This window comes from Pseudoalteromonas sp. OF7H-1 (assembly GCF_022347825.1).
GTDB classification, from domain to species: domain Bacteria; phylum Pseudomonadota; class Gammaproteobacteria; order Enterobacterales; family Alteromonadaceae; genus Pseudoalteromonas; species Pseudoalteromonas maricaloris.
In genome coordinates this window covers 1-57,671 of sequence record NZ_JAKRFX010000024.1, presented here as the reverse complement: position 1 = coordinate 57,671, position 57,671 = coordinate 1, and the positions used below count along the sequence as shown (strand labels likewise).

Here is a 57,671-nt window from a genome sequence, read left to right as displayed (position 1 = left end):
TAGGTGTTAAACAAAATGATAATAATTTATTGCTTTTATGTGTATTGATTAAACCGAACTTCCTACTCTTTGTAGGCTAACTAAGGAGATTATTGGGAGAATTGAGTTTTAGAGGATTATTTGATTTGCCACGCAACACCCATTTGCGTGGCAACAGGGATATCGAACGCAAATTACGCTGTTTGATGTAACTCTTGCTCCATTTGATCTCTCATTTTAAACTTTTGGAGCTTTCCCGTTACCGTCATCGGATAGGCATCAACCAATTTGATGTATTTTGGGACTTTGAAATAGGCGAGTTTATCTTTTAAAAATACACGAATATCTTCTTCCGAAATATAGTGTCCCGGCTTAAGTTGCACCCAAACACATACTTCCTCACCATATTTTTCGTCTTTGATCCCAAATACAGCGGCGTCTTGAATATCGTGATGATGATAAAGCACTTCCTCAATTTCTCTGGGATAAATGTTCTCGCCACCGCGAATGATCATGTCTTTTATGCGGCCGACGATGCTAACGAACCCTTCGTCGTCCATTACCCCTAAATCGCCAGAATGGAGCCAGCCGTCGTTATCAATGGTTGCTGCTGTTTTTTCTGGGTCTTGCCAATAGCCTTTCATGACGCAATATCCACGGGCACATACTTCACCAGGCGTACCGATTGGGGCAATATGTCCTAGCTCGTCAATAATTTTGACCTCGGTATGTGGCATAGCACGACCAACAGTCTGCACTCGTTTTTCTACAGGCGAATTGATCTCGGTAATATTGTTGATTGGGCTGCACTCGGTTTGCCCGTAACCAATGAGTACATCGGTCATATGCATTTGGGTTTGTACTTGGCGCATGACCTTTTCTGGGCAGGTGGAACCCGCCATCACCCCAGTGCGCAGCGAAGATAAATCAAACTGCGTAAAGTCTGAGTGTTCTAATTGTGCGATAAACATTGTTGGTACACCGTGAAGCCCGGTGCATTTTTCTCGTTCAACAACTTCTAAGGTAACAAGCGGATCAAAGCTATCGTTAGGGAATACGGCGCACGCACCTTTACTAATACAAACGAGATTACCGAGTACCATACCAAAACAATGATAAAGCGGCACGGGAATACAAAGCTTGTCTTGCTCTGTGAGCTTCATAGCATTGGCGACGAGTAATCCGTTATTGAGGATATTACTGTGGGTGAGGGTGGCGCCTTTTGGATTGCCAGTCGTACCTGAAGTAAATTGAATATTGATAGCGTCACAGGCATTTAGGTTGGCTGCAATCGCATTTGCCTCAAGATAGTGGGCATCATTAGCTTTAGATAACAAGGTGCTGAAATTCATTAGACCCGGTTCAATATCCTCGTCAATCAGCACTATCTGTTTGAGTGAGGGAAGGCGCTGTGAAGATAATTCGCCAAACATGCAGTCGTAGGATTCTGGTGCCAGCTCTCTAATCATGTCAACGTAATGGCTATGTTTAAAAGACTTCGCCATAACTAACATCTTACACTCAACGTTGTTTAGCACGTATTCAAGTTCGTTTGGGCGATAGGCGGGGTTAATGCACACCATAATTGCGCCAATTTTAGCAGTTGCGAATTGCACTAGACTCCATTCAAGGTTGTTCGGAGACCAAATCCCAACTCTATCCCCTGGTTGTATGCCTACAGCTAAAAGGCTTGCGGCAAGTTGATTTATTTTTGCGAGGTACTCACGATAATTTAAGCGAACTGATTGATGAGAGACAACAATGGCTTCTCTTTCTGGATAATTGTCGACAATATTTTCTAGATATTGCCCTATGGTGAGTTGAGTGAGCGGTGCTACTTGGGGGCCTTTGAAGTAACTCTTTGTAAGTGCAACTGCTTTTATTAATTGGCTCTCTGTCGTCATATCTTTTCCTTGCTGTTGATCTCTAGTTTTTATCATTATGCTTTATCAGTGATAACCTAATTGTCGACAAAATCAAGTGCAATTGGACGAAAAGCATGAAATTACGACTAATGGCTAGTGATAAAGTGTGTAATGGCAAGGTGGTGGAAAAGCGGTAGTAGCTTTATCAGACATATAAAAAACGCCTGAAAATTCAGGCGTTTTATGGTTTAACTTAAGGGATGTTATTAAGCTAATCCTTCATCTGTATCGACATGCTCATCTTTATGATGCTTCGCGATTTCATCTGAAAGTTCTTGCTTAGAACGCTTCTCTGACATCCGTCTTGCCATTAGCCAGTAAAAGAACAGGGGCAAGAAGAATACTGCAAGGAAGGTAGCCGAGAGCATACCACCCATTACGCCAGTACCCACACTGTGTCTTGCTCCTGCGCCAGCTCCAGAACTCATCACCAGTGGAACTACGCCAAGTATGAAAGCAAGTGAAGTCATAATAATAGGCCTAAAACGCAGTCTTGCCGCTTCAAGGGCTGCGGTTGCTGGACTCCATCCTTCTTGATATTTCATTAGCGCGTACTCGACAATAAGAATGGCATTTTTACTGGCGAGGCCAAGTAGGGTAACCAAACCGATTTGGAAGTAAACGTCGTTGGTTAGCCCAGCAATCCAGATTGAGACCAACGCACCGAAAGTACCAAACGGTAGCGCTAACATAACCGAGAATGGCAATGACCAGCGCTCATAAAGTGCTGCGAGGATCAAAAATACCATGATCACGGCCATACCGAGTGCAATACCTGTTGTGCCAGAGTTTTGCTTTTCTTGGAACGCGGAACCCGTCCACTCGTAAGTCATATCTGGTGGTAGTACTTTGTTGGCGATACGCTCAAACTCCGCGATAGCTTGACCTGAGCTGTAGCCAGGTGCTGCTTCGCCCATTAACTTAACTGCAGATAAGTTATTGTAACGATTCATGGTTTCCGGACCGCGACTATACTCAACATCCGTAAATGCAGAAATTGGTACCATTTCGCCACGATTGTTTTTCACATAAATGCGGCCTACATCTTCCGGTGTCATTCTAAACTCAGCTTCAGCGGACATAATCACCTGCCATGCACGGCCAAACTTATTGAAGTCGTTGACGTAGTAATTACCTAAATTGGCTGCAAGTGCGTTAAACGCAGAATTGATATTAACCCCCATGGCACGCGCTTGTTCACGATCCATATGCACCTTTAGCTGCGGTGCATCAGGACGCCATAGCGTTTGAATGCCTGTAAGGATAGGGCTCTTCTGCGCCTCGGCCATGATCATCTGCATGCCTTGCTTCAATTTAGCGGGATCAGAGCCGCCTTTATTTTGCAAGAAGACTTCAAATCCGCCTGTTGTACCCAAGCCGAAAATTGGCGGTGGGTTAAACGCCAGCACTAATGCTTCGTTAATATGCGCGGTTTTCATAAATAGCTCACCAACAAGTTCCTTCGCCGACACATCGCGTTCATCCCAATGTGTTTGCGTCACGAACATAGTCGCCGCGCTATTTTTGAAGCCACCACCGATGAAGTCCATCCCCGTAAACGCCACAACGTTTTCGTTAGCTGGGTTAGACTTTGCAGCAGCTATCACTTCATCGGCCACTTTAGCGGTGCGCTCTAATGAAGAGCCGTCAGGCAAGAACACCGCTATCATGTAGTAACCTTGGTCTTCGTCTGGTACCAAAGAGCTTGGTGTTTTTTGCCACAGGAATACCGTTGCACCAATCATCGCTACCATCAGTGTTAGGCCTACAAAACCACGGCGAACCATAAAGCTAACCGCGCCAACATAGCGTCCGGTTACACGATGGAACCAGTCATTGAACCACAAGAAAAACTTGGCATCCTGTTTGTGTTCGTGCTTAAGCAGCAATACACAAAGTGCAGGCGTCATCGTCAGTGCAACCACACCGGATAAACTTACAGAGATGGAGATTGTGATCGCAAATTGGCGGAATAGTTCGCCTGTTAACCCGCCTAGGAAAGCGATAGGTACAAACACCGAACACAATACCAATACAATCGCGACTACGGGACCGCTTACTTCCTGCATCGCTTTAACCGCGGCTTCTCTAGCCTGCAAGCCTTGCTCATGCATAATCCGCTCGACATTCTCAAGTACTACGATGGCGTCATCTACCACGATACCAATCGATAACACCATGCCGAACAGCGTAAGCGTGTTAATCGAGTAACCGAGCATATAGAGACCTGCAAATGTACCAAGTAACGAGACCGGAACTGCAAGCGTTGGAATTAGCGTTGCACGCCAGTTTTGCAAGAACAGGTAAACCACTAAGAATACCAAGATCATTGCTTCACCAAGCGTTTTTAACACTTCTCGAATTGAGACTTCTACAAAGCGTGTGGTGTCGTAAGAGTTAACGTGAGCGAGACCTGTAGGGAACTGAGGTTTGATCTGTTCAATTTCAGCCTCTACTGCTTTAGCCACGTCAAGCGCATTCGCGCCCGGTTGCAAGAATACACCGAGTAATACCGCTTCCTTACCGTTAATAGTACCTTGGAAGTTATAGTCTTTAGAACCAAGCTCTACGCGAGCAACATCCTTAAGGCGCAGCGTTGAGCCATCTGGGTTTGCACGAACGATGATATTTTCGAACTCTTCAGCCGTCGATAAACGTCCTTTCGCGGTGACACTATAAACGAGTGATTGCGCGTCTTGAGATGTCGGTGTTGCACCAATACTACCCGCTGCATACTGAGAGTTTTGCTCTCTAATTGCACCCGCAATATCGTCTGCTGTGACTTGCAGTTGACTCATAATATCCGGGCGTAACCAAATACGCATGGCATAGTCTTTAGCACCGAAAATCTGCACGTTAGTCGTACCAGGAATGCGTTTGACGCGGTCAAGGATATTCATGGTAACGTAGTTAGATGTCCAGAGACTTTCTCGAGTACCATCTGGCGAATAGAAAGCGTGTACTTGTAAGAAGTTAGAAGATGTCTTTTGAACCACCACGCCTTGGCGTCTAGTTTCTTCAGGGAGACGAGCTTCTACTTGCTTCACCCGGTTATTTACATCTACGGCAGCCTGATCAACATCCGTTCCAATCTCAAAAGTAACAGCGATCGTCGTTACGCCAGAGTTCGTACTGGTTGATGTCATGTACATCATGCCTTCAACACCGGTAATCGCGTTTTCGATAGGGGTTGCAACGGTTTGTTCTAATACATCCGCTGATGCACCAGGGTATACCGCACGTACCTCAACTTGAGGTGGTGCAATTTCGGGGTACTGTGCAACAGGCAAACTGCGCATTGCAGCAAGCCCGGCAAGCACTATCACGATAGAGATAACAAAGGCAAAAATAGGCCTGTTTATGAAATATTTGGAGAACATCAGATTATTCCCCTTGCTCGCTCACAGACACTGGCATACCAGGGAAAAAGATCCTCGCCATACCTTCAACGATGACAGGTTGACCTTCTTTTAAGCCTTCGCGAATAACCCACATATTCTCATTGTTAAGCTTGACCCATTCACCAACTTTGACCGGCGCAGGTAGGGCTACGGTTGCACCTTGTTCATTTTTGGTAGCAATGTACACAAATTTCCCCGTACCATTGTCTAGTACGGCTCTTTGTGGAAGTACAACGGCATTATTGCGTACCGCACCAGAGAGCTTAACTCGCACAAACTGACCCGGTCTTAACTCGCCATTTTCATTAGGAATACGAGCTTGTAACTCACTGGTACCCGTAAAGCGGTTTACCCGAACGTCGCTAAAGTTTACTTTACCGGCTTGTCCGTATAGTGAACCATCTTGCAGAATAATCGTGGTATCAAATTCATTATTTTCCGGTAATGACAAAGAGCCATTTTCTACATCTTGGCGCATTGTTAGCTGCTCACGCTCTGAAAAGCCGAAGCGAGCACGAATGGTGCTAATGTCGGTAAGTTCAGTTAATAGCACACTCGGACCAGAAACATAACTGCCTTCTGACATCAGTTCACGACCAACAATACCAGAAACAGGTGCTTCAACTTTGGCATATTCAAGGTCCAGCTTAGCTTCACTCAACGCGACTTTTGCAGATTCTAAATTCGCAACTGCAATATCGTAAGCAGATACTGAGTTATCAAAGTCGCGCTTTGATACTGAACGCTCGTTCTTCAAACGCTCAAGCCTTTCGCTCTCGCGCTTAGTTTGATCAACGTTTGCTTTTGCTGCCTGAAGTGCTGCCTGCGCTTTTTCTACCGCTAATTCAAAAGGTTTAAGCTCGATGGTGAATAATGAATGACCAGCTTTTACAAACTGACCTTCCTCAAAGTTGCGAGATTCGATGATCCCAGACACTCGAGAACGAATTTCGACTTCTTTATCACCCGCGAGAGTGGCCGGAAGTTCGATATCGAAAGGCACTGATTGAGTAGTAACTTGTTGTACACTCACTTGCGCAGGTGGCATTGCATGGCCCCCTTGCTGTGGTGCTTCTGAACACGCTGACAAAGTGCCTAACGTGAGCATTAAAAAAGATAGGTGTTTAACACGACTGCGTATTGATGCTGGATACATGAACACTCCAATTCCTATATTATCATTTTATGCTGCCCCGGCTTCGACGGGGAACTACCTTGCAATTTGCCTTTAATAACGCACACTCAACTGGATGCAATCAGTCAAGTGACTTCATTTCATACCTTAACCACACCAAAGTAAAGGCTATTTGTTCGACAATTAAACAAGTAAACGGTAGTGTATACTTAAAGAAATAAAAGGTAAACGGTTGCGTGTACTTTTCTTCAATTTAGGTATACGATCATGTGTACTTTTTATTAACGACTTTATTGATTAAAATAAAGGGAATGTTGATTTATTACGAAGAAGGCTTATCTCTGTATAGAGAGGTGATTCTTGGTATACAACTGACCATGTGAGTAGCAGCTATCAATGGCTCGCTTTTCCCACTATTAATTAAAGACAGAATAAGTAAATGACGCAACTTTCACCAAAACAGCAGTCAATTTTATGTGCAGCGATAGAAGAATTCGCTCAAAAAGGCTTGCAGGCGACGACGATGGAGTCGATCAGTCAATCAGCGGAAGTATCAAAGCGCACGTTATACAAGCATTACTCGACCAAAGACGAGCTCTTTGATGCCGTTGTTGAGCTTCTAATTGAGCGAATTAAGCCGATAACTGCGATACAATTTATCCCAAACTATGACTTTTCAGTGCAACTGCAACATCTTGCGAAAAGCGCAATGACTTTGTTGAATGACGAGGATTATATGCGTTTGTCGCGTATTGTGATGATTGAATCGATGCGTAGCTTTGAGCAAGCACAGAATTTAAATGAAAAGTTTAGTCATTGTGAAGCCGCGATGATCCAATGGTTCGAAGATGCTGCGAATTCAGGGTGTCTTGGTAGTTTTGATGCGGACTTTGCTGCAGCGTACTTTTGGGGCGCACTGAAAAAGCTAGGCTATTGGGAACGCGCGATAAAATGGCAAGCTCCGCTTCCAGAAGCAGAGCTTGATATATTAGTTGAAAAGGCGGTCTCGCTATTTTGTAATGGCGTTACTCAACGCCAATAAATCCACCGGTTTGATGTGACCACAGTTTGGCGTAAATACCACCTAAAGCTAGCAAGGATTGATGGCTTCCTTCTTCTACTATCCGACCTTCATCCATAACGATTAGTCTGTCCATTTGTGCAATCGTAGATAATCTATGGGCAATTGCAATAACAGTTTTACCTTCCATCAGTGCATCTAGGCTCTCTTGGATAGCTTGCTCAACCTCAGAATCCAAGGCTGAAGTAGCTTCGTCTAAAATTAAAATTGGCGCATTTTTCAGTAATACACGGGCAATGGCGATACGTTGGCGTTGGCCACCTGATAGTTTCACACCGCGTTCACCTACTTGTGCGTCAAAGCCAGTATTACCGTGACTGTCTTCTAAGTCTTGGATAAAATCGTAAGCCTGCGCTTCTTTTGTTGCGGCTATTAATTCTTCTTCTGATGCATCAGGGCGACCATAAAGAATATTGTCACGCACGCTGCGATGGAGCAAAGAAGTATCTTGCGTCACCATGGCGATATGACGTCTTAAGCTTTCCTGTTTTACTTTCGCAATATTTTGGCCATCTATTTCGATGCTGCCGCCGTCGGTATCGTAGAATCTCAGTAATAAGTTCACTAAGGTCGACTTCCCCGCACCTGAGCGGCCAACTACACCAATTTTCTCGCCGGGTTTGATATGTAGGTTCAGGTTGTCGATGACGTTATGTTGTCTCGCTGCATCTTTACGCTTATAAGCGAAGGTAGTGTTACAAAAGTCGATTTTTCCGGCTTTAAAATTTAACTGCGGCGCTGTTTGTTGGTCAACAATATCAAGCGGTCTGGAAAGTGTGTTCATGCCGTCTGCAACGGTACCAATATTTTCGAATAGACCGCTAATTTCCCACATTATCCACTGCGCCATGCCATTTAGACGTAAGGCTAAACCTACTGTAATCGCAATTGCACCAGCGGTTATTGCATTAAATGACCATAAGTAGATTGAAAGCGCGGCAACGGAAAATACCAGCAGATAATTTAAGGCCTGAATACTAACATTTAAACTAGTTGCTAAGCGCATTTGCTTATATACAGGTTGAATAAACACATCCATGCTGTCTTTGGCATATTCTTCTTCTCGTTTGGTATAAGAGAAAAGCTTTACGGTTGAAATATTGGTGTAGCTATCAACTATCCTTCCCGTCATTTCTGAGCGCGCGTCAGCCTGCTCACTAGAAACGCGTTTTAGTTTAGGAACAAAATAGAATTGGAAACAGATATAGCAGCCAAGCCAAATAACCAAGGGGATCATCAAACGTATATCACTGCTTGCAACAAGCGCGAGCATTGCGGTGAAGTACACTAAAATATATACCAGTACATCGAGTAGTTTCATGACTGATTCGCGCACAGCTAGGGCAGTTTGCATCACTTTAGTTGCAATACGTCCTGCAAACTCGTCTTGATAGAATGTCATAGACTGCTTTAGCAAGTAGCGGTGTGCCTGCCAGCGAATAGCCATTGGGTAATTACCCAATAAACTCTGATGCAAAATGGCGCTGTGAAAAAAGACTAACAGTGGCAGCGCCACTAACGTGATCACAGACATTCGGATTAACTCGGTTTGTTTGGCTTCAAATAGAGTTTGTGGTGTATAAGTGGAGAGCCAGTCAACCAAATCACCCATAAAGCCAAATAATGTTACTTCCAAAATTGCGAGGATCGCAGCACTTAGCGACATAAATAATAAGGGTAATTCCATTCCCTTAGTATAGAAGCGACAGAAAGCCAACAAACCTTGTGGTGGCTGACCAACTTCTTGCTCGGGAAAGGGTTTGGTAAAGCGTTCAAATACTCGATACATGGATGATCTCTAAATTTGTTCAGAAGCTAGTCTACCTTGATAGTATGAAATGCGCGAGTCACAGATTGGTGCTCAATTTGCACTAATGATTATAGTTGTTTTTGGTTGAGTAGTTTTTGTGTAATGAGCTCACCAGTGACAGCATCATAGCTACTCAAAGTCAGTGGCGTAGAATAGTGCTTTAAATAGACCTGATCATGTGGTTTTTCTACTGTAATTTTGTCGATTGGGACGAGCTTATTACCGTCATCGACAAAAAATGACAGCTCTAAATAGCATGGAAAAACCTTTTTACATACACCGAGAGACTGTTTTTGTAGATCAAACGTTGAGGAAAGCCAGCTTGGCCTATTATTGATTTTCGTGGTTTTGGGCCAAGTTACAGAAAGATCAAATCGTTGCGGATCTGAAGAGTAGTGCTGAGATTGGCTTGCTACTCGTGCGAGCAGCAAAGGAGTATTGCCACTCACTGATTGAACCTCAGATAAGCGAACCTGATCAACGGTGAGCGGATTAATTGTCAATGTTTGTTTGAGTTCACTCGCCAGTTGGTTTTGCTCATCTAGTTGAGAAAATCCGAGGTGAACGAGTAATTTTGCATCACGATTGTTATCAAATACTTTTTCTTTTAAGTGTTCAGCCGCGGCTTTGGCTCTACCTTGTTGTGAGTCGTGATCGTAACTAATAATCTCGTAGCCAAGTGATTTGGCTTCAAATATCAAGCTAGCGTAAGTCGCTTCCATGGTGTAGATCCCATGTTCGTATGTTGTAAAGCCATGTTTATTTATTTGCTGCTCAACGCTTACCTGCGGGGTGAGTGCTTCTAATGCAAGATAGCGATAGCCTTGTTCATATAAAGGCTTCAATAGGGCAATCGTTAGGGCTCGGTGTTTAGCATTATGATACGCTTCGTTTACCATAGTAATATGCGTTTCAGTTGCCTTTTGCTCTATGATTTCTAGCGCAGGAACTAGCCGATAATCGTTTAGCAACATATCTGGATTGATCACCCCAGAGGTGAGTTTTTCTGCTTCAAAATAATTGCCGACGATAGAATGATAGGTTGCTGCATATTGAATGTTTGCTGAGCTGCTATCTAAATGCCCTTTGACTGGAATTTGGCTTTCGAGTGACCGTGTGTTTTCAAACACACGTTTATCTGAGTTAACACCAAAGATTAAAGAAGCAGGGTTAGCGCTTGAATTTGCTAATGCTGTTACGGATATCAGCGAACATGCGCTAAAAATAACGGCTTTTCCATATTGTTGAGGTAACACCTAAATCCACTCCTTGCGGTTTATTACGGTTATATTAATAGCATAAAAGCGCAGAGGGCTGAATCAAATAAAAGCAAATTTTTTGCAAGTATTTAATATTTGAATTATTTACAGGGGAGAGAAGTGTGGAAGCAAATAAAAAGGCCAGTAGCTAAGTAACTGCTGGCCCTTGATATGATTATTCTTCTTTGCCGTATGTTTTACGAAGAATATAAACATAGGCATTGATGAAAGCTTGCTCTTGAAACTTTTTCAACCCAGTGTCTTCATAGTCAACAGGAATTGGGTTTCTTTTTAATTGCTCTTTAACTTCAGTGCCAGAAAGTAACTGCACGTCCACGCCTGAAATTAACTGGATTGCAGCTTCCATTTTAAAACCAGCCGCACTACCTGCGAATTTACCTTTGTGTGGGCGCTGACGAATGGCGATAGAATCTACGCCGTAATCTTCTACTAGTTTTGCAAAGTCGAATTGGAACTTGCGCATTTCATCAAGTTCTGTCCCTTGGTTACTTAACGTAAAGCGGCGCTGACGAATGTCTCTAATATCAAAAACATCATCTTCTTTCGTTAGCATACAAAGCAGAGCTTCGCTGCCTGAAATTTCAACCCCAAGTGTTCTCATTTTCGTGTCCAGATTATGCAAAAATTGAATTATCTCACAGTGTTATTTCTATTGCTATCGCTGCATGGTCAGAATAGCAAATATCTTCGTCCATACGCTTCGGATCAAGGTGAGCATCGTAACTGTAGTAATGTAACGACTTCACCCTGGGCGTTTCTCGGTTGGGATTGAACTCTTTTGAACAAAGAATGTAATCAAGTACGTTACCTTCACCTTGATAGTAATGACTGGCTGGTTTTTCTTTGTGGTTGTTGTCGGCGTAAAGAAAACTGTCAAACAACCCGACACTATCAAAGCCATTACTAGCAAGGACGGGTGGAAAGGCTTGCGTCATAAAAGATAATGCGGGGCTGTCTAATGCATCATTGAAGTCGCCCATCACCAACGTTGCAGCCTGTTTCTCCCTTTGTGTTTTTAATGCATCGTAATAAATGATGGAAGCTTCGAGCGAACGTGATATCTGCGACTGCATCGTACCGACGGTTTCGTGAAGCAATGTAAGTAGCGGGTCATCTTGATTGGAATCTCCCAGCATGTGGGCCATTGAATGTACGCGTTGAGACTTAAAGTGCACGGCATAACACGCGAGTAACCCAAAGCCTGGAATGTCGAACTTACATTTTATCGGGGTGCGATTGAATTTAAACTGATGTTGATTATTAAGGTATTCGAGTAATTCGGGGCAGGGCTCTAACGGCGCAAAAGATTTAAATGGTAGTTTTGATGCGATAGCGACTACCGGTTTAAACAGTACCGATGGGTATACGTGATCAGGACTTGGCGCATCGACTGTGGCAAAGTGAACAAGACCTAAGTCTTCGCACAGCATCTGTAAGCTATCAGGTGAAAAGACTTCTTGAAACACAATGACATCGGGGTTTATATGCTGAATGAGTCCCGTAATAAACTGAGTTTTGGTTTGCCACTGTGTTTCATTATAGTGCTCATGAAGTTGATAAAAAGAATAAGGCGGCGCTGCAAAATTTAGTAGATTAAAGGTTGCAAACCGATATCGCTTTTTGGCCACGAATAATCCCAAAATAGTTTTTGTAAATTAATAGATTAATTTTAGCTCTAGGCTTGCACTTAGCCAAGTAACACGCGAGAATAGTGATTCTTATTCGAAAGTCCTCGGATGAGCCGCGATAATTCGCGCAAGACAATGCTTATTCGTAAAAGCGTTGATAGGCACACTTTAAAATTAATTAAATACATGTGATGCATTGTAGGTGTCACCACTGTAAATAGGATTTATCATGCCAGTTATTACTCTCCCTGACGGCAGTCAGCGTATTTTTGAAAACCCTGTCACTACTCTAGAAGTCGCTCAAGACATCGGTCCCGGCCTTGCGAAAGCAACGATTGCTGGCCGTGTAAATGGCGTTCGTGTTGATGCTTGTGACCTCATCGAAAATGACTCAGCGCTTGAAATCATCACCGCAAAAGACGACGACGGTCTTGAGATTATTCGTCACTCGTGTGCGCACTTGATTGGTCACGCTGTAAAACAATTGTTCCCAGAAGCTAAGATGGCGATTGGTCCTACCATCGACAACGGTTTCTATTACGATGTTGACCTAGAGCATTCGCTTACTCAAGAAGACCTTGGAGCGATTGAAAAACGCATGTTGGAGTTGGCAAAAACCGACTACGACGTAGTAAAGAAAAAGGTGAGCTGGCAAGAAGCGCGCGATGCATTTGCAGCACGCGGTGAAACCTATAAGATGGAAATCCTAGACGAGAATATCTCGAAAGATGACCGCCCAGGTTTATATCACCACGAAGAATATGTTGATATGTGTCGTGGTCCGCACGTACCAAATATGAAGTTTTGTCACCACTTCAAGATTATGAAAGTGGCGGGCGCATACTGGCGCGGCAACTCAGAAAACAAGATGTTACAGCGTATCTACGGTACAGCTTGGGCTGACAAAAAGCAGCTAAAGGCGTATCTTAAGCGTTTAGAAGAAGCTGAAAAGCGTGATCACCGTAAAATTGGTAAAGCACTCGACTTGTGGCATTGGCAGGAAGAAGCGCCAGGCATGGTATTCTGGCATAATGATGGCTGGAGCATTTATCGTGAGCTTGAAGATTTTGTTCGTGAAAAACTACGCGAATATCAGTACGAAGAAGTAAAAGGTCCGTTGATGATGGACCGTGGCTTGTGGGAAAAATCAGGTCACTGGGACAAATACTCAGATGCTATGTTCACGACTGAGTCAGAGAAACGTGAGTATGCTATTAAGCCGATGAACTGCCCAGGTCACGTGCAGATCTTTAACCAAGGTTTAAAGTCATACCGTGATTTACCATTACGTATGGCTGAGTTTGGTTGTTGTCACCGTAATGAACCATCAGGCGCACTACATGGCTTGATGCGCGTTCGTGGCTTTACTCAAGATGATGCGCATATCTTCTGTACAGAAGAGCAAATCATGGATGAAGTATCTGCCTGTATCAAAATGGTATATGACACTTACTCGACATTTGGCTTTGAAAAGATTGTTGTAAAACTTTCGACTCGTCCAGAAAAGCGCATTGGTGAAGACGAAATGTGGGACAAAGCGGAAGCTGCACTGGCTGAAGCGTTAAAAGTTAACAACATCGAGTTTGAATATCTGCCGGGTGAAGGGGCGTTTTATGGTCCTAAGATCGAATTCACGCTGTATGATTGTTTAGAGCGTGCGTGGCAATGTGGTACAGTGCAATTAGACTTCGCACTACCAGGTCGTTTAGGTGCAACTTATGTTGCGGAAAGTAACGAGCGTAAAACACCAGTTATGATCCACCGCGCAATTCTGGGTTCACTAGAGCGCTTTATTGGAATTCTAACGGAAGAATATGCTGGTCAGTTCCCAACTTGGCTTGCGCCGAAACAAGTTGTGATCATGAATATCACGGATAAACAAGCGGATTATGTCCACGAAGTTGTACAAAAGTTGAATAAACTTGGAATAAGAGCTTGTGCCGACTTGAGAAATGAGAAGATTGGTTTTAAAATCCGCGAGCATACTTTAAAACGTATACCTTATTTACTCGTGGTGGGTGACAAAGAAGTCGAGCAACAAGAAGTTGCAGTAAGAACCCGTACTGGTGAAGATTTAGGTAAATTATCGATTGATGATTTCATCGTTAAAGTTAGCGAAGAGATTAAAAATCGACTATAAATATAAACTTGCGTGTACTTTACTTTTTCTGGTGCACGCATTTACTTTTGAATTTTTTGGAGGAACGTACCATTAGAGGCGGCAAAAAAGGGCAAAATAACGCTCAGAAAAATCGTATTAACGAAGAGATTACAGCGAAAGAGGTTCGCTTAATTGACGCTGAAGGCGAGCAAGCTGGCATTGTCTCAACAAGAGACGCACAAAACATGGCGGACGAAGCAGGTCTAGATCTGGTTGAGATCAGTCCAAATGCTGAGCCACCGGTTTGTAAAGTGATGGACTACGGTAAGTTCCTTTTTGAAAAAGCAAAAATCCAAAAAGAACAAAAGAAAAAGCAAAAGCAAATTCAGGTTAAGGAAGTTAAATTCCGTCCTGGTACAGATGTTGGTGATTACCAAGTCAAGCTACGTAGCCTTCGCAAGTTTCTTGAGGGTGGCGACAAAGCTAAAGTCACAATTCGCTTCCGTGGTCGTGAAATGGCGCACCAAGAGATTGGTATTGATCTACTAGAACGTATCAAGACTGAATTGGAAGATATCGCATCAGTTGAGTCTTTCCCGAAAAAAGTAGAAGGTCGTCAGATGATAATGATGATGGCGCCTATTGCTAAAAAGTCTTAATCTCGGCATAATACGCATCGAATTTAACGCAGGTCTCAAGTGCTAACGCCACCTGCGTTATCCGGTTTTAAAGTAAGGTATTGATCCTTCACCGGTTTTAGGTAGTAAGCTAGGCCTACAAGTGAGTTTATCTCCGCCTACTTACATTGTGTTAAAGCAATATCATTCGGAGTTATTGCAAATGGCTTATAAGCTAAAATCACACAGAGGTGCTGCTAAGCGCTTCAAAAAGACTGCTTCTGGCGGTTACAAGCGTAAACAGTCGCATCTTCGTCACATTCTGACTAAGAAATCTTCAAAGCGTAAATTACACCTTCGTGCTAAGTCTATGGTTCATAAGAATGACCTAGGCCTAATCGATCGTATGTTACCATTCGCTTAATAGAGGATATCAGAAATGGCAAGAGTTAAACGCGGCGTAGTTGCACGTGCACGTCACAAAAAAGTATTAAAGCAAGCTAAAGGTTACTATGGAGCGCGTTCACGCGTTTACCGCGTAGCTTTCCAAGCGGTAACTAAAGCTGGTCAATATGCTTACCGTGACCGTCGTGCTAAGAAACGTACTTTCCGTCAACTATGGATTGCTCGTATCAACGCAGCTGCACGTCAAAATGGTCTTTCTTACAGCCGTTTCATCAATGGCCTTAAAAAGTCATCGATTGAAATCGATCGTAAGATCCTAGCTGATATCGCAGTATACGACCAAGTAGCTTTCGCAGCACTAGTTGCTAAAGCAAAAGATGGTCTAGCTGCTTAATAAGCAGAACTAGAATTAGTCTTAGGACTAAACCTGGTATTGAAAAGGAGCCTTAGGCTCCTTTTTTAGTTTGATATTCGTTATCAACGCAAGCGTTAGCGGTTTTTTATTAAGATTTTATCCAGCATCTTACTGCTCAATATTCGTTTTAAGTATCCCATCAAATAGGTCGGAAACGTAACGTAATATCTCGGCTTTGCAGTCTTCGCATTCAGTGCGTGTTGCAGCGCTTTATAAACAGCTTCTGGTCCTAAGGTAAATTTTTGCGGTGCTTCTTCTGAGCCCAAGCGGTTAAGCTGCGCCTGATATGCTTTGTGATGTACACTATTTTCGTGATCGATATTCGCTAAAAAGGCGTGTTTCGCGTTCTCTCTAAATTTAGACACGATCGGACCTGGCTCTATAAGGCTAACTTGAATATTGCTGCCTGAAAGCTCCATACGTAGGGTGTCGGTAAGTCCTTCAAGTGCAAATTTACTCGCGTTATAAGCGCCACGATATGGCAGAGCGACTAATCCAAGTACGGAAGAGTTATGAATAATGCGGCCCGCGCCTTGCTTACGCATTTGCTCAACTGCGAGACAGGTGAGCGTATGCCAACCAAAAAAGTTAACTTCAAATTGTTGCCGTAACACCTCTGTAGGCAAGTCTTCTACCGCACCAGGTTGGCCGTAGGCACCATTATTGAATACCGCGTCTAGCTGACCATTTGCGATTGTCAAAGCTTGGTTAAAGCCATCATTTATACTTTGCTCGCACGCTAAGTCGAGCAAAATACATTGAATGTCTGTGCCTTCAAATTTATTCAAGTCTTTTGCATTTCTAACCGAAGCAATAACTTGATATCCTGCTTTTGACAATTGCACAGCGCAGTAATAACCAATCCCGCTAGAACAACCTGTGATTAAAATTGATTTTTGTACGCTCATTTGATCCCTAAAGTTATGGTTATCTGCGATTAACTGCAAATTTTTGTTGAATCACCGCACATTGTAAGCCGATATCTAAAATATTGATATAATTGGCAGATAAAAGCAGAGGAATAGAGAAATATGATGAGTTCCAGCATTATTATGCTTACTGCAATGCTAGGTATGAACGGTCATTTACCACCTTTGATAGAGTGGCAGGGCAAAAGTGAACAACTATTACAACAACAGGGCCCATTAACGACTGATTTTGAACTAAGCGGTGCGATAAACTCTCCTGATTATGCAGACACGATGGCATTCGTTGACCGCCTAGTGGCTGCCAATCCGACCCAATTTAAGCTAGAGACGATTGGGCTTAGCAATAGTAATCGTGCGATTAAAATGATTGTTGCAACGGAGCAGGGCGGTGACAAGTCAAATGTTATTAATAATGGTAAGCCAACCATTTTAGTACAAGCTGGTATTCATGCCGGAGAAATTGACGGTAAAGATGCAATGTTTATGTTGCTTCGCGATGTTGCAACCGGTAAGCGCCGTGATATTTTGACGAAAGTGAATTTACTCTTTATCCCTATTCTCAACGTCGATGGGCATGAAAGGCGCAGCGAGTTTAACCGTATAAATCAACGCGGCCCGACTGTTATGGGCTTTAGAACCAATGCCAATAACTTAAATTTGAATCGTGATTACACTAAATTGGATACGCCAGGAGTTAAGGCGGTCATGCAGGTGATTAACGAATATAATCCGGATCTGTACATCGATGTTCATGTAACGGATGGCGCAGACTACCAATACGATGTCACTTATGGTTTTAACCCAACTTTTGCAAGTGAGTCACCAGCAATAGCTGAGGTGTTAGAGAATCAGATTTCGCCACAAATTAATGCAGCGCTTGCCGCTCAAGGGCATATTCCAGGTCCACTTGTATTTGTGATGGATAAGCGAGACTTTAAAAAAGGGTTGGCTGGTTGGGTGGCAACACCACGATTTTCAAATGGTTGGGGAGATTTAAAGGGACTGCCGACCATACTGGTAGAGAATCACTCATTGAAGCCCTATAAGCAGCGCGTGTTAGGCACTTATGTGTTTATGGATGGCGTTATCAGTGGCCTTTCAAGCAATATTCAGGCATTACGAGAAGCGGTTCAAAAAGAGGCTGAATTCACACCGAAACAATTGGTTGTCGAACGCAGCTATGCAAAAGAGCCGGACTACATTCAATTTAAAGGCATCAAATACAAGCAGTTTGAAAGTGCATTGTCTGGTCATTTGGAAGCTAAGTATTTAGGCGAGCCGCAAGACTATGAAAAGCTGCCAATTTATTGGCAGAAGGAAGTAAAAACAACGGTGAATGTACCTGAGCAGTTTTACATTCCACCAGCATACCCTGAAGTGATCGAAAAATTAAAGTTGCATGGAATAACCGTTTCTACACTACCAGATGGAACGGTAGTGGAAAAAGTAAGCCAAGCTACAGTAAAAGACTACAAGTTCGATACTGCTCCTTTTGAAGGGCGCTTTAGAGTGAATGCGACTTTCGACATTGAGGAACTCTCAGACAAGGTCGATCTCAGTGGGTGGTATAAAGTAGCAACGGCACAAAAATCTGGAGAGTTGGTGACTCACTTACTACATCCAGAGGCGCCTGACTCATTTTTTGCTTGGGGGGAGTTCAATACTATTTTCCAACGTACAGAATATGTTGAAAATTATGCACTTGAACCTTTTGCGCGAAAAATGCTAAAACAAAATCCAGCAATGGCGCTAGCCTTCGATAAAAAAATACGTGAAGACAAGCAATTTGCAAACGATCCAAAAGCGAGGATGGAGTGGCTTTATGCAAGAACTCCGTTTTATGATAATGCGTATCTTAAATATCCTGTTTTGATGTCGTTTGGAGCAAACTAACCATGCAAGTGTTCACAATTCCAGTTACCCCGTTTATACAAAATTGTCGTGTTATCGTGTGTCCAGAAACACAAGCCACTGCAATTGTAGACCCAGGTGGTGAAGCGGAAAAAGTTATCGCGCAGTTGGACACTCTGGGGTTAGTGCCAAGCATGATCTTGCTTACCCATGCGCACCTTGATCATGTGGGGGCAAGTACAGAATTAAGTGAACATTTTAATATCGAGATTATTGGGCCTCATCAGGGTGACCAATTTTGGTTGGAAGCCTTGCCAATGCAATCACAAATGTTTGGTTTTCCTAATCATGCTGCTTTTTTACCATCAAAGTGGTTAAATGATGGTGATAAGGTTAAGGTGGGAAACTTAGCTCTCGAAGTCAGACATTGTCCAGGGCATACTCCAGGGCACGTGGTATTTTATGAACCAAACTCAAAACAGGTTTTAGTAGGAGATGTGTTGTTTAAAGGGTCTGTTGGTCGTACTGACTTTCCAAAAGGCGATGCAGCCCAGCTAAAACAGTCTATACAAGATAAGCTGTTTACTTTGCCTGATGAGGTCGTGGTGCATTCGGGTCATGGTGAAAATACCTCAATTGGCTTCGAAAAGGCGACAAATCCTTTTATGAGTGGCCGATTTGGTTAAATATAGTGGAAGTGGCATAGTAGTGGTATGCATTTTTTAATTTGCTATGCTTCAGGGAATAACAATCAGCATCGGTTAATAGACTGATGTGCTAACTAAACTAGAATAGATATGTCATTGAACCAAGTAGATCGCCAGATACTGGCATTGTTACAGCAAGACGCAAGTCTTTCTACCGCTGAAATCGCTGATAAAGTGGGACTATCTCAGTCACCTTGTTGGCGTCGCATCGCTAAATTAGAGCAAGACGGTTACATCAAAGGCAAAGTTGCATTGCTGGATGAGAAGAAACTCGGATTTGATATGTTAGTTTATGCGCATGTTAGGCTTTCAAACCATGGCCGCAATAACCTTGCCGAGTTTGAAAAATTGATCTTAAGTTATGACGAAGTGACAGAGTGCTATTCTATGGCAGGCACCATGGACTTTATGCTGCGTATCATTTCGAAAGGCATTGAAGGCTATGAGCAATTTGTTCGTGATAACTTACTTAATTTAGAATTCGTCCAAGAAGTACATTCAAACGTTACAATGACTTGCGTTAAGCGCAGCACTTCCTTACCACTTTAATACAATTTGTTGCCCTGCTTCGTTGGGTAGGGCTTCCCGTCATCTTTTCACCATTGTTCTATACTACAATATAAACCGCTTTATTGAGCTATGTATTGCAAACGAGTTTGCGATACAAGCTTGTATCTTATTTGTTAAAGGCGCTGCTTTTTGCTAAAATCCGCCGCCTTTGTGTTCATAGTCAATTCACACCAGAGGATATTGATGTTTAATCTTATCAGCAAAGCGCCTAGCTCTGCTAAAAACGATGTACTGTCTGGGCTTACGGTCGCTTTGGCACTTGTGCCTGAGGCTGTGGCTTTCGCTTTTGTTGCACAAGTAGACCCATTAGTCGGTTTATATGCAGCATTTATTGTCGGTCTTGTGACTTCAATCTTTGGTGGTAGGCCGGGTATGATCTCGGGTGCAACAGGGGCTCTTGCCGTGGTAATGGTGAGCCTTGTTGTTGAGCATGGCGTAGAATATCTCTTTGCAACCGTATTACTCATGGGTTTCTTACAAATACTCGCGGGTATATTTAAGCTCGGCAAGTTTATACGTATGGTACCGCATCCTGTAATGCTAGGTTTTGTAAATGGCTTAGCTATCGTTATCTTCCTCGCCCAGCTTGGACAATTCAAAGTACTTGACGAACAGGGTAATCTTACGTGGATGCAAGGTGAGGCGCTATATATTATGGCTGGCTTGGTAGCATTGACTATGGCCATTATTCACTTTTTACCAAAGCTAACAACCGCTGTGCCTTCGAGTCTAGCTGCGATTTTAGTGGTAACCGGTATTGTTATTGGCTTAGATTTAGATGCTCGTAATGTGCTTGATTATCTGAAAGATATGTCAGGTAACGTAGATGCAACGATAGCCGGTGGTTTTCCTGCTTTCCATATCCCTGAAGTACCATGGACATTTGAAACATTTAAAATCATCTTCCCATACGCACTTATCCTAGCAGCGATTGGTTTGATTGAATCTCTACTAACGCTCACGTTAATCGACGAAATCACCGAAACACGTGGTCACAGTAACCGCGAATGTATCGGTCAAGGTGCGGCTAACGTTACTTGTGGTGTGTTTGGTGCGATGGGGGGCTGTGCGATGATTGGGCAATCAATGATCAATATTAATTCTGGTGGACGTAGTCGTTTGTCAGGTATCACAGCGGCATTATTACTACTTGTATTTATTCTGTTTGCGGCAAGCCTTATCGAGATGATTCCGCTTGCGGCGTTAGTTGGTGTAATGTTTATGGTGGTATTAGGGACTTTTGAATGGTCAAGTTTTAGATTAATAAGAAAGATCCCTAAATCAGATGCATTTGTAATCGTCTTGGTGTCGGGGGTTACAGTGATTACGGATTTGGCCATCGCAGTTTGCGTTGGTGTCATTGTTTCGGCTCTCGTATTTGCCTGGGAGCATGCGAAACATATTTACACCAATAATTATATTGATGAGCAAGGCTCCAAGGTATATGAATTACACGGACCTCTGTTTTTTGGGTCGGTGAAAAACTTTGCTGAGCTGTTTGATGTTAACAATGACCCTGATGATATCATTGTTGAATTTAAACATAGCCGTGTTGCTGACCACAGTGCAATTGAAGCGATAGATGCGTTAGCTGAACGTTATAAAAAGGCTGGTAAAACGCTGCATCTTCGCCACTTAAGCCAAGACTGTAAAGTATTGCTAAGTAAAGCTAAAGATCTCGTTGAGCTAGACGGACAAGCAGATCCTACTTATAAAGTGGCATCTGACAAGCTTGCTTAAGAGTGACAGTTTGAATAGATGAATATAAATTAACTGGTTAATTTATTTTAAAAAAAGGCACTAAGGTGCCTTTTTTATTTGCGGCAAGGTGTGTAAAAACTGAGACCACCAGCAGTGAATAGAGACGACATGCTGAGATATAATCCAGTTAAGATAGAAGAGGTATAATCATTTTGAAGTGGCAATCACTGGTTGATAACAGGCAGAGATTTTTCTGGGTATTACAAATAGCCGGTTGGCTGGGCTACGCGCTAGTTAACTATATTGGCTCAAAAGTCTTTGAAATGCGTGATATTTATGTGTTTGTCATCGCATTAAATGCCTATGCAGGTTGCTTGATGACCGTACCGCTACGATACCTTTATCGTAAAATTTGGAATGCAACACCGTTGGTGCTGATATTCGTTGTGTTTACGGCGTCATATGTGACTGGAACACTATGGGCGGTCGTTCAGAAGTTTAATCATTGGGAAATATATCGCCACGGATATCGGCCGGATGAGTGGTTTTATTACTTACAGCAGGGACTAGACTCTGTCTATATCATACTCTGTTGGAGTGGGCTGTACTTTGGTATTAAGTATTATCAGTTGCTACAGAGTGAGCGCCAAAAAGCTTTGAAAGCCAATACGATGGCCCATGAAGCGCAATTGAAAATGCTGAGATATCAATTGAATCCGCATTTTCTATTCAATACGCTTAATGCAATTTCAACGCTTATATTGGTTGAAGAAAACAAAGATGCGAATCAAATGGTCTCAAGGCTCAGTGATTTCTTGCGCCATACATTGAACACAGATCCAATAAAAAAGGTGCCGCTTGAGCAAGAACTACATGCATTAAAGCTGTACTTAGAAATTGAGAAGGTGCGATTTGATGAGCGCTTATCTATTGAGCTTGATGTGACAGAAGAAGCTGAACAGGCACTAGTACCAAGCTTGATCCTACAACCACTCATTGAAAATAGCATTAAATACGCAATTGCCCATATGGAGCATGGCGGCAAAATTGAAATAAAAGCGCAGGTGTTTGCCAATGAACTACTCTTGGAAGTAGGAGACAATGGTCCTGGCGCAGAACTGGAAGGTGGGCAACTGAAAAGTGCACAGGGAGTGGGTTTAGCGAATACCAAAGACCGTTTAAAAACCTTGTACGAAAATAATTATTCATTTGTGCTCTCGGATAATGAGCCAACTGGTTTGAAGGTAAACATTCGCGTTCCATATGAAAGGGCGAAGAAGTAATGAGCAAAATTAGAACACTAATCGTAGATGACGAGCCGCTAGCGAGAAAAGGGTTAGCGGTAAGGTTAAGAGATTTTTCTGAAATCGAAGTTGTAGAATTGTGTGGCAGTGGTCAACAAGCAATCGATCTATGCAAATCTGAGGACATAGATCTGGTCTTTCTCGATATTCAAATGCCGAACATGAACGGTTTTGAAGTGGCGAGAGCGTTGAGTGAAAGTGTTAAACCATTGCCTGCTATCGTATTTGTAACTGCGTTTGATCAATATGCTGTAAAGGCATTTGAGATCCATGCGCTGGATTACATCTTAAAACCCGTTGATGACAACAGATTAAAACAGGCGGTGGAGAAAGTGCAAAGCTATTTAAAAACACAACAAGACAATGCGCATAAGAAAAAGCTAGCCAGCTTTGTTGCAGGGATCACTGGTAATAACTGTGAAGAAATCCTTAAAAAACTTGCAACAGGAGATACAATTGAAGATAAAAAATTCCCTGAGTCGCTCGCGGTAAAAGAGCAGGGTGAAATCATTCGAGTATCTACATCGTCAATTCAGTGGATTGATGCAGCCGGTGACTATATGTGCTTACACTGTAGCGATGGTCAGACTCATATTTTACGTAAAACAATGAAAGATCTAGAACAAGAGTTAGATCCAACATTATTTGTGCGCGTACATCGCTCTGCAATTGTTAACACTAAGCAGATCAGTAAACTGGTCACGCAAAGCAGTGGCGAATATTTATTGGTACTTGAGAATGGTCAAGAGCTTAAAGTCAGCCGTAGTTACCGTGATAAAGTAAAGGCCGCACTCGCAAGCTGATACGATAGCGAGCTAAAGTGATTTGCACCGTGTTTAGCCTACGGTGACGTAGTGTATTTTATGTGCTTGTACACTTTAGAGTATTCTAAGGAAAGATGAACTAGGCAGCAACGCTACCTAGTTCAACGCTTTTACACTGTGACGATTTTCAGCGTGTTACTGGCGCCGATAGTTTCCATCTTATCACCGTGTGTGATGATCACTGTGTCGCCTTTTTCCAATGAGCCAGCAGCAACTAGCGTGTCAAGCGCTTCGCGAACAGTTGAATCATCAGAGCATTGTGTCGAGTCAAATCTTACCGGATATACACCACGATAGAGTGATGCCTGGCCAAGCGTTGATTGATGGCGAGACAGTGCGTAAATAGGCAATCCAGAACTGATACGAGACATCAATTTTGCGGTATTACCAGATTCAGTTAGTGCGACAATTGCCTTTACTGAGTCTAAATGGTTTGCTGCGTACATTGCCGACAGCGCGATAGTTTCACAGGTATCAGCAAAACGACTGTCTAAACGATGTTTAGATATATGGATCTGTGGTTGAGATTCAGCACCTAAACACACACGTGCCATTGCCGCGACCGTTTGTTCTGGATAATCACCAGCAGCGGTTTCCGCTGAAAGCATTACCGCATCCGTGCCATCAAGCACTGCGTTTGCGACATCCATAACTTCAGCACGAGTTGGCATTGGGTTGTCAATCATTGACTCCATCATTTGGGTAGCAGTGATCACAGTACGGTTTAGTGAGCGAGCACGGCTGATAATTTGCTTCTGTTTACCAACAAGAGCGGCATCGCCAATTTCTACACCTAAATCACCACGGGCAACCATCACCGCATCAGAAGCCAGTACGATGTCGTCAATCGCTTCTACGGTTTCAACCGCTTCTGCACGTTCGATTTTTGCAAGTAATTGTGCATTAGAACCTGCTTTCTCCGCCAGTCCTCTAACGTAACGCATGTCGTCACCACTGCGAGGGAACGAAACCGCGATATAGTCCACACCAATTTCTGTTGCTGTGATCAAGTCTTCTTTGTCTTTGTCAGTAAATGCAGGTGCTGTTAAGCCGCCGCCTAAACGGTTGATCCCTTTATTGTTCGACAATACGCCGCCAACTTTAACACTGGTATGAACCAAGTGACCTTGTACTTCTTCAACAACAAGTTGAATAAGTCCATCGTTTAATAACAGCAAATCGCCTTGCTTCACGTCATTCGGTAATTCTTTATAGTCGATACCCACAGCTTCAACGTGACCTTGGCCAGGCTCCATTTTTGCATCGAGAGTGAATTTTGCACCCACTTCTAAGAACACTTTGCCTTCTTTAAATGTTGAAACGCGGATTTTAGGACCTTGTAAATCTGCAAGGATCGCTACATTTACGCCTAAGCGTTTAGCAATTTCGCGAACGGCTTCGGCTCTATTTTTGTGATCTTGAGCAACACCGTGTGAAAAGTTTAGTCTGACTACGTTGGTGCCGGCACGAATGATTTTTTCTAAGTTGTTATCTCTATCCGTCGCTGGCCCCAGTGTTGCGACGATTTTTGTGCGTCTAAGCATCAGATTCTCCTGTTAGCTTATCAAGGTAAGCAAAAACTTATGAATGTGTTAAAAGTAAATCAAAATTGCTGTTTTTTTACACATGCCACATTGTAAAATCACGATTTAACTAATTAGAGCATAAAGAATTATGCAAAACCCTTTTTAACACTCGAATTAAGTTATATGATCTATATGTCATCATTATGACACCGGTGTCAGTGGCCGTCAATCTCGAATATTTTACCTTACAGCTTAGGGGACTATTTGAGATTTATCACAAAATTGGTGAATTCGTGCTGCTGTCACTATATTGCTATACAGTGAATTGTGTTAGCTGTCATATTTTGGGAACCGATATGATTTCAGTGAATTGTGTGTCTCGCTGGTCAATCATGGTCGCTCAGGTATAATGCACATACACGAACGCATAAAGTTTTGATGTTACCGAGGAGGAAACTAAATGCAGGTTGCATTAGTTGGTTTGGGTGTGATGGGTAAAAACCTCGCGCTAAATCTAATTGAGAAGGGGATGACCTTAGTCGCTTACGACAAGAACCCCGAAGTAGGTGCGGAATTATTGAGTTGCGCACAGTCGTTAGGTATGGCGGAGCGCTTACACATAGTGTCTGATCTCGGTGATATGATCAGAAGATTAGAGACTCCTCGCTCGATTTTATTACTCGTTCCAGCAGGTGAACTAGTCGATAAAGTTTGTAGCGATTTGGTTGAAGCTGGAGTTGAGAAAGACGATATCATCGTTGACTGTGGTAACAGTAATTACAAAGATGGTATTGCACGTAAATTGAAATATCAGAATAAATTTGAGTTTGCCACTATGGGGATCTCTGGCGGTGCCGAAGGTGCACGTCATGGTCCTGCAATGATGGCAAGTGGTTCAGAAGGTGGCTGGGAGCGTATCGAGCCTTGGTTCGAAAAGGTTGCTGCGAGCTACAACAATGAATCATGTTTCGCGCGTGTTGGGCAATCTGCCAGCGGTCACTTTGTTAAAATGGTGCACAACGGTATTGAGTATGCGTTGATGCAGCTCATTGCGGAGCTTTATCAATTGCTTCGTCTGGGTACCGGTCGCTCTCCTAAAGAAGTTGCTGAGATTTTTGAATCTTGGTCTGAAGGTAAATTAAATAGTTATCTACTTGCAATTTCTAGCCACATTTTAAGTCTGGAAACAGAGCAGGGCGAGTCTTTAGTCGACCTTATCGACAATAAGGTAGGAGCTAAGGGCACTGGCCTTTGGACGGCGCAAAACGCACTGGAGCTTGGTATTGCCGTACCTTCGCTTGTGGCTGCGGTACAAGCTCGCCATCTCACCAACACTATTGATACTCCAGCTGCGAAAGAAATGACGTATGCGAATAAATCAACGCAAACAATTGAGGTTGATTTAGACGAGTTAAAAGACGCATTCTATTTTGCCAGTTTACTATGTTACCGCCAAGGTCTTGCACTGATTAAGGGCGCGTCTCGTGCACACCAATGGAAAGTGGATCTCAATAAAACGCTACAAACCTGGCGTGCGGGCTGTATTATCCGAGCTGATTACTTAGACGATATTGCTGAAGGTGTTGAATTTATCGATTCACTTGAGAAGCCTGCATTTGCACTACGTAGCATTACAGGTAAAGCGGTGGCGACTGGTTTGTCTTTCCCAGTGCTTGCTGCGACGCAAACTTATATTGCAACACTGAGCACGCCAAGCAACGGGCACTTGGTGCAAGCACAGCGTGATTACTTTGGTGAGCACGGCATAAAGACACACAGTGGTGAAACTTGTCACCTTACTGATCTTGTCGATATCGAAGCAAAAGTTAGATAATAATCGACGCTCGGAGCATTTCGAGCTGATTTAAAAGCCGTGGTAACGATACCACGGCTTTTTTGTTGTGTTACTTTTTCGCTTTACTGCTATCGAGTTAGCTCACCGCGCAGGTTGTCTTGCATCAAATGGCGGATCGTTTCAAGCTCTAGCTGCTGGCTAAATAAATAGTGTAGCTTTGTTAAGCACGCTTCTAGTGTCATATCGTAGCCGCTGATCACACCACAGTTTAATAACGCATTTCCTGTCGCGTAGCCGCCCATATTCACTTTTCCTTGAATACATTGGGTGAGGTTGATGATCACCACTCCGCGGTCGCTGATTGCTTTAAGCTCAGTTAAAAAATGCTCGTCTTGTGGCGCGTTACCAACACCGAAGCTTAATAAGATCAGCGCTTTCATCTCGCCACGCATTAGGTTCTTAAGGATTTCAGTTGAGATCCCTGGATACAAATGCATTACCGCGATAGGTTGAGGTGAAATCTTGGTGACTTGCAAGCTTTGCTCAACGTAAGGGCTTAGCTTCCCTTCGATCAGCTGAATATTGATCCCAGCTTGTGCCAGCGGTGAAAGGTTTGGAGAAGCGAATGCATCGAAGCCATCAGCATGAGCTTTGATTGCTCTGTTACCGCGGTAAAGTTTATTGTTGAAAAACAAACTCACTTCGGCGATAGGGTAGTTAGCAGCCAAATACATCGCGTTTAACAGATTTACTTGACCATCAGAGCGCAGTTGTGACAACGGAATTTGAGAGCCGGTCACTATCACAGGTTTAGTTAAGTTCTCAAACATGAAGGATAGTGCAGAAGCAGTATAGGCCATGGTATCTGTGCCATGGAGCACCACAAAACCATCGTAGTCGTGATATTTTGATTGAATGTCATCCGCGATAAGCTGCCAGTGATGCGGTGACATATCTGACGAGTCAATTAACGGGCAATATTCATGAATATCAAAAAGCGGCATTTCATCGCGAGTAAACTCGGCGTTATTTTTTACCGTATCTGTTAGGTATCCTGCAACCGGAACGTAACCGCGACTGGATTGCTTCATACCAATGGTACCACCGGTATAGGCGATATATATTTTTTTTCTTTTCATAAAAAAGCCCAGAATAAAATCTGGGCTCAGTATAACAATTACAGCACCACAATTGCAGTGCTTAATCGATTTTACTCAGGTGAAACGTTACACACTAAGCAAAGCGTATAGACATGGTTAGGATCGTTAAGCTGGCCTAACATCTGAGTTTGTAGTGCTATTGTATTGCTAACACTGTCTAGGGCATTTAATGCAGTTTTTGCGAATATCGATTGCTCCGGTACAAGGGCACTAATGGCGCTTTGCACCATAGACGCACCAAATAATTGTTGCATCAGCTTTTCTTGTTCGGTGAGTGTTTGTTCAATAGTGACAACATCATACATCTCTAAATTGGCAAGACTTGCTGCCGCTTCAATGGCATCGTTCTTGTTGCCTAACTTATCAACTAGGCCAAAATCAAGCGCCTGAGTTGCTAGCCATACACGCCCTTGCGCAACATCGTTAACCGCTGACTTATCAAGGTTTCGCTCGGTTGCAACCATAGAGATAAACTTATCATAGGCATCTTCAACCCCCATCTGGATAAGGTTTTTATAGCCACCATCTATCCCTCTGAATGGAGATTGGCCTTTTAATTCGGTTGTCGCAACACCATCAGAATAAATTCCTAATGAGTTTGCTGCATTTTCAAAGGTCATGATCATGCCAAATACACCAATAGAACCCGTGATCGTGCTTGGCGATGCCCAAATTTCATTAGCTGATGCCGCAATCCAATAACCACCAGAAGCTGCAACTGAACCCATTGATGCTATCACAGGTTTTCCAGCGGCTTTTAGTGCAAGAACTTCATTACGAATGGTTTCAGAAGCAAACATGCTACCACCGCCAGAGTCAATTCTTAGTACAACGGCTTTCACTTTGTCGTTAAGGCGAGCCTTTTTAAGTAGTGCAGCTGTTGAATCGCCACCAATAGCTCCCGCTTTACGCTTTCCATCAGAGATTTGACCTTTAGCAACAACCACTGCGACTTTTTCGGTAAATGGATTTTCTGCAAACTCTTTCGGCGGCAACGTCGATAGATATTGATTGAACGAGACCTGTTTAAAAGATTTTCCCTTTGCATCGAGACCAACTTCATCGATCAGTTTCTGTGCAAATGCTTGATTGGTCGTTAACGCATCGACCCATTGGTTGTCGATAGCGTATTTGGCGGAATCGCCTTGCGCCGCTTCCATTTTGTCTGTTAATGCAGCGAAGGTTTCATCAAAGTTAGCCACATCGAAACCGCGGTTTTCGGCCACTTCTGTTTTGTATTGTGTCCAAAGCGGGGTGATCCATCCAAGATTTGACTCTTTTGCTTCAGGTGACATATCGCTGCGAATATAAGGCTCAACGGCCGACTTGTATGTACCAACGCGGAAAATATGCTGCGTAACTTTAAGCTTATCAAGAGCTTCTTTGAAATACAGGGGATACATGCCAAATCCGGTGATATTAACTCCACCGTATGGGTGTAGAGAAATTTCATCGGCTACCGAGGCGAGATAATATTGAGCTTGAGTGTAATAAGCACCATGCGCATAGATTTTTTTGCCTGCTGCTTTGAATTGCGCGAGCGCGTCTTTGATATCTCGTAATTTATCGAGATGGGCGCTATGAAGACGTTGTAAATCAAGATACATCACTGTAATGCGGTCATCTTGAGCCGCTTTATTGATAACATCGATGACATCATCTAATAAAATTTCGCTTGGCTCTTCTGAGTCACCAAAAGCATCACTCATTGCCGCCTCAACAGGGTCAACATAGGTCAATTGCTCAACTATGATACCGTTCAGGTTTAAACGTAGTACGCTTTTATTTTCGACCTTAACCTGATCCTCACCCGATACAATGCTTATCACGATGGCGATAAGAATGAATAAAAACAGCAGATTTAAAATTAATCGCCTGGAAAAGTTCAGTGTGGCCCAAATGCCTTTAAAAATATTCGCTATCAGTTTCAAAATGATCCCTTATGCTTAACTTCAATACAACTCTATACATTTATCATATATCAGAGCGAGTTTCATGAATAATAGAAAAACGTAACGAAGTATTTTCATGATTGAAATATCGCCAATGCTGCCAAATTCGTTAATTTCTTTCTCCTTAAGACTTGCCAAATAATAAAAAAACGTTAATGTTCACAGGTAAGACCAGTTTTGTGGGGCGGCAAATGTTAGAACAAGAACTACAACTTAAACATACCAGTTTGCGAAATCGCTTGGTAATGGGATCAATGCATACCGGGCTTGAAGAAGGGTGGCACAACCGAAAGCGACTGGCTGCGTTTTATGAGGAACGAGCAAAAGGTGGAGTGGGTCTGATCGTAACCGGTGGCTACAGTCCAAACCTACGCGGTAAGTTGACACCCATTTCTTCTTCTTTTAACTCGTTATACGATGTAATTAAACACAAAGCATACACTGATGTAGTACATAAGCATGGTGGCAAAATTTGTATACAGTTACTACATGCTGGGCGCTATGCTTATCATCCATTCAACACTGCACCTAGTGCTATCAAAGCACCGATTAATCCATATAAACCAAAAGCAATGAGCTTAAGTGCCATCAAACGTACGATTAAAGACTTTGCTCACTCAGCTAAGTTGGCCGAAAAAGCAGGCTACGATGGTGTGGAAATCATGGGCTCAGAGGGATATTTAATCAATGAGTTTATGGCGGGTCATACTAATAAGCGCACTGATGAATATGGTGGTAGCTTAGAAAACAGAATGCGATTGGCAACAGATATTGTAAAAGCGGTTAGAGCAAAAGTGAGCGATAAGTTCATAATCGTTTTTCGTCTGTCGGTCATGGACTTAATCCCAAATGGCTCAACACCAGAAGAAGTTGTGCTTCAAGCCAAAGCTTTGGTCGCGGCCGGTGTGGATATTCTCAACACTGGCATTGGTTGGCACGAAGCGCGTGTTCCAACAATTGCGTCGATGGTGCCTCCAGGTGCTTATCGTGAAGCGTCACATAGATTAAAACAAGCCGTTGATATACCTGTTGTAGCAGTAAATAGGATTAACACCCCAGATCTTGCTAATGACATTTTAGCTAAAGGAGATGCCGACCTTATTTCTATGGCGCGTCCGCTACTGGCTGATCCTGAATTCTTTAATAAATATCAAGAGCAGCGCTCGGAACAAATCAATATTTGCATCGGCTGTAATCAGGGTTGTTTAGACCATGTATTTAAAGGTAAACGAGCAACATGTTTGGTGAATCCACAAGCCGGATTTGAATTGGATTATCCACTTCAGAGTGCCCAAAGGAAAAAACAAGTACTCGTTGTTGGCGCAGGACCTGCTGGGTTGTCTGTAAGTTATTATCTCGCTAAAAAAGGCCATCAAGTCAAGTTGATTGATAAAGGTAGCGAATTAGGTGGTCAGTTTAATTTAGCGATGCGAATACCAGGTAAAGAAGACTTCCAACATACGCTTAAATACTATGTCAGCGAAATAAATCGCTTAGGTGTTGAGCTTTGCCTAAATACACCATACGAAGAAACAATGGCAAATGCGTTTGATGATGTGGTATTTGCAACGGGCGTAAGTCCACGGATGTCGAAAATTGAATGCGCAGATGGGAAACGTGTGTTTGCCTATGACGAAGTGATTAAGGGTGAAGTAGAATTAGGTAATAAAATTGCTATTTTAGGCGCAGGTGGTATTGGCTTTGACATGGTAGCGTTTTTAACTGAACAGCGAGAACAAACGATCCCTGATTTTAAATCTCAATGGGGAATAGAATGCGAAGCGCAACCATCACAAGAGCAAAGACCGATTTATATGTTAAAACGCTCTGAAGGACGTTTTGGTAAAGACTTAGGTAAGACCACAGGCTGGATCCACAGAGCCGTTGCAAAACACCACAATGTTCAACAAATTGCAGAATGCGAATATATCAGCTTTGATAATCAAGGTTTGACTGTAAGAGTTGCAGGTGAAGAGCAATTGTTGGATGTTGATACGGTCATTGCTTGTATTGGACAAGTTTCTAACGATAGCTTGTTCGATAAAGAGGCACTACCAGAAAATCAGCACGTTATTGGTGGGGCCAAACTGGCGGCAGCGATTGATGCTAAGCGAGCGATTGCAGAAGCCCTTCAGGTAGCAAGAAAGATCTAACGAAATAATCCAACCCAATCTGCGGTCTATACTGATAATTCTAACATCAACTATGGACCGCATATGCTTGCCAACCTATTAAAGCCGTATCGGCAACTACAACATTTATCTCAACATTTTTCTGGTCTTGCGCCATTACTTATGCGCCTTATTCTTGCGCCAGTTATGATCATTGCAGGTTACAATAAATTAAATTTGGCTAATCCGGACGCGGCATTTTTACAACGCCTCCTCGCCGATCCCAATATTGTCGCATGGTTTGGCAATAGTGAATGGGGCTTAGGTTTACCTTTTCCTGACTTACTTGCCTTTCTAGCCGCTTGGACGGAGTTTTTAGGTGGTTGGCTAATTTTACTTGGCTTGCTTACGCGTTTAGTGTCTATTCCGCTCATGGTGACTATGGTAGTTGCTGCAACGACGGTGCATTTGGAGCATGGCTGGTTTTCGGTAACGCCAACAAATCCTGATACCAGCGCCGCAAAAGTATTAGACTGGCTAGGCTTTGAAGAAGCTAAAGCGAGCTTAGAAAATAGCGTAGCAGCAAAGCAACGTTTGGATTCAATTAAAGAGATAGTCGAAGAAAATGGCAGACCAAATTATCTCTATGAAAGAGGTAATATTGTTATTTTAAACAATGGAATTGAATTTTCGGCAACTTACTTTGTATTACTACTTTCATTATTTTTTACTGGTGGTGGACGTTATGTCAGTGTTGATTATTGGTTAAGGCTACTTATTGATAGAAAACAACGCGATTTACTTCCAGAGTAAAACGAAATATTGCAAGGATGCTATCCAGAATCCGTGATGTCGCGTGGTCGAATTTAAGGGAAAATGGTAGACTACAAGCCACGTAATACCAATTTGCTTAAGTATGTGGTCTATTTCGAGACATGTAATAAGTCAAACTGGTATAATTCACGGCCATTTTAAAGGCACAACAAGGGATGAGTTAATGGACGCCATAGAATTACTCTTAACACGCCAGTCAGATAACAATTTGTCTTTTCCTGGACCTAATCCAGCTCAGTTAGAAATCATTAAAAAAGCAGCACTAAAAGTGCCAGATCATGGTGGCTTAACACCGTTTAGATTTATTACAGTAGAAGAGAAAGGCCGTGAAAAGCTGGGTGAAATCTACTATCAAGCAGCGATGAAAGAGCAGCAAGCGCAACGAGTAATAGATAGAGCCAGGCAGCTACCAGAGCGCGCGCCAATGTTGATCATCGCAATATCCCCTTATCAAGAACATCCAAAAGTACCTCGTATTGAGCAAATTCAAAGTGCAGGCTGTAGTGTACTTGCGATGCAGCAAGCGGCTTTTGCACAGGGGTTATCTGGTGTATGGCGTACGGGCTACTTTGCCCAGAGTCCAGAAGTGAAAAAGCAACTTGGTCTCAATGAAAAAGATGAGATCGTTGGCTATCTTTATTTAGGCACGCCTACGGTGCAGTGTACAAAGCCTATAAGGCACAAACCAGAAGATTTCTTTAGCAGTTTATAAGGATACGCAGCCATGGCATTACATGTAATTGATCACCCACTAGTTCAGCATAAACTCGGGCTCTTGCGAGAGCAGGGTATATCGACCAAAAATTTTCGCGAAATTGTCTCGGAAGTTGGCAACTTACTCACTTACGAAGCAACAAAAGATTTGACGTTGAGCGATCAGATTATCTCTGCTTGGGACGGTAACGGGTTAACAGTTAAAAGGCTGACAGGTAAAAAGATCACCTTAGTGCCAATTTTGAGAGCCGGTTTGGGAATGCTAGATGGCTTACTGCAGTTGATCCCAGCAGCTAAAGTAAGTGTTGTGGGTTTACAGCGCAACGAAGAAACACTTGAGCCTGTGCCTTATTTTGAGAAGTTGGTGGGCAATATCGATGCCAGACTTGCATTAGTTATTGATCCAATGCTTGCGACTGGTGGCTCACTGATTGCTACTATCGACATGCTAAAAAAAGCCGGTTCAAAAGAGATCAGAGCGATTGTGCTGGTGGCAGCGCCAGAAGGAGTAAAGCTGGTGGAAGAAGCACACCCTGATGTTGAAATTTACACAGCAGCATTAGATAGCCATTTAAATGAGAAAGGATATATAGTCCCAGGGCTTGGTGATGCCGGTGACAAAATCTTTGGCACTCGCGCATAATTTACTGATTTAATATCATTAAATTGAGGTATCACAGCTTCAAGTTAGATAAAAAAGCTACCCACAAGAGGTAGCTTTTTGGTTTCTATAAAAGAAAGGAATCGGTATTAAAAGTAGCCTCTAATGCCAAGCTTGATGTTACGACCTGGAAGAGGGGCTTGCTCTTTGATAAACGAGCTATGCACAAAGCCTAGCTCATCTGTTAGGTTATCAAGGTTAACATAACCAACCATGTCACTGCCCATAAACTCAAAGTCATAGTTAAACGACATATCCACTAACGTATAGCCCTTAGTTTCACTTTCATAGCTCGCGATGTTGTCTTGCTTGAAATAATGCGTCACCGTGAAGTTAGCAGTTAGGTTCTCGTAACTGTGTTCGTAATCAAGACCGAGCTTGTTGCTTGGGATACGTGGCAAATATTCGTCGTTATCTAACTTCGCTGTCAGCGAATCACCAAACACTTTGACGCGTGCAAAGTTGCTTAGTTTGTAATGGGCATCAAACTCGAGACCGTATAGTTTGGCATCACTGCTTTCAAACTTAAACACTGGAACCGCGCCTTCATGTGCATGATCCGCCACTTCTAAACCGTGCTCTGGACTATAGATATAGTCTGTTAATGCCTGATAGTAGAAGTTTTCGATGTCGTTATAGAAGAAATTAACGGTATAGCCAAAGTCACCTGAGAACTTTCTAAAACTGATGTCTAAGTTATTTGATGTCTCTTGTTCAACATCTTGTGGCTCAAAGTGTAAATGATCACCCTCTAGCTCATAACCAAGCCCTAGTTCATAGGTGCTGGTTGCGATATGAATGCCATTTGAAAGCAATTCGGCGGTTAATGGTGCGCGCTCTGAACGAGACAGCGAAACAGCAACGTTTTGGCCTTCAGCAAAGTCGTACACACCACCAATAGACAAGCTTAGATTGGTCATTTCTAGGTCATAAGAAATAAACCCATTATCTAAGTTACCACCATGGTCGTGATCATGATCGTGTTCACCTTCATGGTCATGATCTTCTTCGTACGCTTCGAGTTGATTGCCTTTGCTTGATAACTGGTAGTCTTCAATACGAGCACCTAACTCAAGTGTGAAGTCTCCAAAACGACGTTCTTCAAGGATATAAAGAGCATGCGTTTTGGTATTGGTCGATGGCGTGAAAGCTTCTGCTCCATTTGCGGCGTAATCGCTGTCGGAGAAATGATAGCCAACAGTGCCGTGCCATTCACCTAAGCGGTGCTCTGCGGTTAAGCGTAACTCGGTTGTATCATTTTCAAATACAGTACCTATGTTTCCATCTTCAATTTCAGCGTGTTCGTAATCGGTGTAGCCGACACGTAGACCAACAGATTCAAGCCAGTCACTGTGTACTGCATAATTTACAAGCCCTTGCCAACGGTCTTGCTTTACTCGAGCAAATACGGATTCTTCTTCGTGGTCATGCCCTTCGTCTTCATGCTCGTGATCATGGTCATGACCAATATGAGAGTGAGCAGGAATGCCATAGTCGGTATCAACACGGCCATAAGAGAAACCAACGGTCAGATGATCGCCGACGTAACTTGTACCTAAATTAAATTGCTCAGAATCGATAAAGGTATTGTCGACGCGATTGGCGTACTCTGTTTCATGTTCTTCTGCTTCGTGGGCATGATCTTCTCCTTCATGTTCATGCTCGTGTTCTTCATGTTCGTCGTGCGGTAGCGCGAAATTAGGGGTTTCATAGTCACCACCTTTACGCTTAACGCCATCGAAATGGAAGTTAAAGCCGTCAAAGCCTGATTCTAATAACACCGCAAAGGTATTGGTATTTGAGTTGGTGTCATGGCTATAGTCGGCTGCGCCCTGAAGGCTTTCGATCACATCAGTCGGAATACGATTATCAACGACATTAACCACACCACCTATTGCACCTGAGCCGTATAGTAGGGTAGCTGGGCCTCTTAGCACTTCAATCTGTTGCGCTGCAAGCGAGTCGTTGGTGTTGGCATGATCAGGACCAACGCGCGAGGCATCGCTACTGTCTAACCCATTTTGCGTGATTTTGACTCGTGGTCCATCTAAGCCACGGATAATAGGGCTTGAACTTACCGGACCAAAATAACTGGCATTGATCCCAGGTTGGCCTTTTAGTGTTTCACCCAGTGTGGGTTTTGCACGGTTTTTTAGTTCATCACCGCTTAATACACTCACTGGAGAGGTCATTTCCATACTATTTTTGTGCAGGGCAGAAGAATAAACAACTATGCTCTCAACGGACGTTGGTGTTAGCTCAACACGTACGAAACCTTGTTCTTCGGTAACATTAATACGATGGTCTAAGTAGTTTGGCTTTGAGATATGAAGCTGCGAGTCAGCATCAAGCTCAATCGTAAATTGGCCAAATTTATCTGACTTTACCGATTTGCTTTTGCCATGAAGGTGGATAGTGGCGTTACTGAGCGGTTGGTTGTTTGCATCAACAACTTTACCTGTTAGTTGTGCAGCATAAGCTGGCGCTGCACCTATTATTGAAATTAATGCGCTGGCGATAAGAGACTGCTTAAACATATTTTTATTACCACGAGTTAGGTTATGTATTGAACGAGTGAGCTGTTCGACTAATAGAGTGATAATATAACACTACAAATTTTGCGGATCAATAACGTTATACTATAACTTAGTTATTGTTGAAATTAGAATTACAGCTATAGTTAAGAAACAAGCTAAAGTGAGCACAACATAATGAACAAGCCATTTGTTTTCAAGGCAAGGATTAAGGTTGCTGACTTATTTCACCATAGCCACCATGAAGAAGCGTTTACTACCGCCATGTTGTCAAAAGAAAGTAGCGAGCATTTTGCGATGAAACTGCTTGGGATCTGCGCACTGTCTTTTGATAAGCCGGCAAAGTGGAGCAAGGCGGAGAAAAAATATTGGCCGGATGTATGGCTAGAAGATGACAACGAACAGGTTGAAGTTGCTTTGTTTATTGGTACCTTAGAGGTCGATGAGATACTCAAGTATGAAAAGCTTTATGCTAAGGTTGTGGTGTTGTGTGCAGGCGGTGAGCAATGGTTTGAAGAGCGTCGAGCGCAATTGCAGTTTATTGGATCTTTCTCTGTGTTTAGTATTCCTAAGGACTTTGTGGTTGAATTGTGTGAAATGCTGACGCGAAGTTTACATTGGGATGTGATTTTTGAAAATGGGGCGATGAGTGTTACTGATAGCGAACACTACATTCGTACTCAAATTACCAAGCTGATTTAACGTATTAGTTAGGGATAACGGCTATTAGGCAAGTTGTTATCTCTTGGGTTTTGGTTATTTACGGCAACTCTATTTTAATATGGCTTGTGGGTCTGCTACAGCATAATAAAATTTCCCCATCTCTCACAAAAGCAAGTGGCTCGTTTGTGTACTGTGTTTGTCCTTCAATGAGCTTGGCGCGGCAGGCGCCGCAAAAACCCTCGCGACATTGATAGGGGACTTCAATATTCGCGGCTTCAAGGGTCTCAAGTATCGAAGACGAAGAAGCCACATATTTCAGTGGCTCCTCAATATTCTCAACCTGAATTAGGAAGGATGGCTTTTCAACCATTACAAGTCGAAATCGCCAAAGTCAGAGGCATCAACTTCAGAGTCGATTTGTCCAACAAGGTATGAGCTGATCTCAGCTTCCTGTGGTGCAACCTGAACATTGTCAGAAACAAGCCAAGCATTGATCCACGGAATAGGATTCGATTTGGTCTCAAATTGCGTTGGTAAACCAACTGCTGCCATACGAATATTTGTGATGTACTCAACGTATTGACACAAAATATCTTTGTTCAGGCCAATCATTGAGCCGTCTTTAAATAGATACTCAGCCCATTCTTTTTCTTGCTCAGCTGCTTCAACAAACATCTTAATCGCTTCGTCACGGCATTGTGCTGCCACGATAGACATTTCAGGGTCATCTTTGCCTTCTTGCATGATATTCAGCATATGCTGTGTGCCAGACAAATGAAGCGCTTCATCACGAGCAATTAGCTTGATGATCTTAGCATTACCTTCCATAAGCTCTCGCTCAGCAAAAGCAAATGAGCAGGCAAAACTCACGTAGAAGCGGATCGCTTCTAAGATGTTTACCGACATGATGCAAAGATACAGAAGTTTTTTCAGTTCAAACAAGTTAATGACGACCGTTGTGCCATTAATTTCATGCTTGCCTTCACCGTACTGATTATAAAGGCTTACCTTTTCAATCAGTTCATCGTAATACTTGGTAACTGCGTCCGCACGTTCAACAATTTTGTCATTGCCCACGATGTCATCAAAGATCACTTCCGGATTCTGCGTCACATTACGAATAATGTGAGTGTAAGAGCGGCTGTGGATCGTTTCACTAAACGCCCAAGTTTCGATCCAAGTTTCAAGTTCAGGGATGGAGACGATCGGCAAAAGCGCAACGTTTGGAGAGCGACCTTGCACACTGTCTAGCAATGTTTGATATTTTAGGTTGCTCAAAAAGATATGTCTTTCGTGCTCAGGAAGTGCCTGAAAGTCCAATCTATCCTTACTTACGTCTACTTCTTCTGGACGCCAGAAAAACGATAATTGCTTTTCAATTAGCTTTTCGAAAATAGGGAACTTCTGTTGGTCGTAGCGAGATACATTAACAGTTTGTCCGAAAAACATCGGTTCTTTTAATTGGTCGTTATGATTTCTGCTAAACGTAGAATATGCCATAAATGTGTTACTCAATACCTAAAAAAGCGGGTGAAGACCACCCGCATAAAAAGTTATATCTTACAAGCGCCGCCTTCACAGCCATCGTCTTCTGCTTCTGGTTTCAACTCATCTTGAGCATCCGAAGCACCATCGCGGGTATTATGGTAGTAAAGTGTCTTAACACCAAGTTTGTACGCGGTGAGTAAGTCTTTTAGCAATAGCTTCATAGGAACTTTACCCGCTTCAAACTTACTTGGATCATAATTGGTATTTGCAGAGATAGTTTGATCGATGAACTTCTGCATAATACCAACTAGCGCAAGGTAACCATCGTTAGATGGAATATCCCAAAGTAGCTCATAGTTGTCTTTGAGGCGGTCGTACTCAGGTACAACTTGCTTCAAGATACCATCTTTACTCGCTTTAACACTGATATGGCCACGAGGTGGTTCAATGCCGTTTGTCGCATTTGAAATTTGCGATGATGTTTCCGATGGCATCAAGGCTGACAACGTTGAGTTACGCATACCGTGTTCTTGGATACTTGCTCTTAATGCATCCCAGTCAAGGCGTAATGGCTCTTCACAGACTTTATCAAGGTCACGCTTATAGGTATCTATTGGCATGATACCTTGTGAGTAGGTCGTCTCGTTAAACTTAGGACAAGCGCCACGCTCTTTTGCCAGTTCATTCGATGCTTTCATCAGATAGTATTGGATCGCTTCAAATGTTCTGTGTGTTAGGCCGTTAGCACTACCATCTGAGTACTTAACACCATTCTTTGCAAGATAATAAGCAAAGTTAATCACACCGATGCCCAGTGTACGGCGTCCCATCGTTGCATTGTACGCAGCAGGAACAGGGTAGTCTTGATAGTCTAATAGGTTATCAAGTGCGCGAACCGCAAGCTCTGCTAACTCTTCTAGCTCATCTAGAGACTTGATGGCACCTAAGTTAAATGCTGAAAGCGTACAAAGTGCAATTTCACCTTCAGGGTCATTTACATGGCTTAACGGCTTCGTTGGTAGTGCAATTTCAAGGCATAGGTTTGACTGGCGGATCGGTGCAACCTTAGAGTCAAACGGACTGTGTGTATTACAGTGGTCAACGTTTTGTAGATAAATACGACCGGTGCTCGCACGTTCTTGCGCAAACATTGAGAATAATTCAATCGCTTTAATGCGTTTCTTACGAATAGCCTCATCTTGCTCGTACTTAACATACAGTTCTTCGAATTTATCTTGATCTTCAAAGAATGCGTCGTAAAGACCTGGCACATCTGATGGACTAAATAGCGTGATATAGTCGTCTTTAATTAGGCGGCTATACATGGTTTTGTTGAACTGCACGCCATAATCTAAATGACGCACGCGGTTCTCTTCAACACCTCGGTTATTTTTTAGTACTAATAGGTTTTCAACTTCAAGATGCCAAAGCGGGTAGAATAGGGTCGCTGCGCCACCACGCACACCGCCTTGAGAACAGCTTTTAACAGCCGTTTGGAAGTGCTTATAAAATGGAATACATCCTGTGTGGTACGCTTCACCATTTCTGATTGGGCTACCTAGTGCACGAATACGACCTGCGTTAATACCAATACCAGCGCGCTGACTGACGTATTTTACAATCGCAGAAGAAGTTGCGTTGATTGAATCTAGGCTATCAGCACATTCAATCAGTACGCATGAACTAAACTGACGTGTCGGCGTACGAACACCCGCCATAATTGGCGTTGGTAATGAAATTTTGAATGTTGAAACCGCATCGTAGAATCGCTTAATGTAATCTAGACGCGTTTCTTTCGGGTAGTTTGCAAACAGGCTAGCAGCTACAAGAACATATAAGAACTGCGCACTTTCATAGATTTCACCCGTTACGCGGTTTTGTACAAGGTACTTACCTTCCAACTGCTTAACAGCTGCATAGCTGAAGTTCATATCTCGGCTATGGTCGATGTAGCTGTTTAGCTCATCAAACTCTGCTTTTGTGTAGTCAGTAAGAAGGTGCTGATCGTAGCGCTTGTCTTCAACCAGCTTTACCACGTGGTCGTGTAAGTGCGGCGGCTCAAAACAGCCATAGGCTTTCTTACGCAAGTGGAAAATAGCCAAACGAGCGGCTAGATACTGATAATCTGGAGACTCTTTTGAGATCAGATCGGCTGCAGCTTTAATAATCGTTTCGTGGATATCACCAGTACGAATACCGTCATAAAACTGGATGTGTGACTTTAATTCAACCTGAGAAACTGAGACGTTATCTAGGCCTTCTGCCGCCCATGTAATGACACGATGGATCTTATCTAGATCTAACGGTTCTTTGCGACCGTTTCTTTTGCATACAGATAGCTGTTGGTTCATGTTATGTGCCTGTATTCCTTAGGAACGCGCTTTAGATATCGCACGAATATAAAATTGTTTAGCAAACCACCACTATATATGGTGCCCTAGTGGCTAGGGATCACAAGATAGTGGGGTTGATGTGAATTTGCAAGAGAACAACTTGGGCAGAATTGTGGATAAGTTTGGGATAATTTATTTATGTAAGTATCCACTAACCTATGACAATCCACTTATCTGCCCACAAAGAAAAATCAACAAAAAGATGATGCTTTTCAGCAAAAATAAAAAAAAATTCTAACTGATTTTTTTCTACACAAATTCGTATCTATTATAGCAAAAACACAATATATGGTGTTTTATTTTTTTATCGACACTAAATATGCGATAACGTGTCTAATGGGTTAGTAAGATAGAGATCCGCCTGCCAAGACTTAGCTTCAGCTTCAGATGGAATGAATCCCCACATTGCTGCTGCACTAATCATTTTTGCGGATTTTGCAGCAATAATGTCTCGCTCAGCATCGCCAACATAAATACATTGCGCTGGTGACACCCCCAATTTTGACGCCACTAACAGTAAAGGCTCGGGATGAGGTTTGGCCACCGCCAGCGTATCTCCGCATACTACTGTCTCGATCTTTGCAAGTTCAGGGATCTGTTTTAGTAGCGGAAGTGTTAAAAACTCAGGTTTGTTGGTCATGATCCCAACCTGAATCTCTTTTTCTAAAAGTGCCGCTAATAACTCACCAATTTGCGCAAAACATTGGGAATGTACTGATAGATTTGCCAGATAGTAGTCGAGTACCCCCTGACGTAATATCTGAGTATCAAAGTGCTTTAATGACTCACCAAACCCTACCTGTAACATCGCTGCTACGCCGTTTGAAATCGCACTGCTATATACCTGTTTGCCGACAGAAGGCATTTTATTAACAGTTAAAACGTGGTTTAGTGCAGCGCCCAAATCATCACTGGTATCCAGCAAGGTGCCGTCTAAATCAAATAGTACCGCTTGGATCATGCCAGCTTCTCAAAGTGTAGAATGTAGTTAACTGAAACGTCTTTCGTTAAGGTAAATGTTTTGCCGATAGGGTTGTAGTTAATCCCTGTCGCCGCTCTGACTTTGAGGTCGTACTTTTCAGCCCAGTCAATTAAGGTCGAAGGGCGAATAAACTTATCGTGCTCATGCGTGCCTTCAGGAACCATTTTAAGCAGTTTTTCAGCAGCGACGATAGCCAGTAAATACGCTTTTGTAGTTTTGTTTAAGGTAGAAAAAAATACATGACCGCCGGGCTTAACTAGCTGCGCGACTGAACGAATAATGGATTCTGGGTCTGGTACGTGTTCTAACATTTCCATGCAAGTTACTACATCGAATTCACTTTGGTGCATAGCTGCGAATTCTTCCGCTGGCACTTTTTGATAGTCTACGTTAACGCCGACCTCTAATGCGTGGAGCTTTGCGACGTTAAGCGGCTCTTGCCCCATATCGATACCGGTTGCATTTGCACCCAGCTTAGCCATGCTTTCTGTTAAAATCCCGCCACCACAACCGACATCCAATACTGTTTTTGCAAATAGGCCTTCACACTTATCGTTAATAAAGTCCAATCTCAACGGGTTAATGTCGTGTAATGGTTTAAACTCTCCCTCTCGGTCCCACCAGCGCTCTGCTATTTCTTCAAATTTAGCGATTTCATTAGGGTCTACATTTTGATGTTCGGTCATAAAAAACTTCCTCGTCGAATTGAGCGCATTATAAAGGGGATTAGATAAAAATAGCACCTGTAAAACGGTAAAAAGTGTGTTAGCATGCTTGACGAATTTTATAATAAACAAAGCCCCCGCTGATACTCTGAGGCAATTCGGCTATTTTTTGAAGCGCGTTTAATTGGCGCTTCAGCAGAAAGAGCAATTTGATATTCAGATAGCATCTCAACACAAGTTGTAGTGTGACACAAAAGGGGTGGACACTGAAGGAAAGTGGAGTCAAATGTCTGATCTCGCCAATGAAATCCTGCCAGTCAATATCGAAGATGAATTAAAAAATTCATACCTAGATTATGCAATGAGTGTAATCGTAGGTCGTGCATTACCTGACGTACGTGACGGCCTAAAGCCTGTTCACCGTCGTGTATTGTTCGCGATGAATGAACTTAAAAATGACTGGAACAAACCTTATAAAAAGTCAGCTCGTGTAGTTGGTGACGTAATCGGTAAATATCACCCGCATGGTGATAGCGCGGTTTACGATACTATTGTACGTATGGCTCAGCCTTTCTCTCTACGCTATATGCTCGTAGATGGACAAGGTAACTTTGGTTCTGTCGATGGTGACTCTGCAGCTGCGATGCGTTATACCGAAGTACGTATGGCGAAAGTCGCTCACGAGTTACTTGCTGACCTTGAAAAAGAAACCGTTGATTATGTACCAAACTACGATGGTACAGAGCAAATTCCAGATGTGTTACCAACTAAAGTGCCTAACTTATTGGTGAATGGTTCATCTGGTATCGCGGTTGGTATGGCGACCAATATTCCACCTCACAACTTAACTGAGGTGATCAATGGTTGTTTGGCTGTGATCCAGAATCCAGACATCACCATTGAAGAGTTAATCGACTATATTCCGGGTCCTGATTTCCCGACTGCTGCCATCATTAGCGGTAAAAACGGCATCGAACAAGCCTATAAAACAGGTCGTGGTAAGATCTATATTCGCGCGAAAGCTGAAATCGAAGTCGATGAGAAAACAAACAAAGAAACCATCATCGTTCATGAAATTCCTTACCAAGTTAACAAAGCAAGACTAATTGAAAAGATTGCAGAGCTTGTTAAAGACAAAAAGGTTGAAGGGATCAGTGCACTACGCGACGAGTCTGATAAAGACGGTATGCGTATTGTTATTGAAATCAAACGCGGTGAAGTCGGTGAGGTTGTACTAAACAACCTATACGCTCAAACACAACTACAAACTGTGTTTGGCATCAATATGGTTGCACTAGATAACAACCAGCCCAAGTGTTTCAACCTGAAAGAAATGCTTGATGCGTTTATTATTCACCGTCGTGAAGTCGTAACGCGTCGTACTGTATTTGACCTGCGTAAGGCAAGAGACCGAGCGCATACGCTTGAAGGCCTCGCAATTGCGCTAGCCAACATTGACCCAATCATTGAGCTTATTCGTAAGTCACCAACTCCAGCAGAAGCGAAAGCGGCGCTAACTGCGCGAGCTTGGGATCTTGGTAACGTTAAATCAATGCTTGAGCGTACTGGTGAAGAAAATGTTGCGCGTCCAGATTGGTTAGCGGAAGAATTAGGGATCCGTGATGGTCAGTACTATTTGTCTGAGCAACAAGCCCAAGCAATCCTAGACTTAAGACTTCACAAATTAACAGGTCTTGAGCACGAGAAAATTCTGGCAGAATACAAAGAACTACTCGATCTTATCGCTGAGCTACTGTACATCCTTTCTACTCCAGAGCGTTTGATGGAAGTGATCCGCGATGAGTTAGTTGAAATCAAAGAAACGTATGGTGATGAGCGTCGCACAGAGATCACTGCTGCTGCGCACGATATCAGTTTAGAAGATTTGATCAACGAAGAAGACGTTGTAGTTACGCTTTCTCACGAAGGCTACGTTAAGTATCAACCTCTTAGCGATTACGAAGCTCAGCGTCGTGGTGGTAAAGGGCGATCTGCAACTAAGATGAAAGATGAAGACTTTATCGAACGTCTACTCGTTGCAAATACTCACGATACAATTCTTTGTTTCTCCACTTCTGGCCGCTTGTATTGGTTGAAAGTTTACCAGCTGCCGCTTGCATCACGTGCTGCGCGCGGAAAGCCAATTGTTAACTTATTACCACTCGAAGCTGATGAGCGTATTACGACAATTTTACCGGTTCGTGAATACGAAGAAGATAAGTTTATCGTTATGGCGACGGCAAGTGGTATCGTTAAGAAAACACCTCTGACTGCATACAGCCGTCAGCGTGCAAGTGGCATTATTGCTATCAACTTGAACGAAGGCGATAGCCTGATCGGTGCTAACATCACCACAGGTGAAAATGACATCATGCTATTTACTGAGCATGGTAAAGTTGTACGCTTTAACGAGAAGCAGCGAGATTCAGAAACAGGTGAAGTGAAGCGTGATCCTGAAACTGGCGAAGAAATGTTGGCTTTACGTCCGATGGGCCGTACAGCAACAGGTGTTCGTGGTATCAAGATGCCTGATGACGTGAAAGTGGTATCACTAATCGTACCACAAGGCGATGGTGCAATCTTGACCGTAACTGAAAATGGTTATGGTAAGCGTACACCGCTTGAAGAGTACCCAGCGAAGAGCCGTGCAACACAAGGTGTAGTGTCAATCAAAGTAACTGAAAGAAATGGTTCTGTGGTTGGCGCGGTTCAAGTTGATGACAACGATGAAATCATGTTGATCTCAAACCGTGGTACGCTAGTTAGAACGCGTGTAAACGAAGTTTCTACGGTAGGCCGTAACACCCAAGGTGTTATTCTGATCCGTACGATGGAAGAAGAAAAGGTAGTAGGTCTTCAACGCATCGAAGAAATTGAAGTGCAAGAGTTGCCTGAAGGTGACGTTGCAGAGCTAGAAGGTGAAGCAACACCTGCTGCGGGATCTGACGCAGAGGAATAAAAAAATCCTACCCAAAAAAAGCGACTTCGGTCGCTTTTTTTCTTTCTGTCAATTTTTTCAATCTGCTCCTCTATGACAAGAGCCTGAAGCCTGATAAATTAAGGCTACCAACAATCCGACATTTTAGTCGGGCAGCCCACTGTTCATCCAAAAAGTCATGAGAATAACGCTATTCTTTGGATGATCTAGATTATTTGGAATGAGGAAAAATATGACGGTTTATAATTTTTGCGCGGGTCCTGCGATGTTACCTGTTGAAGTTATGAAAAAAGCGCAAAAAGAATTTCTAGATTGGCAAAATCTTGGTGTTTCGGTGATGGAAGTGAGCCATCGTTCGGCACCGTATCTTGAAATGGCAAAGCAATGCGAAGCAAGCTTACGTCGTTTGATGAACATCTCTGATGAATTTGAAGTCCTGTTTATGCATGGTGGTGGCCGAGGTCACTTTGCTGCTGTACCGTTAAATCTACATGTAGATGGTGTACCTGGCGTATATATCGAGAACGGGATCTGGTCTACCGGTGCGACGAAAGAAGGTGAAAAATTCACGCAAACGCATGCGATTAATATTCGCACTGACGAAAATGGTCAATTCGACATTTTACCTGTCTCCGAGTGGAAGTTACCAGAAAACGCTTCATACATTCACTATTGTCCAAACGAAACCATCGACGGTATCGAAATATTTGACGTTCCAAAGCATGCAACCGCACCAATTGTAGCGGATATGTCTTCCAATATTTTATCTCGCGAAATTAACGTCGATGACTTTGATTTGATCTATGCTGGTGCACAAAAAAATATCGGTCCTTCGGGTCTCAGTATCGCCATTGTACGTAAGACGTTATTGAAGCGTGAAGGGTTGCCAAGACCTGCTATCCTTGATTACGCCATTGAGGCTGATCAGCAAAGCATGTACAACACACCACCGACATTTGCATGGTATCTTGCGTTTGAGGTATTCAAGTATCTTGAAAGCATTGGTGGTGTTAAAGCCATGGAAGCGCACAATCAAGAAAAAGCAGCCATTTTATACGATTACATCGATGGCTCTGACTTCTATTCAAACAAAGTTGCAAAACATTGTCGCTCATTGATGAACGTGCCATTTTGGTTAAATGATGACAGCCTAAATGCTAAATTTTTGGCAGAGGCAGAACAAAACGGTTTAATTGCACTTGAAGGCCACCGTTTTGTTGGTGGTATGCGAGCTAGTATATACAACGCCATGCCAATTGAAGGGATCAAAGCGTTAGTTGCATTTATGGATAAATTCGCACGGGAGAACAGTTGATGGAACAATTGACCCTCAAGCCTATTACTAAAGTCAGTGGCAGTGTGACGCTACCTGGCTCTAAAAGCTTATCAAATCGTATTTTGTTGCTTGCAGCGTTGTGCGAAGGCACGACAAAAGTGACGAACTTATTGGATAGCGATGACATCCGCCATATGTTAGGCGCATTGTCTCAGTTAGGCGTTGAAGTATCGTTAGAAGACGATAATACGGTGGCACTGGTCAAAGGAAATGCTGGTAACTTTAACACCCCCGTTGAGCCGCTATTTTTAGGTAATGCCGGTACAGCATATCGCCCATTAACTGCAGTGCTTGCAGCTATACCTGGTGATTATGAACTGATTGGTGAGCCACGAATGGAAGAGCGTCCAATTGGCCATCTTGTTGATGCGATGCAAACGCTTGGTGCAGATATTCAATATCTCAAAAACAAAGACTACCCGCCGTTGAAAATTACAGGTAAGCAACTTGCTGGTGGTGAAGTTGAGATTGACGGTAGTATCTCAAGCCAATTCTTAACTGCATTATTGATGGCAGCACCGCTTTTTAGTGGCGATACGAATATTGCGATTAAAGGTGAACTGGTTTCAAAGCCTTATATTGATATTACCATTGGCGTGATGGCGCACTTTGGGGTTCATGTCGAAAACCACGATTATCAACATTTTGTGGTAAAAGCAGGCCAACAGTATCAATCTCCTGGAACACTTATGGTCGAAGGGGATGCCTCGTCAGCCTCTTATTTCATCGCAGCAGCTGCAATTGCAGGAGGCGAAATTGAAATAAAGGGAGTGGGTAAACAAAGTGTGCAAGGTGATATCGGTTTTGCCAAAGTGATGGAACAAGTCGGTGCAGACATTGATTGGCATGATGAGCGTATCGTTGTCCGAAAAGGTGAGCTAAATGGTGTGGACATTGACGCCAATGCTATTCCCGATGCGGCGATGACGCTTGCAACCGTAGCGCTATTCGCAAAAGGTAAAACGGCAATTCGTAATATCTACAATTGGCGCGTGAAAGAAACCGATAGGCTAGCTGCCATGGCGACTGAACTTAAAAAAGTAGGCGCAGAAGTGGTAGAAGGGCACGACTTTATCGAAGTTACACCACCGGCTAATTTTAATTTTACGGATGTAGACACATACAATGACCATCGCATTGCGATGTGTTTTTCGATGGTGGCAGTGGGTGGTCAAGCTATCACGATTAACGACCCAAAATGTACGGCAAAAACTTTCCCAACCTATTTTTCAGTGTTAGAAAGCATTAGTCAGTATTGATTTCATCCAAGGTGTTGAAGATGTTCAGCACCTTAAAATCTTCTCTAAAATAGTCATCATAACAAAGTCAAATACACGCATATTTGACTGAATTTTATTCAGTCAAAGCCAGTTAGCACCTGACTTTTAGTGCCTTTCACTGTACTAATAATTTGAGATATAACAAAAAATGACAGGTAAATAAGGATATATTCAGCAAATTGACGTATACTATGCGCCGTCAAATTCAGGTGAGCATTTTTAGGAGGTCTAAATGCAGGCAGCTATGCCAGTTATCACCGTAGACGGCCCAAGTGGTTCAGGCAAAGGAACTGTTTGTCGCTTGTTAGCTGAAACATTAAATTGGGAAGTGTTGGATAGCGGTGCGATTTATCGCGTGCTTTCGTTAGCAGCATTACACCACCAAATTGCAACTGATAACGAAGAGGGGTTGGTCCCACTCGCTGCCAATTTGGATGTACAATTTTCTATCGATAAAGAAACTAAAAAAAGCAAAATTGTACTTGAAGGTGAAGATGTTACTAACACCATTCGCAATGAAGAAGTCGGCGCGGCAGCGTCAAAAATTGCGGCGCTACCTCGAGTGAGAGAAGCATTATTACGACGTCAGCGCGCTTTTAGAACTGAAGTTGGCTTAATTGCAGATGGACGTGATATGGGAACGGTGGTGTTCCCTGATGCTGAACTTAAAATTTATTTGACTGCAAGTGCAGAAGAACGTGCTCGCAGGCGATTTGTTGAGTTGAATGAGAAAGGCCATGATGTTACACTAAGTGGTCTGTTAGAAGACATTAAAGCTCGCGATGATCGCGATATGAATCGCAAGGTTGCCCCATTAGTTCCTGCTAGCGATGCGATAGTTGTTGATACAACTGAGCATAATGCTGAGCAAGTGTTCAAACAGGTTATGTCTTTTATTCAAGACGCCATTGTGGCTGGTAAACTTCCAAAAAGTTGTTTACCTAAGTAATTTTTTAATGACACAGGCAGGAAGCTAGTGTTTATTTAACAACCCCATGCAGCATGGTTGCTAATTGGTAATTTAACTTTATAGAGACGTATTTAGTATGTCAGAAAATTTTGCGCAGTTATTTGAAGAAAGCCTACAGGGTTTTGAAGTTGAGCAAGGCTCAATCGTTAAAGGTACAGTAATCGCTATCGAGAACAACGTTGTTCTTGTTGACGCTGGCCTTAAGTCTGAAAGTGCAATCCCTGCAGAGCAATTCAAAAATGCTGCTGGTGAACTAGAAGTTGCTGTTGGCGACGAAGTAGATGTAGCACTTGACGCTATCGAAGACGGTTTCGGTGAGACTATCCTTTCTCGTGAGAAAGCGAAGCGTCACGAAGCTTGGATCCGTCTAGAGAAAGCATGTGAAGAGCACGAAACTGTTGTTGGTATGATCAACGGTAAAGTTAAAGGCGGTTTCACAGTTGAAGTTGATTCAATCCGTGCATTCCTACCTGGTTCACTTGTTGATGTACGTCCAGTTCGCGACACAGCTCACCTTGAAGGTAAAGAGCTAGAGTTCAAAGTTATCAAGCTAGACCAGAAGCGCAACAACGTTGTTGTTTCACGTCGTGCTGTTATCGAATCTGAGAACTCACAAGAGCGTGAAGAGCTTCTTCAAAACCTTGTTGAAGGTCAAGAAGTTAAGGGTATCGTTAAGAACCTTACAGACTACGGTGCATTCGTAGACTTAGGTGGTGTTGACGGTCTTCTACACATCACTGACATGGCTTGGAAGCGCGTTAAGCACCCTTCAGAGATCGTGAACGTAGGTGACGAAATCAACGTTAAAGTACTTAAGTTCGACAAAGAGAAGACTCGTGTTTCTCTAGGTCTTAAGCAACTTGGCGAAGATCCATGGGCTGCTATCGCTGGTCGTTACCCAGAAGGTGCTAAGCTTACTGGTCGTGTAACTAACCTAACTGACTACGGCTGTTTCGTTGAAATCGAAGAAGGCGTTGAAGGTCTAGTACACGTTTCAGAAATGGATTGGACTAACAAGAACATCCACCCTTCAAAAGTAGTTTCACTAGGTGATACTGTTGAAGTTATGGTTCTTGAAATCGACGAAGAGCGTCGTCGTATTTCTCTAGGTCTTAAGCAGTGTAAAGCTAACCCTTGGCAAGAATTTGCTCGTCTTAACAACAAAGGCGACCAAGTTTCTGGTAAGATCAAGTCTATCACTGACTTCGGTATCTTCATCGGTCTTGACGGTGGTATCGACGGTCTTGTACACCTATCTGATATCTCTTGGAACACTCCAGGCGAAGAAGCAGTACGTGAGTACAAGAAAGGTGACGAAATCACAGCTATCGTTCTACAGGTTGACCCAGAGCGTGAGCGTATCTCTCTAGGCGTTAAGCAAATCGACGCTGATCCATTCACTAACTACCTAGACGCCAACAAAAAAGGTGCTATTGTTAAAGGTAAAGTGACTGAAGTTGATGCTAAAGGCGCAACTGTTGAGCTAATCGAAGGCGTTGAAGGTTACATCCGTGTAGCTGACATCGCGCAAGAGCGTGTTGAAGACGCGACTGCTGCTGTTTCTGAAGGCGACGAAATCGAAGCTAAATTTGTAGGTGTTGATCGTAAGAACCGTACTATCAGCCTATCAGTTAAAGCTATCTACGAAGCTGAAGAAAAAGAAGTACTAGAGAAGCTTAAGAAAGATGAGCCTGCGTTCGAAAACGCAATGGCTGCAGCTTTCAAAAATGCTCAAAAAGACTAATTAATCAGTCTTTAAACTAGGAAGGGCGCTTAGCCCTTCCTTTTACACTAAAGGAAACATTATGACAAAGTCTGAATTGATAGAACAACTTGCACTGCAGCACGCTCACGTTCCTGTTAAAGATGTAGAGAATGCGGTAAAAGAAATCCTTGAACAAATGGCTGGCTCATTATCAGACTCGGAGCGTATCGAAATCCGTGGTTTTGGTAGTTTCTCGCTTCACTTCCGTTCTCCTCGCACTGGTCGTAATCCTAAAACGGGCGAAACAGTAGAATTGGATGGTAAATACGTACCACACTTTAAGCCAGGCAAAGAGCTGCGCGATAGAGTAAACGAAAGCTTAAATAATTAAGTCTAACGGAGCTAAACTTGGTTGCAGTATTGAAAAAGGGATTAGCTGTTGTTGCCATACTGATTGCATTTTTAGTTGGAACACAAAATCCACAAGTTGTTAATGTCAATTTTGTAATTGCAAGTGCAGAGTTACCACTCGCAACCTTAATGAGTATTTGCTTAGCTCTTGGGATAATTATTGGTTTACTTGTAACAGCGTCGGTTTTATCTAAGCTTAAATGGCAAAATCATCGCCTAAAAAAAAGTAATAGTAAGCTTAGTCAAGCAGCCGAACGCTAGTTATGATCGAGCTGCTGTTTTTATTACTACCTGTAGCCGCCGCTTACGGTTATGTTATGGGTAAAAATAGTGCTAAGAATCAAGCCCTAGAGCAAAGTAGACAAATTACTTCTGAATACAGTAAAGGCCTAAAATTCCTATTAGATAGGGAAGAAGATCAGGGTCTTGAACACCTCACCAAATTACTTGAAGTCTCAGCAGACTCCGTCGACCATTATTTAACACTCGCATCGCTTTTTAGAAAGCGGGGAGAGTTAGATAGAGCGATAAAAATTCATGAGCTCCTACTTAAACAACCTAATCTAGATGAAGAGGTCGTGAAGTCCTGTCGCCTAGAGCTTGCTCAAGATTACATCTTAGCTGGCCTATTGGATAGCGCTGAAGAACATTTAGTCATTCTTGTAAAACTTGGGTTTAAAGATGCACTCGACCCGATTTTAAACCTATACTCTCAAACTAGAGATTGGCGAAAAGGCGTTCATATGTATGAAGCGCATCCTGAGCTTTTCAAAAAGTCGTCTCATTGCGCCACTATTGCAAACTTCTATTGTGAAGCTGCAAATCAAGAAAAGAATCCAAGCCTATTCGAAAAAGCAACAGCGCTCGCGCATGAAACAGTAAGACCCTTGTACGAAATGGGCAAAGATGCATACAAACATGATGATTACGTGAAGTGTATATATTATTGGCGAAAGCTCGTGAGCCAATTTGTATTTATGGCACCACTAGTAATAGAAGACCTCGAATCCTGTTATGTTCAATTAAACATTCACGATCAATTCTTTGAGCTAGTCTCAGAGTTATTAGAAAAAGGAGGCGTGCTGATCAGAATTAAGTTTTGCCAGGGATTAGTCCAAAAAGGTCATATTTCTGAGGCAATAGAGTTTCTAACTGATAGTTTAAAGCGTGAACCATCAATTAGGGGCTTTAGTTATTTGTTGCAACTCATTAGCGGCAAAGATGCTAAAATAGACCACGTACTACAAGAAATAGATAAATTGGTGAAGTCTTATATTGCAACTAAGCCAAACTATCAATGTGGTCATTGTGGGTTTACAAGTCATACGATGTATTGGTTATGTCCCTCCTGCAAACATTGGGAGTCACTTGCTCCAAGCCGTGGGTTAGACGGTTTTTAAGTTTTTAATTTGGCCAAATAGGGTAACTATGTCGACACAAGATTTAAAAAAGGTTTTGATTGCGCTTGATTATGATAATGAAGAAGCTGCATTATCATTTGTTTCTCAGCTTTCACCTGACGAATGCCGATTGAAAGTAGGTAAAGAGATGTTTACCTATTTTGGCCCTCAGTTTGTAAAAAAACTGGTAGATATGAATTTTGATGTATTCTTAGACCTGAAATTTCATGATATTCCAAATACAGTCGCAAAAGCAGTAACTGCTGCAGCTGAGCTTGGTGTGTGGATGGTAAATGTTCACGCCAGCGGCGGTCACGAAATGATGTCAAAAGCAAAAGAAGCGTTGGTAGCTTACGGCGATAAAGCGCCGTTACTTATTGCTGTGACCGTACTAACGAGTATGGATCAAGGACAATTATTAAAGCTTGGAATTGAAAAGACGCCTCAAGAGCAAGTGCTATATCTAGCAAAATTAGCGAAAGAATCAGGCCTAGATGGCGTGGTTTGTTCTGCACAAGAAGCCGAACTTTTAAAAGCTCAACTCGGTGAAGAGTTTAAGCTTGTGACACCGGGTATCCGGCCAGCAGGTGCTGATGCTGGCGATCAAAAACGTATTATGACGCCTGAAAAAGCAGTGAAAGCGGGTAGTGATTATCTAGTGATAGGGCGTCCAATTACTAAAGCTGAAGATCCTGCAGCTACGTTGAAGGCGATTAACACTAGCATAGCCGAAATTTAAATTGCAAAGCCAACGTAATATTTACGTTGGCTTTCTTTTATTGTCCAAGTCGTGTGTCGCAACTATAGGCGAAGTAAAACTCCTCCGGAAGATATTGAGCATAGACCTTAGTCTTGTTGTGCTTATTGGTGTACCACTCACCCATGAACGTGTAATTTGGATCATCGCTAGTAATGAAATTAAACTTCTCTAGCTTTGTTTTATCAGTCGCTCCAATTTTTAGCGTCAGCGAGTTGTCGTTAAGTTTGTAGTTTCCCCTAGCCAGAAAGTCATATCCTCTATTACTTTCAGTTTGCTCAGTTGCTCTAGCTATCACTAAGTTCTTGTTTGACCTTATACAAATTTCATAAAGAAGGGATTTATAACCATATTGTTCATACACAATGGATAAAATACCTTTTGTTAACTCACTAGTAGAATACGGGAATGCTGTACTAGACGAATCGCTAGTACCCAAAGAATCGCTAGTACCAAATGAGTCACTACTACCAAATGAGTCGCTACTACCAAATGAGTCACTAGTGCCAAAAGAGTCGCTAGTACCAAAAGAGTCGCTAGTACCAAAAGAGTCACTAGTACCAAAAGAGTCACTAGTACCAAAAGAATCGCTAGTACCAAAAGAATCGCTAGTACCAAAAGAATCGCTAGTACCAAAAGAATCGCTAGTACCAAAAGAATCGCTAGTACTAAGCGATTCACTCGCGGTATTATTGGTCTGGGTTACACTTCCGTATAACTCCTGATTAATTCCATCACTAATTATTTCAGCAGCAGATGCAATTGATTGTACAGTACTTGCTAAAACCACTGTAGTAGGTAAAACAGCAAATAAATTAAATTTCACGATCTATCCTTACAATAACTTAAAATTTCTGTTTTTATCTTTGTTACTATTGCACATAGTATAGGTTTTATATTTAAGAAATAATTCTCCTTTTTGTCCTTAGGTATATGGTTTGTATGGTTGAATACTCCAAAGATGATATACTTAAAGCTACCCGATAAGACGAGCATAACCTCTCTTTCATTTGAATTTGACTCTAAACCACGGATGAAATTAGAAAGCGCCGATTTTAATTCATTTAATGTTCTAGTTTTTTCTAAATCTTTGATGTGCGAATTTAATATTTCACAACATCTATATAAATGGTGTTTAAATGTAAAGTTTATATGGTTAAGGTTGTTTACTGTTTTTAAACTTTCTTCAAATAGTGAAAAGGAAAAAGGAACTGAGTTTTTCTTCAATTCCTTTGTTGGTGTTGCACCATTTATCAATGCGCCATTACTTATATTCTCAACACTCAGATCAGGATTAATCTGGATTAACGATTCAACCGCTTTTCTTGATTCGTTGAATATTCGAGTTGTTAACACTCTTTCAGTCTGGTTACCTGACACATAGTGCTGACCAGTAAAGCGACATAGACTCAAAGCATCTCTTTCATTATAGTATTGAGAGTGCTTACAATGATGCATTTCCTCATCAACAAAACCATAATCACATCCAGATAATACAAACTTTTTTACGCCCAGACTTACAAGTGCAGATATCGCTGTATTTGTAACGGTTGGGTTGCTATAGTAAAGCGGAGTGATTGCATGTTCTTTTTTAATAATTTCTGTTGTAATGTCATTTGCTTTAAAAAAAACTAATCTATTCTCGAATGCTAGCAGAGTTTTATGGTAGACGGTGTTTAATGTTATCAATAGTGTATTTTTCAATAGAGGACTTTTTAGGTAATCTTCTTTAATATAATAGCCATCCTTACTTCTCTCCATTTCTACATGTATATGTGGAACAATGTTTTTTCTCAGTAGGCTCGGCAATGATGTCCCACATGATACAACAATACCATTAAATTTATTTATATCATCAATTATAAAATCTAGCGAAGGACCATTTCCTACAATCAAAGCTTTATGGCTTTCTAGAAAAGAAAAATCTGATGTTTTAAAGTTTTTTAGACTTCTTATGTTTTGAGAGGAATGTTTTAAACTCATCATCTCATCTTCCATAAAGCCCCATAGACTTACGAAGGAGTTTCTCCATTCCTTAAATGATTCATATATTTTATCAAATAACTGACAGTTATAGTGTCTAAATAAACTAATATCACTAAATATTCCACAACATCGATTAGACGAGTAGGATGCTAAACCATCTAAAAATTCACTATAGCTCTTGCAGCTAATGAGCTTTAGATTACCACCGCGTGCTTTACACTCATTTTTTATCGTTTCGAGATCGATGTTAAAACGGCCTAGGGCTTCAAGCTTTTGATCCTGCTCAATAATTATCACATCTATATAATTTAGCTTGTTAAGTAATGCGGGAACGTGATAGCCAGCACCTAAGCCAAGAATGATGAGTGTACTGGATGTAGGTGTCGAGTTTGGCTTAAAGCCCAATGCTAATGCAATGTCATGTGATTCATTTATAAATTGTTGATGGCAATACTGTGTTTCAGCTATGGATAAATTTAGAGAAAGGTGAGTTGGTCTATTAAAGAAAAGTTCCACTTGCTTAATGCACTGAACTTTAGGGTCAATGCCATAGAATTCTAATTCGATAGACTTAGCATGTAATTTATCTCGAATCTGAGGGAAGTGTGATTCGTTCTGTGAAATTTGAATACTTGCTTTCATATATTGTTCTAGTCCTTGATATCTAATTACTCGATAAGCATTAGAATTGAGTACCCATATTAGCATCAAACCTGAAAATTTTCTTTCAATTTAATAGAGAAGCATCAAGCGAGGAGCAACCATAGATGATGGATTGAAATCTACTCTAAAAGTAATGTGTAGGTAACCTTGTGTTTTATTCTTTATTAAGTGTTACGTTAGCTGGGTATTAAGCAATATTTGATGGGAGCTTGATTGGCCATACCGTTAGTATAGCCAATCGTTACGGGATAGTTGTCTCTTATTCTTCGTTATCAGCAGTTTCAAAATTTAAACTAAACTGACCACTGCGCTGTACCGAGAAAATGGCTTTTTGCCAGTTCTCTTTTTGATTTGACGTTGCATTTTCGAACAAGCTTAAAAAAAGAACGGAAATTTCATCACTTACTGGTATAACGTGTGCTTGTTTTGGTGTGCTGGTGTCATAGTAAAAAGCGGAACACCTAGGCATATTGTCGTCATGGTAGTCCAATACGAGTCGCGCTTCACTCCACGGCTCTTTAATTTGTTGGTATAGATACTGGCCCAATTGTTGTGGGACTTGTCGGTTTTCTTCTCGCATTCCAACTCCTTGTTATGTTCAGCGATAAATGTTGCTCTGATTTTACTGGCGACTTTTGGCTTTTGTATGTGCTATAAATTTGTAGATCCCAAAACCGACTAGTATAAATATGATCGACTGACCCGCGGCTTTACTTATGATAACCGCATTGGAAAATAGCCTTGAAAGTATAGACATACAGATAAAAAACGAAAGCACTGATGTTAGTAACACAATGGCTTTTATCCAAGGTTGAACTAGCTTATGTCTCTGTTTGCTAATCAATACAGCAACGATGAAACTGATCAAAGAAACCAAAAAACCAATAAAATACATCTCCGTTGTGATCATGGTATTTCCTTATTAATAGATGAGTAAATTATTTTATTCATTTTCTGCCCGAATTCAGATAATAAGTGCACCACTCATGGTTAATCGGTGAGGAGAGATCAACTGCCTGTTGGTGGTACTCTGTAATCGCCAAAAAACAAGAGTAGTTACCATGAGTTACAAGCAGTTGATCGA

General features: G+C 42.4%; 46 protein-coding genes. 26 read left to right on the top strand and 20 right to left on the bottom strand.

The annotated features are described in order from the left end of the window. Positions 1-173: 173 nt before the first annotated feature. From MHN30_RS21850 to MHN30_RS21840, 3 genes are all read right to left on the bottom strand, one after another. On the bottom strand, positions 174-1,883 hold the full coding sequence (locus tag MHN30_RS21850) for an AMP-binding protein (RefSeq protein WP_239361122.1): 1,710 nt from the start codon (positions 1,881-1,883) through the stop codon (positions 174-176). Positions 1,884-2,110: 227 nt separating this feature from the next. Then, entirely contained in the window at positions 2,111-5,284 is a 3,174-nt protein-coding gene (locus MHN30_RS21845) for a multidrug efflux RND transporter permease subunit (RefSeq protein WP_010604876.1), read from the bottom strand. 4 nt (positions 5,285-5,288) lie between these two features. Beyond that, the gene (locus MHN30_RS21840; RefSeq protein WP_039495769.1) at positions 5,289-6,461 is read right to left on the bottom strand and encodes an efflux RND transporter periplasmic adaptor subunit; all 1,173 of its coding nucleotides are present in this window, start codon (positions 6,459-6,461) and stop codon (positions 5,289-5,291) included. 418 nt (positions 6,462-6,879) lie between these two features. Between MHN30_RS21840 and MHN30_RS21835 the strand changes: the two genes are divergently transcribed. Further along, the gene (locus tag MHN30_RS21835; RefSeq protein ID WP_010604874.1) at positions 6,880-7,482 is read left to right on the top strand and encodes a TetR/AcrR family transcriptional regulator; all 603 of its coding nucleotides are present in this window, start codon (positions 6,880-6,882) and stop codon (positions 7,480-7,482) included. On the opposite strand, the gene MHN30_RS21830 is transcribed toward MHN30_RS21835, so the two are convergent. The 4 genes from MHN30_RS21830 to MHN30_RS21815 all read right to left on the bottom strand — a co-directional run bounded on the left by MHN30_RS21830 (position 7,466) and on the right by MHN30_RS21815 (position 12,239). Then, positions 7,466-9,310: an ABC transporter ATP-binding protein gene (locus MHN30_RS21830; RefSeq protein ID WP_239361121.1), complete on the bottom strand. Its 1,845-nt coding sequence runs from the start codon at positions 9,308-9,310 to the stop codon at positions 7,466-7,468. The two genes, MHN30_RS21835 and MHN30_RS21830, sit on opposite strands and share 17 nt — an antisense overlap. An 89-nt stretch (positions 9,311-9,399) precedes the next feature. Beyond that, positions 9,400-10,587, bottom strand: a complete 1,188-nt coding sequence (locus MHN30_RS21825) for a hypothetical protein (RefSeq protein ID WP_239361119.1) — start codon at positions 10,585-10,587, stop codon at positions 9,400-9,402. Positions 10,588-10,765: 178 nt separating this feature from the next. Beyond that, positions 10,766-11,212: a DUF3010 family protein gene (locus MHN30_RS21820; RefSeq protein WP_010604871.1), complete on the bottom strand. Its 447-nt coding sequence runs from the start codon at positions 11,210-11,212 to the stop codon at positions 10,766-10,768. A gap of 34 nt (positions 11,213-11,246) precedes the next feature. Next, complete coding sequence (locus MHN30_RS21815; RefSeq protein ID WP_010604870.1) at positions 11,247-12,239, bottom strand: endonuclease/exonuclease/phosphatase family protein; 993 nt, start codon at positions 12,237-12,239, stop codon at positions 11,247-11,249. A 229-nt stretch (positions 12,240-12,468) separates the two neighbouring features. Between MHN30_RS21815 and thrS the strand changes: the two genes are divergently transcribed. From thrS to rplT, 4 genes are all read left to right on the top strand, one after another. Further along, on the top strand, positions 12,469-14,379 hold the full coding sequence (gene thrS / locus MHN30_RS21810) for a threonine--tRNA ligase (protein ID WP_239361117.1): 1,911 nt from the start codon (positions 12,469-12,471) through the stop codon (positions 14,377-14,379). Positions 14,380-14,435: 56 nt separating this feature from the next. Beyond that, positions 14,436-14,999 carry a translation initiation factor IF-3 gene (gene infC, locus MHN30_RS21805; RefSeq protein ID WP_017217300.1) on the top strand — a complete coding sequence of 188 codons (564 nt, stop codon included), beginning with the start codon at positions 14,436-14,438 and terminating at the stop codon, positions 14,997-14,999. Positions 15,000-15,180: 181 nt separating this feature from the next. Then, positions 15,181-15,381, top strand: coding sequence for a 50S ribosomal protein L35 (rpmI, locus tag MHN30_RS21800; protein WP_010604868.1), 201 nt, complete (start codon positions 15,181-15,183; stop codon positions 15,379-15,381). A gap of 15 nt (positions 15,382-15,396) precedes the next feature. Next, positions 15,397-15,756, top strand: a complete 360-nt coding sequence (rplT, locus tag MHN30_RS21795) for a 50S ribosomal protein L20 (RefSeq protein ID WP_010376973.1) — start codon at positions 15,397-15,399, stop codon at positions 15,754-15,756. A 95-nt stretch (positions 15,757-15,851) separates the two neighbouring features. Here rplT and MHN30_RS21790 read toward each other — a convergent pair whose 3' ends face one another. Beyond that, entirely contained in the window at positions 15,852-16,685 is an 834-nt protein-coding gene (locus tag MHN30_RS21790) for an SDR family oxidoreductase (protein ID WP_239361116.1), read from the bottom strand. Positions 16,686-16,811: 126 nt separating this feature from the next. Between MHN30_RS21790 and MHN30_RS21785 the strand changes: the two genes are divergently transcribed. The 6 genes from MHN30_RS21785 (at position 16,812) to MHN30_RS21760 (ending at position 23,642) form a co-directional block, all read left to right on the top strand. Continuing rightward, positions 16,812-18,599 carry a M14 family metallopeptidase gene (locus MHN30_RS21785; protein WP_239361139.1) on the top strand — a complete coding sequence of 596 codons (1,788 nt, stop codon included), beginning with the start codon at positions 16,812-16,814 and terminating at the stop codon, positions 18,597-18,599. 2 nt (positions 18,600-18,601) lie between these two features. Then, positions 18,602-19,243, top strand: coding sequence for an MBL fold metallo-hydrolase (locus MHN30_RS21780; RefSeq protein ID WP_130126252.1), 642 nt, complete (start codon positions 18,602-18,604; stop codon positions 19,241-19,243). A gap of 111 nt (positions 19,244-19,354) precedes the next feature. Continuing rightward, entirely contained in the window at positions 19,355-19,813 is a 459-nt protein-coding gene (locus tag MHN30_RS21775; RefSeq protein WP_010376979.1) for an Lrp/AsnC family transcriptional regulator, read from the top strand. Between the two features lie 204 nt (positions 19,814-20,017). Then, positions 20,018-21,574 carry a SulP family inorganic anion transporter gene (locus tag MHN30_RS21770; RefSeq protein ID WP_222243329.1) on the top strand — a complete coding sequence of 519 codons (1,557 nt, stop codon included), beginning with the start codon at positions 20,018-20,020 and terminating at the stop codon, positions 21,572-21,574. Between the two features lie 173 nt (positions 21,575-21,747). Then, positions 21,748-22,818 (top strand): histidine kinase, encoded by a 1,071-nt coding sequence (locus MHN30_RS21765; protein ID WP_010376981.1) that lies wholly within the window; start codon positions 21,748-21,750, stop codon positions 22,816-22,818. Continuing rightward, positions 22,818-23,642, top strand: coding sequence for a LytTR family DNA-binding domain-containing protein (locus MHN30_RS21760; protein WP_010376983.1), 825 nt, complete (start codon positions 22,818-22,820; stop codon positions 23,640-23,642). The genes MHN30_RS21765 and MHN30_RS21760 overlap by 1 nt, the downstream gene beginning before the upstream one ends. Positions 23,643-23,773: 131 nt before the next feature. On the opposite strand, the gene pyk is transcribed toward MHN30_RS21760, so the two are convergent. Beyond that, positions 23,774-25,207, bottom strand: coding sequence for a pyruvate kinase (gene pyk, locus MHN30_RS21755; RefSeq protein WP_039495777.1), 1,434 nt, complete (start codon positions 25,205-25,207; stop codon positions 23,774-23,776). 442 nt (positions 25,208-25,649) lie between these two features. On the opposite strand from pyk, the gene gndA reads away from it, so the two are divergent. After that, a complete protein-coding gene (gene gndA / locus MHN30_RS21750) occupies positions 25,650-27,023 on the top strand; it encodes an NADP-dependent phosphogluconate dehydrogenase (RefSeq protein WP_239361115.1) in 1,374 nt (457 codons plus the stop codon). Positions 27,024-27,112: 89 nt separating this feature from the next. On the opposite strand, the gene ansA is transcribed toward gndA, so the two are convergent. Both ansA and sppA read right to left on the bottom strand, forming a co-directional pair. Continuing rightward, positions 27,113-28,123, bottom strand: a complete 1,011-nt coding sequence (gene ansA, locus MHN30_RS21745) for an asparaginase (protein WP_010376991.1) — start codon at positions 28,121-28,123, stop codon at positions 27,113-27,115. A 71-nt stretch (positions 28,124-28,194) separates the two neighbouring features. Further along, complete coding sequence (sppA, locus tag MHN30_RS21740; protein WP_239361114.1) at positions 28,195-30,075, bottom strand: signal peptide peptidase SppA; 1,881 nt, start codon at positions 30,073-30,075, stop codon at positions 28,195-28,197. Positions 30,076-30,287: 212 nt separating this feature from the next. On the opposite strand from sppA, the gene MHN30_RS21735 reads away from it, so the two are divergent. The 4 genes from MHN30_RS21735 (at position 30,288) to upp (ending at position 34,398) form a co-directional block, all read left to right on the top strand. Then, on the top strand, positions 30,288-32,249 hold the full coding sequence (locus tag MHN30_RS21735; RefSeq protein WP_239361113.1) for an NADPH-dependent 2,4-dienoyl-CoA reductase: 1,962 nt from the start codon (positions 30,288-30,290) through the stop codon (positions 32,247-32,249). 63 nt (positions 32,250-32,312) lie between these two features. Further along, entirely contained in the window at positions 32,313-33,020 is a 708-nt protein-coding gene (locus MHN30_RS21730; RefSeq protein WP_069019116.1) for a DoxX family protein, read from the top strand. Positions 33,021-33,204: 184 nt separating this feature from the next. After that, positions 33,205-33,753, top strand: a complete 549-nt coding sequence (locus MHN30_RS21725; RefSeq protein ID WP_222243340.1) for an NAD(P)H nitroreductase — start codon at positions 33,205-33,207, stop codon at positions 33,751-33,753. 12 nt (positions 33,754-33,765) lie between these two features. After that, positions 33,766-34,398 carry a uracil phosphoribosyltransferase gene (gene upp, locus MHN30_RS21720; RefSeq protein ID WP_239361111.1) on the top strand — a complete coding sequence of 211 codons (633 nt, stop codon included), beginning with the start codon at positions 33,766-33,768 and terminating at the stop codon, positions 34,396-34,398. A gap of 107 nt (positions 34,399-34,505) precedes the next feature. Here the strand turns inward: upp and MHN30_RS21715 are convergent, their stop codons facing one another. Beyond that, positions 34,506-36,953 (bottom strand): TonB-dependent receptor, encoded by a 2,448-nt coding sequence (locus MHN30_RS21715; RefSeq protein ID WP_130164024.1) that lies wholly within the window; start codon positions 36,951-36,953, stop codon positions 34,506-34,508. A gap of 174 nt (positions 36,954-37,127) precedes the next feature. Here MHN30_RS21715 and MHN30_RS21710 point away from each other — a divergent pair, with 174 nt between their 5' ends. Continuing rightward, complete coding sequence (locus MHN30_RS21710) at positions 37,128-37,652, top strand: YaeQ family protein (RefSeq protein ID WP_069019120.1); 525 nt, start codon at positions 37,128-37,130, stop codon at positions 37,650-37,652. A gap of 58 nt (positions 37,653-37,710) precedes the next feature. Here the strand turns inward: MHN30_RS21710 and yfaE are convergent, their stop codons facing one another. The 5 genes from yfaE to ubiG all read right to left on the bottom strand — a co-directional run bounded on the left by yfaE (position 37,711) and on the right by ubiG (position 43,162). Further along, positions 37,711-37,983 (bottom strand): class I ribonucleotide reductase maintenance protein YfaE, encoded by a 273-nt coding sequence (gene yfaE, locus MHN30_RS21705; RefSeq protein WP_130164025.1) that lies wholly within the window; start codon positions 37,981-37,983, stop codon positions 37,711-37,713. Beyond that, positions 37,983-39,113, bottom strand: a complete 1,131-nt coding sequence (gene nrdB / locus MHN30_RS21700; protein WP_017217314.1) for a class Ia ribonucleoside-diphosphate reductase subunit beta — start codon at positions 39,111-39,113, stop codon at positions 37,983-37,985. The genes yfaE and nrdB overlap by 1 nt, the downstream gene beginning before the upstream one ends. 53 nt (positions 39,114-39,166) lie before the next feature. Next, on the bottom strand, positions 39,167-41,452 hold the full coding sequence (gene nrdA / locus MHN30_RS21695) for a class 1a ribonucleoside-diphosphate reductase subunit alpha (RefSeq protein WP_039495787.1): 2,286 nt from the start codon (positions 41,450-41,452) through the stop codon (positions 39,167-39,169). A 355-nt stretch (positions 41,453-41,807) separates the two neighbouring features. Beyond that, positions 41,808-42,455: an HAD-IA family hydrolase gene (locus tag MHN30_RS21690; protein WP_239361109.1), complete on the bottom strand. Its 648-nt coding sequence runs from the start codon at positions 42,453-42,455 to the stop codon at positions 41,808-41,810. Beyond that, positions 42,452-43,162, bottom strand: a complete 711-nt coding sequence (gene ubiG / locus MHN30_RS21685; protein WP_010377022.1) for a bifunctional 2-polyprenyl-6-hydroxyphenol methylase/3-demethylubiquinol 3-O-methyltransferase UbiG — start codon at positions 43,160-43,162, stop codon at positions 42,452-42,454. The genes MHN30_RS21690 and ubiG overlap by 4 nt, the downstream gene beginning before the upstream one ends. Before the next feature lie 265 nt (positions 43,163-43,427). Here ubiG and gyrA point away from each other — a divergent pair, with 265 nt between their 5' ends. The 9 genes from gyrA (at position 43,428) to pyrF (ending at position 53,920) form a co-directional block, all read left to right on the top strand. Beyond that, positions 43,428-46,100 (top strand): DNA gyrase subunit A, encoded by a 2,673-nt coding sequence (gyrA, locus tag MHN30_RS21680; protein ID WP_045990771.1) that lies wholly within the window; start codon positions 43,428-43,430, stop codon positions 46,098-46,100. Between the two features lie 211 nt (positions 46,101-46,311). Beyond that, positions 46,312-47,394, top strand: coding sequence for a 3-phosphoserine/phosphohydroxythreonine transaminase (gene serC / locus MHN30_RS21675; RefSeq protein ID WP_039495791.1), 1,083 nt, complete (start codon positions 46,312-46,314; stop codon positions 47,392-47,394). Further along, on the top strand, positions 47,394-48,674 hold the full coding sequence (gene aroA / locus MHN30_RS21670; protein WP_130164027.1) for a 3-phosphoshikimate 1-carboxyvinyltransferase: 1,281 nt from the start codon (positions 47,394-47,396) through the stop codon (positions 48,672-48,674). Before serC ends, aroA begins: the two co-directional genes overlap by 1 nt. 253 nt (positions 48,675-48,927) lie before the next feature. Further along, positions 48,928-49,644 carry a (d)CMP kinase gene (gene cmk, locus MHN30_RS21665; protein ID WP_017217320.1) on the top strand — a complete coding sequence of 239 codons (717 nt, stop codon included), beginning with the start codon at positions 48,928-48,930 and terminating at the stop codon, positions 49,642-49,644. Positions 49,645-49,741: 97 nt separating this feature from the next. Next, on the top strand, positions 49,742-51,409 hold the full coding sequence (rpsA, locus tag MHN30_RS21660) for a 30S ribosomal protein S1 (RefSeq protein ID WP_017217321.1): 1,668 nt from the start codon (positions 49,742-49,744) through the stop codon (positions 51,407-51,409). Positions 51,410-51,470: 61 nt separating this feature from the next. Then, positions 51,471-51,761: an integration host factor subunit beta gene (ihfB, locus tag MHN30_RS21655; RefSeq protein WP_010377033.1), complete on the top strand. Its 291-nt coding sequence runs from the start codon at positions 51,471-51,473 to the stop codon at positions 51,759-51,761. Positions 51,762-51,778: 17 nt separating this feature from the next. Beyond that, the gene (locus MHN30_RS21650; protein WP_010377035.1) at positions 51,779-52,042 is read left to right on the top strand and encodes a LapA family protein; all 264 of its coding nucleotides are present in this window, start codon (positions 51,779-51,781) and stop codon (positions 52,040-52,042) included. A 2-nt stretch (positions 52,043-52,044) separates the two neighbouring features. Continuing rightward, positions 52,045-53,181, top strand: a complete 1,137-nt coding sequence (locus MHN30_RS21645) for a lipopolysaccharide assembly protein LapB (RefSeq protein WP_045990775.1) — start codon at positions 52,045-52,047, stop codon at positions 53,179-53,181. 28 nt (positions 53,182-53,209) lie between these two features. Continuing rightward, positions 53,210-53,920 (top strand): orotidine-5'-phosphate decarboxylase, encoded by a 711-nt coding sequence (gene pyrF, locus MHN30_RS21640; protein WP_069019127.1) that lies wholly within the window; start codon positions 53,210-53,212, stop codon positions 53,918-53,920. A 37-nt stretch (positions 53,921-53,957) separates the two neighbouring features. Here pyrF and MHN30_RS21635 read toward each other — a convergent pair whose 3' ends face one another. The 3 genes from MHN30_RS21635 to MHN30_RS21625 form a co-directional block, all read right to left on the bottom strand. Continuing rightward, positions 53,958-54,764 (bottom strand): hypothetical protein, encoded by an 807-nt coding sequence (locus tag MHN30_RS21635; RefSeq protein ID WP_130164028.1) that lies wholly within the window; start codon positions 54,762-54,764, stop codon positions 53,958-53,960. Next, on the bottom strand, positions 54,761-56,632 hold the full coding sequence (locus MHN30_RS21630) for a 6-hydroxymethylpterin diphosphokinase MptE-like protein (protein WP_275446691.1): 1,872 nt from the start codon (positions 56,630-56,632) through the stop codon (positions 54,761-54,763). Before MHN30_RS21630 ends, MHN30_RS21635 begins: the two co-directional genes overlap by 4 nt. Before the next feature lie 214 nt (positions 56,633-56,846). After that, positions 56,847-57,167, bottom strand: a complete 321-nt coding sequence (locus tag MHN30_RS21625) for a hypothetical protein (protein ID WP_239361107.1) — start codon at positions 57,165-57,167, stop codon at positions 56,847-56,849. Between the last annotated feature and the right edge of the window lie 504 nt (positions 57,168-57,671).

Excerpts from the sequence above, each read along its gene's own strand:
- MHN30_RS21735 (WP_239361113.1), top strand. The coding sequence starts at position 30,288 with ATGTTAGAACAAGAACTACAACTTAAACATACCAGTTTGCGAAATCGC.
- MHN30_RS21780 (WP_130126252.1), top strand. The coding sequence starts at position 18,602 with ATGCAAGTGTTCACAATTCCAGTTACCCCGTTTATACAAAATTGTCGT.
- MHN30_RS21760 (WP_010376983.1), top strand. The coding sequence starts at position 22,818 with ATGAGCAAAATTAGAACACTAATCGTAGATGACGAGCCGCTAGCGAGA.
- nrdB (WP_017217314.1), bottom strand. The coding sequence starts at position 39,113 with ATGGCATATTCTACGTTTAGCAGAAATCATAACGACCAATTAAAAGAA.
- pyrF (WP_069019127.1), top strand. The coding sequence starts at position 53,210 with ATGTCGACACAAGATTTAAAAAAGGTTTTGATTGCGCTTGATTATGAT.
- rpmI (WP_010604868.1), top strand. The coding sequence starts at position 15,181 with ATGGCTTATAAGCTAAAATCACACAGAGGTGCTGCTAAGCGCTTCAAA.
- MHN30_RS21785 (WP_239361139.1), top strand. The coding sequence starts at position 16,812 with ATGAGTTCCAGCATTATTATGCTTACTGCAATGCTAGGTATGAACGGT.
- MHN30_RS21625 (WP_239361107.1), bottom strand. The coding sequence starts at position 57,167 with ATGCGAGAAGAAAACCGACAAGTCCCACAACAATTGGGCCAGTATCTA.
- MHN30_RS21715 (WP_130164024.1), bottom strand. The coding sequence starts at position 36,953 with ATGTTTAAGCAGTCTCTTATCGCCAGCGCATTAATTTCAATAATAGGT.
- MHN30_RS21730 (WP_069019116.1), top strand. The coding sequence starts at position 32,313 with ATGCTTGCCAACCTATTAAAGCCGTATCGGCAACTACAACATTTATCT.
- MHN30_RS21820 (WP_010604871.1), bottom strand. The coding sequence starts at position 11,212 with ATGAGAACACTTGGGGTTGAAATTTCAGGCAGCGAAGCTCTGCTTTGT.
- MHN30_RS21835 (WP_010604874.1), top strand. The coding sequence starts at position 6,880 with ATGACGCAACTTTCACCAAAACAGCAGTCAATTTTATGTGCAGCGATA.
- MHN30_RS21690 (WP_239361109.1), bottom strand. The coding sequence starts at position 42,455 with ATGATCCAAGCGGTACTATTTGATTTAGACGGCACCTTGCTGGATACC.
- cmk (WP_017217320.1), top strand. The coding sequence starts at position 48,928 with ATGCAGGCAGCTATGCCAGTTATCACCGTAGACGGCCCAAGTGGTTCA.
- upp (WP_239361111.1), top strand. The coding sequence starts at position 33,766 with ATGGCATTACATGTAATTGATCACCCACTAGTTCAGCATAAACTCGGG.
- MHN30_RS21790 (WP_239361116.1), bottom strand. The coding sequence starts at position 16,685 with ATGAGCGTACAAAAATCAATTTTAATCACAGGTTGTTCTAGCGGGATT.
- MHN30_RS21710 (WP_069019120.1), top strand. The coding sequence starts at position 37,128 with ATGAACAAGCCATTTGTTTTCAAGGCAAGGATTAAGGTTGCTGACTTA.
- pyk (WP_039495777.1), bottom strand. The coding sequence starts at position 25,207 with ATGCTTAGACGCACAAAAATCGTCGCAACACTGGGGCCAGCGACGGAT.
- MHN30_RS21830 (WP_239361121.1), bottom strand. The coding sequence starts at position 9,310 with ATGTATCGAGTATTTGAACGCTTTACCAAACCCTTTCCCGAGCAAGAA.
- gndA (WP_239361115.1), top strand. The coding sequence starts at position 25,650 with ATGCAGGTTGCATTAGTTGGTTTGGGTGTGATGGGTAAAAACCTCGCG.
- ansA (WP_010376991.1), bottom strand. The coding sequence starts at position 28,123 with ATGAAAAGAAAAAAAATATATATCGCCTATACCGGTGGTACCATTGGT.
- MHN30_RS21725 (WP_222243340.1), top strand. The coding sequence starts at position 33,205 with ATGGACGCCATAGAATTACTCTTAACACGCCAGTCAGATAACAATTTG.
- MHN30_RS21770 (WP_222243329.1), top strand. The coding sequence starts at position 20,018 with ATGTTTAATCTTATCAGCAAAGCGCCTAGCTCTGCTAAAAACGATGTA.
- rpsA (WP_017217321.1), top strand. The coding sequence starts at position 49,742 with ATGTCAGAAAATTTTGCGCAGTTATTTGAAGAAAGCCTACAGGGTTTT.
- rplT (WP_010376973.1), top strand. The coding sequence starts at position 15,397 with ATGGCAAGAGTTAAACGCGGCGTAGTTGCACGTGCACGTCACAAAAAA.
- nrdA (WP_039495787.1), bottom strand. The coding sequence starts at position 41,452 with ATGAACCAACAGCTATCTGTATGCAAAAGAAACGGTCGCAAAGAACCG.
- thrS (WP_239361117.1), top strand. The coding sequence starts at position 12,469 with ATGCCAGTTATTACTCTCCCTGACGGCAGTCAGCGTATTTTTGAAAAC.
- MHN30_RS21645 (WP_045990775.1), top strand. The coding sequence starts at position 52,045 with ATGATCGAGCTGCTGTTTTTATTACTACCTGTAGCCGCCGCTTACGGT.
- aroA (WP_130164027.1), top strand. The coding sequence starts at position 47,394 with ATGGAACAATTGACCCTCAAGCCTATTACTAAAGTCAGTGGCAGTGTG.
- MHN30_RS21845 (WP_010604876.1), bottom strand. The coding sequence starts at position 5,284 with ATGTTCTCCAAATATTTCATAAACAGGCCTATTTTTGCCTTTGTTATC.
- ubiG (WP_010377022.1), bottom strand. The coding sequence starts at position 43,162 with ATGACCGAACATCAAAATGTAGACCCTAATGAAATCGCTAAATTTGAA.
- MHN30_RS21775 (WP_010376979.1), top strand. The coding sequence starts at position 19,355 with ATGTCATTGAACCAAGTAGATCGCCAGATACTGGCATTGTTACAGCAA.
- MHN30_RS21840 (WP_039495769.1), bottom strand. The coding sequence starts at position 6,461 with ATGTATCCAGCATCAATACGCAGTCGTGTTAAACACCTATCTTTTTTA.
- serC (WP_039495791.1), top strand. The coding sequence starts at position 46,312 with ATGACGGTTTATAATTTTTGCGCGGGTCCTGCGATGTTACCTGTTGAA.
- yfaE (WP_130164025.1), bottom strand. The coding sequence starts at position 37,983 with ATGGTTGAAAAGCCATCCTTCCTAATTCAGGTTGAGAATATTGAGGAG.
- ihfB (WP_010377033.1), top strand. The coding sequence starts at position 51,471 with ATGACAAAGTCTGAATTGATAGAACAACTTGCACTGCAGCACGCTCAC.
- gyrA (WP_045990771.1), top strand. The coding sequence starts at position 43,428 with ATGTCTGATCTCGCCAATGAAATCCTGCCAGTCAATATCGAAGATGAA.
- MHN30_RS21850 (WP_239361122.1), bottom strand. The coding sequence starts at position 1,883 with ATGACGACAGAGAGCCAATTAATAAAAGCAGTTGCACTTACAAAGAGT.
- MHN30_RS21630 (WP_275446691.1), bottom strand. The coding sequence starts at position 56,632 with ATGCTAATATGGGTACTCAATTCTAATGCTTATCGAGTAATTAGATAT.